This window comes from Alsobacter sp. (genome assembly GCF_059501845.1).
In genome coordinates, this window is sequence record NZ_JCACDK010000008.1 from 1 (window position 1) to 54,562 (window position 54,562).

Here is a 54,562-nt window from a genome sequence, read left to right on the forward strand (position 1 = left end):
GTCGAGGCCGGTGCCCGACGGCATGGCGGCGGTGACGGCGACGACGCGCTCGTCCCTGCGGGCGGCGCGGATGAGCTCCTGGGCGAAGACGCGGGTATAGGCCGGCGCGTTGGCCTTGGGCTTGGCCTGTGCACCCGTGACCACGTCGAACGAGGAGACGCCGTGGTACTTGTCGGCCGAGGCCTCGGCCGGGGCGTAGCCCTTGCCCTTTTGCGTGACGACGTGGACGAGGATGGGCCCGGCCTGCGCGTCCCGGACGTTCTTCAGGACCGGCAGGAGCTGGTCGAGATTGTGTCCGTCGATCGGGCCGACATAGTAGAAGCCCATTTCCTCGAACAGCGTGCCGCCCGTGATGAAGCCGCGCGCATGCTCCACCGCCCGGGTGATGGCATGGTCGATCCGCTTGGGGAGGTGCCCGGTGATGTTCTTGCCGAGATCGCGCAGCGACCGGTAGGTGCGCCCGGACAGGAGCCTGGAGAGATAGCCGGACATGGCGCCCACCGGCGGGGCGATCGACATATCGTTGTCGTTGAGGATGACGATCAGCCGGCTGTCCATGGCGCCGGCATTGTTCATCGCCTCATAGGCCATGCCAGCCGACATCGAGCCGTCGCCGATGACGGCAATGACGTTGTTCGTCCCGGCCTGCAGGTCGCGGGCCACTGCCATGCCGAGGCCGGCGGAGATCGAGGTCGAGGAGTGCGCCGCCCCGAACGGGTCGTACTCGCTCTCGCTCCGGCGCGTGAACCCCGACAGCCCGCCACCCTTGCGCAGGGTCCGGATGCGGTCGCGCCGGCCGGTCAGGATCTTGTGCGGGTAGGCCTGGTGGCCGACGTCCCAGATCAGCCGGTCGCGCGGCGTGTCGAAGACATAGTGCAGCGCCACGGTGAGCTCGACGACGCCGAGCCCGGCGCCGAGATGCCCGCCGGTCACCGAGACCGCGTCGATCGTCTCGGCGCGAAGCTCGTCGGCAAGCTGGCGGAGCTGCGCCTCATCGAGAGCGCGGATTTCGGCCGGCGTCGCGACGGTGTCGAGGAGCGGCGTCGCGGGCCTCGTCACGAGAGCACCGGAATGGCGCCATGCCGCGCCGCATGAAGCAGTGCCGCTGCGTCGCGGCCATCGCGAGAAAAGGTCATCGGGATGCCGTCAGGCTCCGGGCCGGTCAACGTCGAAGGGCTCGACGCCCCGGGGCTTTCCGTCCGTGCCGAGGGTGATCTTCTCGATCCTCGCCTCCGCCTGGCGCAGGAGAGCCTCGCAGTGCGCCTTCAGCGCCTCGCCACGCTCGTAGATCGCGATCGAATCCTCGAGGGGCACGTCGCCGCGCTCCAGGCGGGTCACGATGCTCTCGAGCTCCTTCATCGCGGCTTCGAACGGAAGCGCGGTGATCTCGGACGGCGCGGCGGAACTGTCGGTCACGGTCGTCTCCTGTGACGCCCGTATATCGGTCCCCGTCCAGAGGTTGCAAGGCCGCGGTTCATCTCACACCGGCAGAGCGGTCGTGCGCTTCACCGTGCGCAGCGCCAGGGTGGACTGCACGCGGACGACGCCGGGGAGGGTTGTGAGGGCGTTGCGGTGGATGCGTTCGAAGTCGGCCGTGTCGGCGAAAACGATGCGCAGCAGATAGTCCGCCGTTCCCGCGAGCAGGTAGCATTCCATGATCTCGGGATGGGCCAGCACGGCGGCCTCGAAGGCGTCGAGGCTCTGCCGGCCCTGCTGGTCGAGCGTCACGAACACGAAAGCCGTGCCGGGAACGCCCGCCGCCGCCTCGTCCAGCAGCGTCACCGTGCCTTTCACCAGTCCGCTCTCTTCCAGCAGCTTCACCCTGCGAAGGCATGCTGAGGGAGACAGGTTCACGCGTTCGGCGAGGTCGGCGTTGGTGATCCGCCCGTCCAGCTGCAGGATCCTGAGGATCGCACGATCACGCGCGTCGAGATCGATCATTCGCATGTTGTTGCGCCCTCGAGGATCAGCGCAGAACTATATGCGACGTTCGTACCCGTCCACAATTGAAAATCGGAGGAAGCACGAGGTGGGTCGCGATATGATCCGCGATCAGTCGTACGGGAGGGTTGAATGCTGGTCGGCGTGCCGAAGGAGATCAAGAACAACGAGTATCGGGTGGGTCTCGTCCCGTCCTCGGTCACCGAGCTCGTCCACCACGGGCACGAGGTCATCGTGGAGAACGGCGCCGGCCTGGGTTCCGGCATCGCCGATGCCGACTACGAGGCCGCCGGCGCCAGGATCGTCACCGACGCCGCGACCGTGTTCGCCAAGGCCGAGCTCGTCGTGAAGGTCAAGGAGCCGCTCGCCTCCGAGCGCGCGCGCCTGCAGCCGGGCCAGGTGCTCTTCACCTACCTCCACCTTGCTCCCGATCCCGAGCAGACCAACGACCTCATCGCGTCCGGTGCCACCTGCATCGCATACGAGACCGTCACGTCGGCGTCGGGAGGCCTGCCGCTGCTGACGCCGATGTCGGAGGTCGCGGGCCGGCTCGCGCCGCAGGTCGGCGCGCACTGCCTGGAGAAGGCTGCCGGCGGCAGGGGCATCCTGCTCGGCGGCGTTCCCGGCGTGCCGGCTGCGGAAGTGATCATCCTGGGCGGCGGCGTGTCCGGCACCCATGCCGCGACCATCGCGCTCGGCATGGGCGCCAACGTCACGGTGGTCGACCGCTCGGCGGACGTGCTGCGCCGCCTCGCCACGCAGTTCGGCACGGGCGTGCGAACGATCTTCTCTACGCGTGATGCTGTCCGCGAACTCGTCCGGCGCGCCGACCTGCTGATCGGTTGCGTGCTGATCCCGGGCGCCGCGGCGCCCAAGCTGATCACGCGTGAGATGCTGAAGACGATGAAGCCAGGCTCGGTGATCGTCGACGTCGCCATCGACCAGGGCGGCTGCTGCGAGACTTCGCACGCCACGACCCACGCAGATCCCACCTATGTGGTCGACAACGTGGTGCACTACTGCGTCGCCAACATGCCGGGCGCCGTGGCGCGGACCTCCACCTTCGCGCTCAACAACGTCACGCTGCCGTTCACCCTGGCTCTGGCCGACAAGGGCTGGCGCAAGGCCCTGTCCGATGACAAGCACCTGCGCGCGGGCCTGAACGTGCATGAAGGCAAGGTGACGTATCAGGCGGTCGCCGAGGCGCAGAACCTGCCCTACGCCTCCGCCGAGAGCATCCTCGGCCTATGACGTCCCCGCCGCCGGCGCGTCTTCCCCGGAGGGCGCTGCCGGCGGCCGGACCCTGAACAGCAGGCGCTGGTAGGCGAGGCCGATCCCGACGAGGACGATGCCGAGCCCGATGAAGGAGAGCGCCCTCAGCGGCCCCTCCAGCCCTGCCATGTCGACAAGGAAGGCCTTGGCGACCGCGAGCAGGATGAGCCCGGCCGATGCCAGGCGCGCCGGCGCGGAACGGCGGATCACGCCATAGGCGAGGGCGAGCAGACCTGTAACCAGCAGCACCGCGGTGTAGGTGTAGAGTTCCGCCTCGCTCGTCGGGCGGTCGAGGCCGATCTCCGGACCCTGGAACAGGCGCCGGACTTCCAGGACCAGCCACGCCAGGGCGAGCAGAAAAGACAGCGCCGCCGCGGCGAGCACGAAGACGGGCGGCCGTGTTTCGCGGGATCGCATGGCGAGCACGCCGGCGGCGACAGCGGGAAGCGCGTAGGCCGCGAGCAGCGAGTTGAACACCGCGCCCCCCAGCACCGTTTCGCCGCTCCAGTCCAGAAGCGGGTTGTTGAAAAGAAAGAGGCCGGCCAGCGCCCCGGCCGCGCCGAGCCCGCCATAGGCGTAGGCGGCAACCTTGAGGACGAGGCTGGTCCGCCCGGGCCCGAGGCCCGACAGGACGGCGCTGGCGAGCAGCGCGACGAAGACGTCCAGACCGACCTCGAGGTGGCCCGGCACGCCGCCGAACATATCGCCGCCCGAGAACCAGTGCCGCAGCTCGAAAGCCACGAGCAGGCCCGCCAGCGACACGGACACGGCTTCGCACAGGCCAGCGACGCGCGAGTCTCCCTGCCGGCCAAGCAGGCGTGACGCCGTCCAGAAGCACAGCGCGGGAACACCGTAGGTCCACAGCAGGGCGTTGAAGATCGGTGTCGCTCCGACCCCGTCTACCCCTGCGGATGGGTCGGTGGCGAAGCGGGCGGCGGTGAGGACGGCAAGGACGCCGACACCGATCCGCAGCAGGCCGAGCCCCGTGCGTGTCGTCACCCAGGCCCCTCCGAGCGCGGCCAGTGCCATGGCCATGGTGAGCACGTTGCGTTCGAAGGCGATGGCGAGGCCCAGCCCCAGCGCAGCCAGTGCCCCGGCCGCGAAGGCTTCCAGCCCGACGAGGTGCGCGGCACTTCCGGGCTCAGTGCGGGCGAAGAGCCGGGCAAGGCCGGCCATCGCCGCGCCTGCACCGAGTGCCACGAGGGCAAACGGGACCGAGGAGGACAGACCTTCCACGCGCAGCCAGGCCACGAAGAGAATCAGCAGCGGACCGGCGACACCGGCAGCCGCGTGCAGGGCTGAAGCGACAAACGGAAGTGTCTCGCCACGCATCAACCGGATGAACGCGGAGGCCGCCAGCGCGCTGCCGAAGATCACCGAGGACAGCAGGAACAGCCACACGGCATCCGGCATCGGTGGCAGCGCGAGTGGACCGGGCAGCATGGTCGTGCCCTCCAGGGACGCCTCGCTCGCGACCGGCCACGTCCAGAGGGCGGCGAGCGCCACGACGCCTCCGAAAGCAGAGGCGAGCGCCACCGGGGCGGCCCTCCATGCGGCCAACAGCATCATAGCCAGCATGAGGCCGGCGAAGACCGGCCGCACGCCGCCGAGATCGTCGAAGCTCGCCAGTGCGAGGACGGCGAGCGCGCCGAAGGCAGCCAGCGCTCCAAGGGCGAGGCGGTCGGGTGGGCCGGGGTCGTCACGCCGTCCGGCATAGGGCAAGACGGCGAGGAAGATCACCGCCAGCGCAGTCTGCAGGACGATGTGGACGAGGGTGGGATTCTGGAAGCCGCCAGGCCCGAGCAGCAGCAGGATGCCCCAGGCTATTCCGCCGCCAGCAGCGGAGGCCGCAAGCCAGGGCCATAGCCTGACGCGCGCCAGCGTGTATCCGGCCGCCGCGACGATCGCCACATAGACGACGGGAGCCCATGCATCGGGCGCCCCGGACGACACGAGCAGCGGCGCCGCAAAGGCCGCGACGAGGCCGATGGCCGCCAGCGCCGGGCCGTGGATCGCGGCAAGCGCCAGTGATCCCAGCCCCACGAGGCCGAGGAGCACGAAGGCCGTCGCCGAGCCGATCATGCCGTAGAGGGCGTGCGCGGCGTAGACCGTGGCGAAGGCGGACAGGGTTCCGGCCGCAGTGAGGACACTCGGCACATGAGCGGCCGCCTGGCCGGGAAGGGGAACGACGCCGGCCAAGCGCTCGCGCCGGCGGGTGAACTCGCCGGCGGCGAAAAGAGCCAGGGCGAAAAGCGCTCCCATCGCCACGCGGGCGGCGGGGCCGAACCAGCCCTGCTCGATCGAGTAGCGCACCAGGAAGATGCCGCCGAGGCCGAGCGCCACGCCGCCAACCCACACGGCCCAGCGCGTGCCCACCACCTCCTCGAAGCTTCGGCCCGGAGCGGGCCGAGCCGGCGCCGTGCCCCACGTGCCGGGACTTGCTGGCTCGCTCCCGGGCAGCGCGGGTTCGTCGCCGTCGTCCTGTGCAGGCGCGCCGGCGCCGGCTGCTTGCACTGGAGGCTGCTGCGCCGCCGCTTCTCCGTCAGTGGGCTGGGGCTCAGGCCCCAGTTCGGCCTCTTCGGCGGGGGCGGCCGTCGCGGCAGGAGGAACAAGGATCCCCCGCGCCAGCTGGCGCTCGACCGCCACGAGGCGCGTCTCGGCCTCCTGCAGGCGTCGGGACAGGGAAACGGTCCGGAAAAAGCCGACGATCCCCAGCACCGGGATGGCGAGCGCGAGCAGTGCGAGCAGCACGAATTCCATGGGTGGCGTCCCCGCGAAGAGCGGAGACTAACCCAGGGTTGCTTGCGAAAACGTGCGCAAACTCAAGTGGCACACCGCCATCGATCAGGCGACGTCAAGCCTGAACGGGGTCCCCTCATAGGCTTCCGCTCCCCGGCCGATACCGGCAATAGCAGCGATCATCCGTCCGCTTCGGTCGAGGTGAGCGTCGGCCAGCGAAACCAGCCTCGCGTTCGGGGTGGCCGACGGCGCCGCCGAACGGAGCCGCCGCGCGAGATCGACCTCGTCTGCTTCCGGCAGAAGTGCGCATAGCGAGATGTAGGCCGCGGCGGTCGAGCGACTGATCCCAGCCCAGCAATGGATGACAAGGGGCGAAGACCGGTCCCAGTCGCGCACGAAATCGACGAGCCGCTCCACATGCGACACGGCGGGGAGAATGTGGCCGTCCATCGGGTCTACGATGTCGCTGACGCCGATGAAGAGATGCCGTCCGTGCTCGATGCGCGGCGGTCGAACCACCCCGGTACCCTCCGTCACCAGCGTCACGAGATGGCTTGCATCGGCGGCATCGACGGTTTCGGCGAGACGCGACAGTGGCGTGACGTAGATGGCAGGCATGGGCACCTCAGAAAGGCTGCGAATCGGCGCGGCGCGCTTCGAGTTCGACGAAGCGCTCCAGGAAGCGGCTCTCAGCGTCACCCGCCGTCCATGGGGTTACCCAGGCTTCTATGCGGGGTGGTGTGGCAGCTGGGCGGCCGAAAAACTTCGTTGCCTCCGCCGCCGCGAAGCCGGCGAGATGTGTGGCCTCGAGGTAGGCAGCAGCCCTGTCCGCGGCCTTGGTGAGGGCGACCACGGGCTTGGCGGGATCTGCAGGCAGGCCGAAGCGCAGCAGGATTGCGCCGAGCAGCCGGTTCTCTACGCCCTTGTAGCCCTCGCCGAGCACGGCCTTGAACGGCGAGATGATGTCGCCGATCACGTATTCGGGCGCGTCGTGCAGCAACACGGCGAGGCGGACGGCGGGGACGCTCTCCGGCGCGATCTCGGCCGCAATCGCCTCGACCAGCAGGGAATGCTGGGCGACGGAGAAGACGTGGTCGCCACGTGTCTGACCGTTCCAGCGGGCGACCCTGGCGAGGCCGTGCGCGATGTCCTCGATCTCCACGTCGAGCGGCGAGGGGTCGAGCAGGTCCAGCCGTCGTCCGGAAAGCATTCGCTGCCAGGCGCGCGGTGCGGCCATTGTCAGGCCCGCGGCGGAAGGGCAGCGACCTCGGCGTACCGATAGCAGCCCACCAGATGGTCGTTGGTCATGCCAACCGCCTGCATGAAGGCGTAGACGATGGTCGGGCCGACGAAATTGAAGCCCCTGTTCTTCAGGTCCTTCGAGATCTTCTTCGAAATCTCAGTTTCGGCAGGCACTTCGCCGAGGTGGCGGAAGCTGCTCTGGAGCGGCCGCCCGTCGACGAAATTCCAGAGATAGGCCGAAAAGCCCTGCTTCTCCTGGATGTCGAGATAGGCGCGGGCGCTGCGGACGGCGCTTTCGATTTTCGACCTGTTCCGCACGATGCCGGGATCGGTCATCAGCGCCGTGCACTTCGCCTCGTCGTAGCGCGCCATGCGCTCCGCCTCGAAACCGTCGAAGGCCGCCCGGAAACTGTCGCGCTTGCGCAGGATGGTGATCCAGGACAGCCCGGCCTGGAAGCCGTCCAAAAGAAGCTTTTCGAACAACGCCCGGTCGTCATACTCCGGAACGCCCCACTCCTCGTCGTGATAGGCGACGTAGAGCGGGTCCGTCCCTGGCCACGGGCAGCGGGCCTTGCCGTCGGGGTGCAGGATCGGTTCGCGATTCATTCCTCCGCTTTAGCGTCAATGCCGGGAATCGGGAAGCGGGCAAAGGGCGGCCGGCGCAGCGTCAACCGGCGGCCATCGGCCTCGACCGGAGCACCCTCCGTGAGAGCGTCGTCGACGCGATCGAGCCGCAGGAGGGCGAGCGCGGCGCCCGACTGGCCGGCACTGCCGACGCGTCCGGCCGGTTTCCCGGCGGCCAGGATCTCGGTGCCAGCCGGAGGTGCCGTTCCGTCCGCGAAATCGACAGGCACGATCCTGGTGCGGACGCTGCCGCGGTGCTGCATGCGGGACACGACCTCCTGGCCGACATAACAGCCCTTGTCGAAGTCGACACCCTCCAGCTGGTCCATGTCCGCTTCGTGCGGGAAGGCGTCGTTGAAACCGAAGTCGACGCCGCCCTCGGGGATCCCGCGTGCCACCCGCCAGGCGGTCCACTCCGCCTCATCGGCGGTGGCGAGCGACTCCGCCCTGTCCCGCTCGGCCATCAACCGGTCGCCGAGTTCGGGGTCACGCGGGTCGCGGCAGACGATGCCGAGCCCTTCCGGCCAGCGGTCCTCGTTCCAGCGCACCACGACGGCGAGCGTAGCGAAGAGATCGTCGACCGCTACCTTTGCCCGCAGGCGGTACATGGTGAGCCGCTTGACGAGGTCGCCAGCCGCGATGCCGGGCACGTCGAGGTAGAAGGAGCCGCCCAGCTCGCCATCGGCCTGCACGACGATGAAGTCCGCGATGATCTTGCCCTGGGGCGTCAGCAGCGCCCCATAGCGCGGCCTGTCGGCGCCGACCTTGTCCATGTCGCAGGTGACGAGCCCGTCGAGGAACGAGCGGGCATCCTCTCCCGAGACGCGGACGACGGCGCGGTCCGCGAGCAGGGCGATAGGCATCGTGTGTCCTCCGGGAACGGTCCGGGCTTGCGCCGGGAGTGACGGTTACGTATGCCGCGCCCTGGCTCCATCAAGGCCGGAGGTGGACATGGCCGAAACCTACGACGTGATCCTGCGTGGCGGCGAGGTCGTCAACCAGGACGGAATAGGCGTCCGCGACATCGGCATCACCGGCGGACGCATCGCGGCCATCGGCGTGTCCCGGGACGCATCGGCTGGCAAGGTCATGGACTGCGCCGGTTTGACGGTGCTTCCCGGCGTCATCGACACTCAGGTGCATTTCCGCGAGCCGGGGCTTGAGCACAAGGAAGACCTGGAAAGCGGCTCTCGTGCCGCGGTGATGGGCGGCGTCACGACCGTGTTCGAGATGCCCAACACCGACCCGCAGACGACTACGCCGGAGGCGCTCGCCGACAAGATCCGGCGCGGGACCGGCCGCATGCATTGCGACTTCGCCTTCTGGGTGGGGGGTACCCACGAGAACGCGGCCGACGTGGCGGAACTCGAGCGCCTGCCCGGCGCGGCCGGGATCAAGGTGTTCATGGGATCGTCGACCGGCTCGCTGCTGGTGGAGGACGATGCCGGCGTGCGCGAGATCCTGCGGCGGACCCGCCGCCGCGCCGCCTTCCACTCCGAGGACGAGGAGATGCTGCGCGCCCGCCGCGAGTTGCGCGTGGAGGGCGATCCCTCGACGCATCCCGAGTGGCGCTCGCCATCGGTTGCGCTCAGCTGCACGAAGCGCCTCGTCGCGATCGCGGCCGGGGTGGGCGCGCGGATCCACGTGCTTCACATCTCGACGGCCGAGGAGATGCGCTACCTCGCCAGCTGGAAGCACGTCGCCTCCTGCGAGGTCACGCCCAATCATTTGACCCTGGACGGCGAGGAGGCGTACCCGCGGCTCGGGACGCTCGTCCAGATGAACCCGCCCATCCGCAACGCGTCCCACCGGCAGGTGCTCTGGTGGGGCGTGCGGCAGGGAATCGCCGACATCCTCGGCTCCGACCACGCTCCCCATACGCTGGAGGAGAAGGCCAAGCCCTACCCGGCCTCACCCTCCGGCATGACAGGCGTGCAGACGCTGGTGCCGCTGATGCTCGACCACGTCCATGCAGGCCGCATGACCCTGCAACGCTTCGCCGACATGACGAGCGCGGGACCGGCGCGGCTCTTCGGGCTGGCGCGCAAGGGCAGGATCGCCGTGGGATACGACGCAGACCTGACCATCGTGGACCTGAAGCGCCGCGAAACCATCAGCAATCGCTGGATCGCGTCCAAATCGCGCTGGACGCCCTACGACGGTGTCACCGTCACGGGCTGGCCGGTCGGCACGCTCGTCCGGGGCGAGACGGTGATGTGGGACGGGGACCTGCTTGCGCCCTCCACCGGCCGCCCTGCTATGTTCCACGAGACTCTCGAGCCGCAGGGCTGAGCGGGAGCACAAGGAGCGACCGCGAAAGGCGGCAGGGGAGGACGGGAATGGGCGAGCGTAAGGTGATGGTGCTGGAGATCGGCAAGGGCGTCGATCTGCGCGGCGAGGATGCGACGAAGGCCGCGTGCCGGGCCGTGCGGGATTCGGTGGGCAGCAACGGCCTGCCCGGGTTGCCCGCGATCATGGAGGCCATTCCCGGCAAGCTCACCGTCACCGTCCGCCTCGGCCTTCCCGAGGGGGCCGGACCGGTCGACCACGCCGCGATCAAGGAGCTGCTGCCCGTCGGCGAGATCACCGTCGTCGAGGGCAAGGGCGGCATGAGCACGCCTCTCTATCGCAACAGCGGCAATGTGCTGATCGTTCTGGCGGTCGTCGAACTCGCGATCGAGACCTGAGTCAGCCGCCGTACCGGCTGGCGAGTTCACGGGTCAGGGTTCCCGCCTCGGCGAGAAAGCGGTCGATGGCGAGTTCCGCCGCCGGGGTGCAGCGCCGGTAGACCAGCCCATACTCGCGGAAGCCTCTGTTGAAGGCCCCCGCCAGCCTTTCCTTGCGGGGCTGGGTCGAGGCTTCCGCCTCGATCAGCTCAGACATGCGAACGCGCCAGTCCTGCTCGTCCTTGCCTGCGCAGAGAGGGCGCAGGAAGGCCAGCGCGCCAATGATCTCCGAGAGTCGAAGGAGCTGGGGTTCATACGGAGGGGGAGGGGGCTCGGGTGCCTCCTCGGCCTGCTTTCCGTCGGCCTTGCCGTCGCCGGGCTTCGAAGCATCGGGCTTCGCCGCCTGCTTGGGCTTGGGAGCAGCCGGCTTCTTCGGGGCGGCGGGGGATGCCGGTGCAGGGGCAGGCACGACCTGCGGTGGCGGCTCTGGCCGCTTCTGCCAGGGCCAGAAGAACTGCGCCTCCGCCGGTTGCGCTCCTGCCGCGAGCATTGCTGCGACAGCCGCCGCTGCCAGGCTTCCCCGCAGCCTCACGCCGCGCCCTCCACGAGTTCACGGGCTCTCTCGACGATGGGGCCGAGCCCGGGCGTGGTCTTCAGCGTGCCGATCTCGGCGGGATCGATGAAGATGACCGCCTGCGCTTCGGGGCCGGTCTGCGGTTCGCCGGAGGCCCAGCGTGCCGCAAAGGCGCTGACCACGAAGTGTCTCTCGACGGCGCCCGTGGCATCGCGCTGGATGACCTCGACGTGCCCTGCAAAGCCGATGATCTCGGCCCTCACGGCGACTTCCTCGTCGAGCTCGCGCAGAGCCGCTTCCTGGAGCGTCTCGCCCACCTCGACGAGGCCGCCCGGAAGCGAGAAGAGGGCTGGCCCCGGCGGCTTCGTCCGCGCTGCCAGCAGCACCTTTCCGTTGCGGAACACCGCAATGCTGGCCGCCAGAATCGGCCGCGTGGGATAACTGCGCCCGTCGCTCACCGTCTGATTGCCCCGCTCGGCGGCGACTCAGACGTGCTGGCCGCCATTGATGTGAATCTCTGCCCCATGCACATAGCTCGACTGGTCGGTGCAGAGGAAGTAGATCGCCTTGGCGACCTCCTCAGGTGTGCCCAGCCGGCGCATCGGGATCTGCGCGACGATCTTGTCGGTTCCGGGCGACAGGATGGCGGTATCGATCTCTCCGGGCGAGATGGCGTTCACGCGAACGCCGAGCGGACCGAAGTCAGCCGCCATCTCGCGCGTCAGCCCCGCGAGGGCGGCCTTGGACGTGGCATAGGCGGCACCCGCGAAGGGGTGGACGCGCGAGCCGGCGATCGACGTGACGTTCACGACCGAGCCCTTGGCCGCCTTGAGCTCTTCCACCAGCCCACGTGCCAGCATCACCGGCGCGAAGAAGTTGACGTGGAACACCTTCAGCCAGTCGGAGAGCCGCGTTTCTATGGTGCCCAGCCGGGCGCCGTTCTCGCCCTTGGGCGAAATGCCGGCGTTGTTGACGAGGGCATCGAGCCTTCCGCCTTCCAGCCGGCTGCGGACCTCGGCAATCGCGTCCTCGGTGTTGTCGGGATCGGCGAGGTCCACCTGAATGTGGTCCTCCGGCCCCATCTCCCACGGGCAATTTTCCGGGAAGGGATGGCGCGAACAGGTGATGACCCGCCAGCCCGCGGCCGAGAAGCGCTTCACCGTGGCATGCCCGATACCCCGGCTCGCACCGGTGAGCAGCATGGTGCGGCGAACGCCATTGTCCGTCTGCGTCATCGGCATGTCGTGTCCAATACTGCTTCGGCGGCCGCGGCGCGGCTGCTGGGATCAGGGATACAGGCGCTCGCGCGACCAGTCGCCGGCGCCTTGATCGCGCCGGAAGACGACCCGGTCGTGAAGCCGGAACGGACGGTCCTGCCAAAACTCCATGTAGATGGGATCGATTCGGAAGCCGGTCCAGTGGGGCGGGCGGGGAACCTCGCCCACGGCGTATCTGGCGGCATACACCGCGACAGCCTTCTCCAGCGCGAACCGGCTCTCGAGCGGCCGTGACTGCTGGCTGGCCCAGGCGCCGATCCGGCTGTCGCGAGGGCGCGACTGGAAGTAGGCGTCCGCCTCCTCGTCCGAAACGCGGGTCACCGGACCCCGGACGCGGACCTGGCGGCGCAGGCTCTTCCAGTGAAACACGACGGCGGCCTTGGGAGTGCCCGCGAGTTCACGGCCCTTGGCGGACTGCGTGTTCGTGTAGAAGACGAAGCCCTGCCGGTCCACGCCCTTCAGCAGAACCATCCGGACATCGGGTAGACCATCCTCGTCCACGGTGGCGAGCGCCATGGCGTTGGGGTCGTTCGGCTCGGAAGCCTTGGCTTCGCCGAACCACTCGTCGAAGAGCGCAAAGGGGTCTTCAGCCCCGGAGAAGTCACCGGACATTAACACTTCCACCGACTTAATCGGAACGATCTGATTGTGCGGAAGACGGTCTGGCCGCCTCCGAACAGGTGGAGTTATGGGGCGAAACCTCGGTGAAGGAAACGGGCTCGTGCGTTCTTGCGGGCTGATCTTGGCACTTTCCGCCCTCGGCCTCGCTGCCGCTGGCTGCTCGATGAGCTTTCCCCTGCCTCCGCTCGTCTCCGATCCGGAGACGACAGGCTCGATCACGCCCGCCGTGGCGCCGCTCGGGCCGGGTTCGACCGATGCCGACTGGGAGGTTGCCCGGCCGGCGCTCGAGACGGCGCTGGATCCGGAGCATGCGGGCCAGACCGCTTCCTGGAGCAACCAGGGTTCTGGCATGTCCGGATCGTTCGTGGCTGCAGGGGAAGCCTTCGTGCACGACGACAGGCTGTGCCGGAGCTACAAGGCCCGGGTCGCGGTTCCCGGGGCCGAGCGGGCCATGACGGGGACGGCCTGCCGGGTAGGCGCCGGTCCCTGGGCCGTGCGCGAGACCAGACCCGATCCGCAGGGCTGACTTGCAGGCGTTGCCAAATCGCAACACTCACCCCACATGACGAAGTGAATTCGGTGGCGTGGGGATTCGTCCGGGCCGGCAAGGTCGCTGGCACGGGTCCCGCATGCCACACTTTCCATCCGGAGGTGTCCTGCGCATGCGCGATCCCTATGACGTCCTGGGCGTTCCGCGGTCGGCCGACGACGCGGAGATCAAGAAGGCGTTCCGCCGTCTTGCCAAGACGTACCATCCCGACAGGAACAAGGACGACCCGAACGCCCGGGACAAATTCTCGGAGCTCAACAACGCGTATGAGATCCTGGGCGACAGCGAGAAGCGGAAGCAGTTCGACGCCGGCGAGATCGGCCCGGACGGCAAGCCGCGCTATGCCGGCTTCGAGGGGTTCGGCGCGGGAGCCGGCCCAGGCGGGGCCAACCGGGCGGGATTCGAGGGCTTCTCCTTCGGTTTCGATCCGGCGAGCGGCGGCTTCAGGGCACGTGGCGGTGGACCCGGCGTGGACCCGGGCGACATCTTCTCCGAGCTTTTCGGACAGGCCGGCATGCGCGGCGGCGCTGGCGGCCAGCGCCGGGCGAGGGCTGGCGAGGACCTGCGGAGCGAGACCGAGATATCGCTGGCCGACGCTGCGAAGGGCACCGAGCTGCGCCTCGCCTACAGCAACGGTCGCGAGATCGAGGTGAAGATCCCGGCGGGCGTCACCGACGGCAAGGTCGTCCGCCTCAAGGGGCAGGGTCAGCCGAGTCCCAGCGGCGGCCCGCCCGGCGACCTGCTGGTTACGGTGAGGGTGAAGCCGGACAAGCGCTTTTCGCTCGAGGGCAAGGATCTGCGCCTGCGCCTTCCCGTCGGCCTCGACGAGGCCGTGCTCGGTGGCCATGTGCGCGTCCCCACGCTGGACGGTGCGGTGGAGGTGAACATCCCGAAGAACACCTCCTCGGGCCGGACGCTGCGGCTGCGCGGCAAGGGCTTCCCGGCCAAGGACGGCGCCGGCGACCTGCTTGTCACGCTAGAAATCGTGCTTCCGGCGGATGCCGGCCAGGAGCTGCGCGAGCTGATGGAGAAATGGCGCGAGAGCGGCGTCGAGAACCCACGCAAGGACTTCTGATGGTTGCGGGCGGCCGGGCGGCCGCTCGCCCTACATCCGGCCCGGCACGGGAACCGACGCGCCGGTGATGGCCGACGCGCCGTCCGACACGAGAAAGGCGATCACCTCCGCCAGCTTCTCGGGCGTGACCCACTTCGACGTGTCTGCCTTGGGCATGTCGGCGCGGTTCTGCGGCGTGTCGATGATGCTGGGGAGCACGGCGTTGATCCGGACGCCGTCGCTCTTCACCTCTTCCGCGTAGCTCTCGACAATTCTCAGAACCCCGGCCTTGGCCGCCGCATAGGCTGCCAGTCCGGAGGGAGCTTTCAGCGCGGCACCAGCGCCGATGGCGACTAGACTGCCCTGGCCGGCCTCGCGCATCGGAGCAAGCGCGGCGCGGAACAGATTGGCCGTGGTCAGCACGTTGAGGCGGAACATCCTGTCGAACAGCGCGGCATCGCTGTCGGCCGCCTTGGCGAAGGCGAAGCCGCCGACGGTGTGGATGCACGCGTCGACCCGGCCGTGGGACGCCATCACCGACGCGACCACCCGTGCGGCCTGCTTCTCGTCGGCGAGGTCGATCCCGCCGAGATACGTCACGGCCCCCGTGGACGGTCCGTCCCCGGCGTCGTCACGGTGATCGATGGCAGCCACGCGGTGCCCGCGGCTGGCGAGGGCCGCTACGACGGCACGGCCGAGATTTCCGGACGAGCCTGTGACAATGGCGACTGGGGATGGTGATGTCATGGCTGGCCTCCTGGGGGTGGCCATCATGCATGGAGCGGGTCCGGTGCTCCAGAGCGCGTCCTGCCGCGCCTGTATCTTGCAATCCGGAGACTAACCTAGCGTAGGCTAATTACCTGCACACGCTGTCCGGATATCCTGCATCCGCAAAGTCGTTCTGTGGAGAGATTCGATGCGAGTGTTGGGAATGACAGCAGGTGCCCTGCTGCTCGGCCTGTCCATGGCGCCGGCTCACGCCGCGCCGGGAGCCGCGCTGCCCGAAGGCGTCACCGCCGGCGGCGACATCGTGCTGGTCGAGGGAGGATGCGGCGGCGGCTTCTACCGCGGTCCTTATGGCAAGTGCCATCCCAAGCCGTACTACATCGGGCCGCCCTATGGCCCCCCGGTCTACTATTATGCGAGGCCGGGTGCGCCGCGCTGCGTCACGCGCACGACCCCCTACGGGTACAAGAAAGTCTGCCGCTACTGAGCGTCACCGGCGCGCCGGACCGTCCGGCGCGCCAACTCCCAGTCTTCTCTGATCAGAGGTCGGTCTCGAGGATGTAGAGGCCGCCATTGTAGTCGTTGGCGTAGACCAGCCCCTGCTTGTCCACGTAGACGTCGCACGACTGGATCACGAGCGGCCTGTTGGGCCGGTGGTCGACGAGCTTCGCCGGCCTCGGCGGCACAAACGCCGCGATCTCCTCGGGCCGGTACTCGTTGCGGATGTCGTAGACCCGGATTCCCGCATTCTGCAGCGTGGCAAAGATCCTCTCTGAGCTGACAAGGGCATCGGGACGGTTCTCGTGGATGTTGTGCGGCCCGTAGTGGCCGCCCTTGTGCCGGTAGTCCGCTTCCGCCGGCTGCGGAAAGGTCGAGATGCTCACCGGGTTCGAGGGCACGCGCAGGTCGAACATCCAGATCGGCTTGAAGCCGTCTTCGAAGTCGTCGAGCACTGCTTCGTCGACGACGACCAGCAGGTCCCGGTCGGGCAGGTGGACGGCGTTGTGGGTGCCGCCCTGGAAGGGTGGTGACCAGTTCCGGTGGACGACCAGCTTCGGAGCTGCGGGATCCTTCACGTCGATGATGACGAGGCCGGCGTCACGCCACGATGCGAAGGCAAGGTCGCCGCTCACGGTGGCGTGGTGCAGGCCGAAGCGCTTCGTCGGCGGCCAGCCGGGCTTTTCTCCCGCCGCCGTGTTCATGCCGTCCAGCCAGAGCTTGCCACCGGCCTTCGGGTTGGCGGGGTCGGCGAGGTCGACCGTCATGAAGATGTAGTCGCTAAAGCCGTCGAGCAGCACCGAGACGTAGGCCCAGCGCCCGCCCGTGTACCAGATGCGGTGCACGCCGCCACCCTCGACCGGCAGGAAACCGATCTGGCGCGGGTTGCGCGGGTCCTTGATGTCGTAGACCGCCATGCCCGCAGTCCAGTCGCGCGTCGCCGGGCCGGTCTGCTTGGCGGTGCCCACCTTTTCGCCGAGAGCGCCCTTGTAGTAGGCCTTTTCGTCCTGGAACTCGGCCGCCCGGAACATGTCCTTGGCGTTGATGACGAGGAGCAGGTCCCCGGATGTCTGCAGGTGAATGTTCCACGTGTTGGGCGGAGCCGGGATGTAGTTCACCGGCTTCGGGTTTCGCGGATCGGTGCAGTCGATCACGCTGAAGCCCTGGGAGAACATGTGCCCGACGAAGGCGTGGCCCTTGTTGACCATCAGTTGCACGCCGTCAGGGCGGCCGCCCTGGTCGGAGTGGCCGATCAGCTTCATGCGGTGGGCATAGTCTGGCTTGGGCAGGTCCTGGCTGGCCATTCCGGCCTCCTTTTCGGAAATGCGTGGTTCGGCCCGCGGTCACCCGCGGGCCGGTCCGTCATCGTGCGGGATGCCTCGGTGCGGCAGCCCGTTGAAGCTCACTTGCCCCAGATCTTGGCGTAGGCCTCACGATAGCCGTTGTCGGGATCGTAGGTGTTCTTCGGGCCGCCATCGGCCTTGATGTTGGTGGGGAGGAACAGGTGGGCCGGCGCTACGAAGCCGCTCTGCTTCTCCTTGGCGAGCGCGCGGTTGGCCTCGTCGACCACCTGCCAGCCCTGAAGATTCAGGGGCTCGGCGACCGTGCCGGCCTGGTACTCGCCCTGCCGGATGCGCTGGAACGCCACTTCGCTGCCGTCACCGGCCGAGACTGCGAGCGGATTGCCGTCGCCCTTGATGCCGGCCGCGGCGAGCGCAGGCGCCATGAAGTCGAAGGTCAGGTCGTTGATGGACAGCGCGTGCGTCCACTGCTTGCCGTACTTCTGCAGCAGCGAGGTGGTGAGCTGGGGCATCCGGTTGGCGGCATCCGCCAGCGGCGTGTCGACGATCTCCAGCACCTTGCTGTCGCCGCACTTCTTGATGACCTCGGCCATCGCGTTCGATTTCGCGACCGCGATCTCGTAGGTCGAGTCGGTGAAGATGATCGCGCCCACTTTTCCGCCCGTCGTCGCGCACGGGTAGGACGCGGCGGAGGCGGCAACCTCCAGCGGGTTGGTGGTGATGTTGTTGAAGATCGGCAGCTTGTCGTGCGGTCCGGACTTCGCGTAGCTGTGCCATCCGATAAGCACGATGCCCTGCTTGCCGGCCTCTTCGATGGCCGTGGCCTGCTCCGTGGCGTCAATGCCGCCGAGCACGATCACGTCGGGCTTGGAGGCAATCGCCTGGGCGAGCGCCGAAGCGCGTCCGGAAACGGAGCCCTGGCCGTCGATGGCCTTGTAGGTCCAGCCGATCTTTTTCGCCGCTTCGCGGACACCCTCGCCGGCGCCGAGCGCGCCGCCGTTCCGCTGGTCGGTCGAGACGTAGATGATCGTCTTGCCCGCTGCGGCCTTCGGGCCGGAGGTGGGTCCGCTCCAGGGCGCGTTGGGTGTGCTGGTGGCTTCGACGATCTTCTTGGCGTCGGCGACCGCGTCGGCGCGGGCCGCAACGGCCATCATCGGCAGAGCCGTCGTTGCGGCGAGAGCCGCGATGAGATGCGTAAGCTTCATGGGACGTCTTCCTCCTGTTGTCGAACCCCGCCTCGTCAGCGGGCGGGGCGTAGTGTCCCAGGCGCCGCGGCCTTCAGGGCTTCGGCGGTTCGGGAGCTGGTGAAGGCGCCGCCCGCGCATGGCGGACTGCGCCGCGCTTCCTCTGGGCGTAGCCGGCAAGGCCGATCGCGATCAGGAGCGTGATGCCGTTGAAGAGAGGCTCGACGTAGAACTCGCCGCCGAGCTGCTGGATACCCGAGATGCCGACGGCGAGGATGGCGACCCCGATGATGGTGCCCCACACGTTCACCCGCCCGGGCTTGATGGTGGTCGACCCGAGGAACGCCCCGACGAGGGCGGGCAGCAGGAACTCGAGCCCGACGCTGGCCTGTCCGATGCGTAGCCGAGCGGCGAGGACGATGCCGGCCAGGGCGCCGAGGAAGCCGGACGCGACGAAGGCGCCGATAACAAAGCGGCGGCTCGGGATGCCGTTCAGCGCGGCGGCCCGGGGATTAGCGCCGATGGCGTAGAGGTAGCGTCCGATCGGCAGGTATTCGGTCACGATCCACAGCACCAGCGCCAGCACGAGCACGTAGTAGGCGGCGATGGGGATGCCGAGCGGCATCGACGTATAGAGGCTGGTGAACCCCTGGGGCAGCAATCCGATGACCTGCCGGCCCTGCGTGTACCAGAGCGCGATGGCATAGAGCGTCGTGCCGGTGCCGAGCGTGGCGATGAAGCTGTCGATCTGCGCGAGTTCGACGAGGAAGCCGTTGATGAGCCCCAGCAGGCATCCCAGCATCAGGACGATGACGCATGCGACAGGCCAGCTGAGGCCCATTTTGGTCTGCAGCGCGATGGCCAGAATATGCCAGAGCACGATGCCGTAGCCGACCGTGAGGTCAATGCGTCCCGCCATCATCGGGATCATCGCCGCCAGCGAAAGCATGGCGATGATGGCCTTGTCCCCGAGGATGGACCTCAGGTTCAGCATCGTCGGGAAGGTTTCTGGCAGGACCACCGAGAAGATCACGATGAGCAGCAGCGTGCACAGCGGCAGCCCGTAGACCGGCGCCAGCCGCGTGATCTTCTGCCCGAGGCTCATCTGCTCCAGTTCGGCGGCGGTTGGCTCGAGGGCGGTGGACTTGATGGAGTTCATGCGTAGGCCCCGCCTGATCCGGCTCGCGCCACGGTCTCCGGTCCGCCCAGCGACGTGGCGCGTGTGATGCTCTCGACCCCGAGGTCGCTTTCCGCGATTTCCGCCACGATGAATCCACCGCGGAACACCAGGGCGCGGTGGCAGATCGCAGCCACCTCCTCGAAGTCTGTGGAGACCAGCAGGACGCCCTGGCCGCGGGCCAGCGCCCCGGCAAGCAGGCGGTAGATTTCGGCCTTGGCACCCACGTCGACACCCGCGGTCGGATCCTCGAGCACGAGGACACGCGGCCCGATGCGCATCCAGCGCGACATCACGACCTTCTGCTGGTTGCCGCCGGACAGCGTTTCGATCGCAGCCTCCGGGGCATTCGGCGACAGGCCGACATTCCGGCCGAGCGCGAAGCTCTCGGCCGCCTCGTCGGAGGGTTGACGGAAGGCGAGGGGGCGGCGCCCGCTCGCGCCGGGGTTGATGAACATGTTCTCGCGGACGTTCAGGCCTTGCGCGACGCTTTCGGCCACCCGGTCGGCGGCGACGAAGCCCACGCCGGACCGGATCGCCGTTTCCGGGGTCCGCAGGTCCGGTGCATTGCCGGCGAGATGCACCTCGCCAGCTGTCGCGGGGTCGTCGCCGATGAGCGCCCGGCCCACCGATTCCTGGCCAGCGCCCCGGAGCCCGACCAGGCCCAGGATCTCTCCGGGATAGAGATCGAAGGTGAGCGGTCCGACATCGGCCACCACGACGCCCCGGCAGGATAGCAGCGCCGCGTCACGCGCGGGTGCCGGCGGGCGCACGAAGACGCTTTCGGGACGCCGTCCGATGATGGAGGCAATCAGGGCTTCCGGCTCCGCATCCGCCGTCCTGCGGCGGTCGACGAGGCGGCCGTCGCGCAGCACGACGAGGCTGTCGGAGATCGCGAAAACTTCGTCGAGCCGGTGCGACACGTAGATCATGCTGACGCCCTGGCGCTTGAGGCCGCGCAGCACGCCGAACAGCAGGTCGACCTCGCCCTGCGGCAGGCTCGCCGTCGGCTCGTCCAGCACGAGAACCTGCGCCTGCACCCCGAGCGCACGCGCGATGGCGACCAGAGACTTCTCGGTGCGCGTCAGGTCCGAGATGCGCCGCCTGGGATCGATGTCGTAGGCGATCATCGACAGGGAGCGGCGCGCCATGGCGTTGACCTCGGCCCAGTCGACGAGGCCGAGACGGCGGGGATAGCCCTGCGCCATGGCGATGTTTTCGGCCACGGTCATCCACTCGATAAGCCCGAGATCCTGGTGGATGAACGCGACGCCGCCCGTAACCCCCGGTTGGTAGGGCCGGCCGTCGAGGGCGATCTCCCCTGCGTCGGCCGAGTACACGCCAGCGAGGATTTTAATGAGGGTCGACTTGCCGGCGCCGTTCTGCCCGAGCAGGGCGAGGATCTGACCGGCGCCGACGTCGAAAGACACGTCGTCCAGCGCGCGGGTGCCGCCGAAGCTTTTCGACATGTGCTTGAACGACAGGATCGCCGCCGCGTCCTGCGCCGTTCCGTCCCCGTCCACGGACATGGCCGCGCTCAAGGCGGTTTCCCCCTGCGTGCTGCGCCAGTCGCCTGCTTTGGACGATTGGTCTGCTTGCACCCCGGCGAGCGTGGACCACGGCATGATGAAAAGCAACGTTGCCTGCGCCGCAGGGGATGGCAGACATTCCCTTGCCCCCTCGCGGACGGCGTTGCGGCTGCCTGAGCGTGCTCCTACGGTCTTGGCCGTCGCTGGCGTGGAGACGAAACGATGGCAGATGCGAACCGCCCGGCCGTGGCCGTCATCGGCCTCGGCCAGATGGGGCTGCCCATGGCGCGCCGGCTGCTCGGCGCGGGCTTTCCCGTCCGCGGCAGCGATCTCTCGGAACGTGCGCGGGACGCGCTTGCAACTTCGGGTGATTCGGCCTTCGCCGCGGCGCGAGAGGCTGCCGAAGGAGCTGACGTCGTGATCACGATCCTGCCCGACGGGCGCATCGTTCGCGACGTCCTGCTGGGCACGGGCAGCGTGGCGCAGGCCATGAAGCCCGGTGGCCTCGTCATCGACATGAGTTCCTCGGCGCCGACCGACACCCTCGCGCTCGGAGCGGACCTCGCCGCCCGGGGTATCAGAATGATCGACTGCCCGGTCTCCGGCGGCGTACGCCGGGCCGTGGACGGCTCGCTCGCGATCATGGCGGGAGGTGCCGAGGGCGACGTCGCGGCGGCCCGGCCGCTGCTGGAGGCGATGGGCAGCCGAATATTCCCCACGGGAAAGCTCGGCACGGCCCACGCGATGAAGGCGCTGAACAATTTCATGTCCGCCATCGGCACTGCGGCCGCGTCGGAGGCGATCGTCGCCGGCCGCGCCTTCGGGCTCGATCCGGCCGTGATGACGGACATCCTCAACGCGTCGACGGGGCGCAACAACGCCACCGAGGTGAAGCTGAAGCAGCATATCCTGCCAGAGACCTGGGGCTCCGGATTCTCGATCGGGCTCATGGCAAAGGATGTCGGCATCGCCGCAGCTCTGGCCCGCAGCCTCGGCCTCGACCTGCCACTCCTGGCCATGACCGCGCAGCAATGGACGCAGGCGGCACAGAAACTCGGTCCCGGCGCCGACCACACCGAAATCATGCGCCAGATCATCGCCGACGCAGACGCGCAAACATCGGGCGAGTGAAACCCGGCGACTCTCCATCCGTTGTAGGGCACACGACGGAGGTCACCATGCCGGGAAAGCGCGTCCAGATCGACGAGGAGACGTGGTCCGTGCTCGACCTGATCGGCAAGCGCAGCGGCCGTGATTTCCAGGCCCTTGCGGACGAGGCCTTCGCCGACCTGATCGCCAAGCACGGCGAGGCGAAGGGGCTTGCGGCGCAACTGCGTGGCAGCCTCGCCGCGCCGGGCAAACCCGCCAGGACGGTGGCTCAGTCCCGGAAGCGGTAGCCGACGCCCGGTTCTGTGAAGATCCAGTGGGGCTCGGCGGGATCGGGCTCTATCTTCTGGCGCAACTGTCCGATGAAAACGCGCAGATACTGCGTGTCCGCGACGTGAGCCGGCCCCCATAACGCATTCAGGACGTGACGGTGGGTGAGGACCCGGCCGGGGTGACGCATCAGCGTCGCGAGGAGGTCGAACTCCTTCGGCGTCAGGTGGACCTGCTCTCCGGCCAGCATGACCTTGTGGGCCGCGATATCGAGCGTCAGCTCGTCCGAGGTCAGCACCGTCACGGGATCAGCGAGCGGCCCGCGCGGGCGGGTCACCACCCGCAGCCGTGCGAGCAGCTCGCCGATGCCGAAGGGCTTGTTGACGAAGTCGTTGGCGCCGAGGTCGAGCGTGGCGATCTTCTCGGCCTCGCGATCCCGGGCAGACAGCACCACGATCGGCACGTCGCTCTCGCGGCGGATCGCCTCGATCACCTCCTTGCCATCCCGGTCGGGCAGGCCGAGGTCGAGGATGACGGCGGCCGGACCGCCGGTCAGCGCCAGGCGGACGGCCTGCGCTGCGGTGGAGGCGGCGATGACGCGATACCCTGCCGCGGTCAGGGCAGGGCCGAGAAAGCGCTGGATCTGCGGCTCGTCGTCGACGACCAGCACGACAGGCTGCACCGGTGTGGTCATGGATTGTCCCGTTCCGGCATGGGCAGTGGGAGGCGGATGGTGAAGCGGCTCCCATGCCCGTCCGCAATGGGGCTTTCAAGGGTGAGTTCGCCACCGAGCGCGGTGATGATGCCGCGGGCGATGGCGAGGCCGAGACCGCTTCCGCCGGCCGCGGACCCGGGGTGGCCGCCGCGCCTGAATTTGTCGAAGACCTGCGACTGCAGGGTGTCCGGAATTCCCGGACCCTGGTCCGTCACGGCGAGCCGCACCGACGGGCCGTCGGCTTCTCCCGAGAGGATGACGGGGCCACCCGCGGTCGCATGCTTGGCGGCGTTGTCGAGCAGATTGTAAAGCGCCTGCCCGAGCAAGGCGGCGTCGGTGCGCAGCAAGGGCAGAGCGGCGGGAAGCTCGACGGCCAGATTCAGCCCCCGATGGTCCTTCCTGGCGCGGGAGGCGGCGAGCCGGACGACATCCGCCACGTCGACCCAATCCATGGAGGGAGCCAGCGCTCCGGCCTCGACCCGCGTCATGTCCAGGAGATTGCCGACGTAAAGGGAGAGGCGTCGCGCCTCATCCTCGATGGCGGCGACGAAGTCATTGCGCGCTTCGTCGGGCAGCGCCGGCCCGAGTTCCCGCAGGCTCGAGGCGGCACCGAGGATGGTCGCGAGCGGCGTACGAAGGTCGTGCGAAAGCGACGAGAGCACCGCATTGCGCAATTGCTCCTCTCGGGCAGCGGCGCGCGCAGCTGCCGCTGCCTCGGCGTGCTCGAGCCGGGCGAAGGCGATGGCTGCATGGCGCAGCAGCGCCTGCAGGGCAGGGTCGTCACTGCCCGACGGCGTAGGCGGGCGCAGGATGCCGAACACGGCCGCCAGCCCGGCATCGCCTGCGACCGGGTGGAACTCGAAGCGCTGTCCCGCCTGGGCCTCAGCGGGTCGATGGGCGACCCGCCCTGTGCGGGCAGCCAGCCGCGCCGCCTGCCAGTCCTCGGCGGAAAGTGCCTCGCCGGCCGGCCACGCGCCGGACTGGACGAGATCTTCTCCCTCGGGTGAAAGCGCGACGACGGGAGTGTCGAGCGTGCGCGCGATCTGCGCCCCGGCCACGGCGACGATCTCTGCCGGTTCTTCGCAGGCTGACAGGCGGCCCGCATAGTCGTTCAGCGATTCCACGGTGCGCGCGTGCCGCCGTGCCGCGTCGGCCTGCTGCCGCATGCGCCCGGCAACGCTGCCCGTCAGCACTCCCGCGAGCAGAAAGGCGCCGAGCGCGAAGACTTCCTCCCTGTCGGCCACGAACAGCGTGAAGACCGGCGGGATGAAGAAGAAATTGAACGACAGCGAAGCGAGGCAGGCCGCCGCCACCCCTGCCCAGACGCCGTTCATCGCCGCCGCGACCAGTACGCCCAGAAGCAGGATCAGCGGCACGCTGGCCCGCGGCAGGACGGGTGCGAGCGCAAGGCCGGCCACGACGGCAATTGCGATGACGCCGACGACTGTCAGCGCCGCCGGTATCCGCGGCTCCCGCACCGGTTCAACGAACGGTTTTCGCATCGTCTCGTCGCTCATGGCCGGATAGTCGGCGGGCCGTAGCGGTTCTCAAAGCGGATTAAGGCTCTGCGCGGCTTCCCTTACAGGATCCTTATATCCGTCCGCGGTTTCGCTATCGCGTCCTTACGCGGCATGGCCGACGTCTCGCTCGAAGCCCTTGCGGCACCCGAAGCGGATAGTGAAGCCATGACCACCTCTGAGACCAGCGCGCCCGTCTTGCAGACCGCCGCCGCCACTGACGGCCAGCGCAGCGTATCGACCGCCGGCCGGTTTGCCGGGTTGATGCTGGGCAGCATCGGCGTCGTGTATGGCGATATCGGCACGAGCCCGCTCTATGCCTTCAAGGAATCGATGGCGGCAGCGGCGAGGGGAGGGGCAGCGCCTTCGGAGACGGTCTATGGCATCGTCTCCCTGATCCTCTGGGCGCTCATCGTCATCGTCACGCTGAAATACGTGGTGCTGATGCTGCGCGCCGACAACAATGGCGAGGGCGGAACGCTGACCCTCATGGCGCTCGCCCAGAGGGCGATGGGCCACCGCTGGGCGTTTATTCCGCTGCTCGGCATTGCCGGTGCGTCGCTCTTCTACGGGGATGCGATGATCACGCCCGCGATCTCCGTGCTCTCGGCAGTGGAGGGTCTTCAGCTCGTCACGCCCGCGCTGGACAGCGTCGTCGTGCCCGTGAGCATCGTCATCCTCATCGGGTTGTTCGCCGTCCAGAGCCGAGGCACTGCGAGCGTCGCAGCGTGGTTTGGGCCCATCACGCTCGCCTGGTTCCTCGCGCTTGCCGCCGGCGGGGTGGTCCACATCGTCGAGCGGCCCGGGATCCTGGCGGCGATCAACCCGTGGTACGGTGTGGCTTTCATCGCCGATCACGGCATGGCCGGCATCCTGGCGCTCGGCGCGGTGTTCCTCGCCGTCACGGGGGCGGAGGCGCTGTACGCCGACCTCGGCCATTTCGGGCGGGGACCCATCCGCGCGGCCTGGACGTGTGTCGTCTTCCCGGCGCTTGCGCTGAACTATCTGGGGCAGGGCGCACTGGTCATCGGCAACCCGGCGGCGCTGGAGAGCCCATTCTTTCTGCTCTACCCCTCCTGGGCGCTGCTGCCCATGGTCATCCTCGCCACGCTCGCGACGATCATCGCCAGCCAGGCCGTCATCACCGGAGCCTTTTCGATCACCCAGCAGGCCATCCAGCTCGGCCTGCTGCCGCGCCTGGACATCCGCCAGACGTCGGAAACGGAGCGGGGGCAGATCTACATTCCGCGCGTCAACCTGATGCTGCTCATCGCCGTGCTGTTCCTCGTGCAGGCCTTCCGTTCCTCCACGGGGCTGGCGGCCGCCTATGGCATTGCCGTCACGGGCACGATGGTGGCGACGGCGCTGCTGGCCTTCTACGTGATCTGGAAGGTGTGGCACTGGCCGCGCTGGGCCGCAGCGGCGGTCATCGCGCCGTTCCTGCTCGTCGACCTGGTCTTCCTCGGCGCCAATCTCCTGAAGGTGCACGATGGCGGCTGGCTGCCTCTGCTCGTCGGTCTGGTGCTGGCCACCCTCATGCTCACCTGGCGGCGCGGGACGAGGCTGCTGTCCGAGCGCACCCGGCGCTCCGAGGTGAAACTCGCGGATTTCGTCAGCTCCATCGAGCGTGGTTCGGCCGTGCGGGTGAAGGGGACAGCCGTCTTCCTCACCAGCACGCCGGAGAACGCCCCGACGGCGCTCCTCCACAATCTCAAGCACAACCGCGTGCTGCATGCCCGCAACCTCGTCGTCAGCGTCGCGACCAGCGACACCCCCCGGGTGCCGGCATCGGAGCGCGCGGTCATCGAACCCATCTCCGACACCTTCACGCTCGTCCGGTTGACCTTCGGCTATATGGAGGAGCCCAACGTCGCGGCTGCGTTGGCCGCGTGCCGGGCCAAGGGCCTCGCCTTCGAGGTCACTGACACGTCGTTCTACCTGTCGCGGCGCAAGGTGAAGCCGTCCACCCACTCGCATATGCCGCGGTGGCAGGACCGGCTCTTCGTGCTGCTCACCCGTCGTGCCAGCGACGCTTCCGCCTATTTTGGGATTCCGACCAGCCGCGTTGTGGAGATCGGAACCCAGATCGTCGTGTAGGCGAGGCGACATTCGGCAAGGCCACGGTCGAGCTAATGAGCCGATCTGGCCGGTTGTCCTCATCGGCCAAGCCAAAGTCCCGGCCTGTCAAGCTCGCGGTCTGTCCGCGCGCCATGATCCGCGCGCATCGAGGCGGTGCGGGGCGTACGGCAAGGAGTGCAGACCAGGAGGGTTGATCGCCGCTGCATGTGCAGCGACGGCATCCAGCCCATCTCCGACGTCGTGAGCCGGCCGATACAGCTGGCTGGGCTCTCGGCTTCCGGCCGAAGTTTCCCCGTCCCACCCTAATCCCAACGGCGGCCGGAAATGGCCAGCCATCCAACAATGCAGGGAGATACTCATGAAGTCCGTCATGCTCGCAGGTGTCGCTACGCTCCTGATCGCCGGCGCTGCCCAGGCCCAGGTCGAGCTGAAGAGCTACGCCGACAAGGACGGCTACATCGACGTGCAGGCCCTCACCTGCGGGCAGCTTGCCGGGACCTTCCAGGAAGACGCGGACATGCTCTCCACATGGTACAGCGGCTGGTACAACGGCCTCGCCAAGAAGCACTTTATCAATGTTGGGCGCGGCAAAGAGGCCGAGCATGAGGTGATCGTCTACTGCAAGGCGAACCCCGGTGTAAAAGTGATCAAGGCCATCGACATCGTCTTTACGAAGATGCGCAAGGAGCAGGGCATCGTCCTCTCGAAGTGATGCACCGGTGGCCCTGACGCACGGAGTATACACATGATGCTTTTGAAACTCGCTGCTGCGGGAGCGTTGCTGGCGTTAGCCGGAACCGGCGCGCTGGCGCAGGACGCTGCCCAGCCGCGGCATCAGCAGGCCGTGAAGCAGATCGGCAAGCCGTCCGCGTCCGGCCAGGTCGTGCCGTCCCTGATCGTCCTGAACTCGAAGGGCGCGAAGATGACCCCAGAGAGCCTGGTGCTCGAAGGGGTGTCGTCCAACGCGATCATCTTCGCCGACCGCCCCGTGCGCTCAGCCGGACACGCGCTCACCGCTCACCTGCTGGAAGAGTGGGGAACGGGTTCCGACAGCTTCGGAAAAGACCCGCCCAACGCGACCATCTCTGTCTTCGACAAGGACGGGAAGACGGTGAAGGACGCGGTCGTGGTGCTGAAGACGCCCAGGATGGAAGGCGAAAACCTGACCTTCGCCATCGATCTGCTGGAGGGAGACCTCTCGGGGGTCGACGGGCCGGCCTCGGTGTTCATCGACATCATCGGACTGCCGCGCACTCCGTTGTCCTTCGCGGGCGCGGCGCGTCGAACAGCCTACCGCGGCGCATTCTACGCCACGGGCGCGGCGGGCGCCGCAGCGGCGGCGGGCGCTGCCTACGCCTACGGGCCTCCGGCCTACTATCCGCCGCCGCCGCCCTATTATCGTCCGCCGTACTACCATCCCTACTACCGGCCCTACTACTGAGCGCGAACCTCCTGCCGGCGGCCCTCGACCGCGTTGCCGGCAGCTTCGATTCAGGAGGGAATTCCATGCCAACACGCAAGCTTGCGGCGCTCGCCGCGACGGCCGCCGTCTTCCTCCTCGGCAGCGGCGTGGCCAATGCACGCGACCTGCGACCGCCGGCCACCAGCGACGACCAGTCCTACCTCTATGTCGACCCCGGCCCGTCCCGGCCGAATCTCCCCGGCTACATGCAGGAGTCGATGGATTCGTCCAACGAGCCCTATGCCGGGACGATGTTCGGGGAGGACGAGCAGGACGAGGCTCCGTCGTCCTTCGGGCTGGACGACAACGACTGAGGTCGTGAACTCACGGGCAGAGCAGCCCGCTTGAACGAGAAAGGGTCCCGCGCTCGCACGCGGGACCCTTTCTCGTTTCGGGGTCAGGCCTAGAAGTGGAAGCTGAGGGTGGCGAACGGCCCGTGCATCGTGGTGTCGTAGCGGAAGCTTCCGCCGCGATCGTTGTTCTTCTCGTAGTCTGTATAGAGTGCGCGATAACCGAGCGCGGTCGAGATATTGGCGGTCCAGTTATAGCCGACCGCCATGACGCCCTGAGCCGTCAGGTTCGAGCCGACGCCGAACCCACCGACATCGCCGATGGCATTCACGTACCACTTTTCGTTGATGCGGTAGTTGATCACGACGCCGACGATCGGGTCCACCCACTCGGCAGAGCGGGAGGTGTATCGGTCAAACCTCGAATCATCCCGAAACGTACTGACGCTGGCGGACAGCCGCTGGTAGCGCGCACCGACGGTGCCGTACATCTCCAGTTCGGGAGGGCCGATGGGGATCCGGTAGCCCGCTATCGCCGTGGCCACCGTCTGGGTCTGGGTGAGCTTGGCGACCGCGCCGTTGCGCAGGTCTGCCAGGGGTCCGTCGCCGATCTTGAAGCTGACATTGTCGCTGAGCTTGGACCAGATGAGGTCGCCGCCCAGAAGGAAGGTACCGTTCTGCGCGAAGGCGGCGCCCATGAAGGCACCGTCGAGCTTGTGCAGGATGTCGTCGAAGCCGACGTCGACATTGGCAGCGGGCAGCCGGCCGACCCCGACGCTCCCGTCGAGCGCCGTCGCCCAGCCATAAGCTGTCACCGTGAAACGCCAGGTCTGCAAAGGCGCGATCACCGGGGGCGGCGGCTCGACCGTCTTCGAGGGAAGATCGGCAGCCTGGGCGCCGGCCGCGGCAACGAGCACCCAGCCGCCTGCGAGCGCTGCTGCGATACGCCGTCCAAATACGCTTCCCATCGGCACCGGCCCCCAGCGCGAGTCACTCGTCCCTGAATAGGGCTTGCGCGAGGCGCGGATCTCTTGACCGTTCGGGCCAGTCACTTGGCAGTTCGGGACTGCTTCCGTGATCGGCGCTGGCTGTGTCCGGACAGCCACGCCCGAGCTAGCCGTGGAGTGGATCGGCGTTATCGGCTTCCGTCTCGGGGGCAGCAATTGCCGCGCTGCCGGCACGCTTCTCGGCCATGCGGCGCCACATGCTGGGGCTCATGCCGGACCAGCGCCTGAAAGCCCGCGTGAAGGCGCTGGCATCGGAATAGCCCAGCAGCACCGCGATCTCGGCGAGCGGCACATCCGTCGTCTGCATCATCTGGCGTGCGCGGTCGAAGCGGGCCCGGTCATGGACCTCGCGGTAGCTCGTCTCCTCCTCGGCGAGGCGCCGGGCGAGCGTACGTCGATGGACGCCGAGCATGGTGGCGGCACGCTCGACGGAGAATCGCTGGCCGAGCATGGGCTTCACCAGCCGCTCGACCTCGTCAGTCAGACCCGCATCGGCCTCCATGCAGCCGTCGAGGACGCGCTTGGCGAGAATGCGCCCGAGCACTGGATCGGCTCCGGGAACCGGCTTGGTCAGCAGGTCGACAGGGAAGGTGATGGCCGACTGCTCGGAATCGAATTCCGGTGTGACCCGGAAGAATGCCTGCCACGGCTTCGGGTTGGTGGGGCGCCGCCGTTGCAGCAGCACCTGAGCGGGATTCCATGCAGGGTTGCACAGCTGGCGCATCAGGAGGGTGGCGATGCCGATGGCGCAGTCGTGGATCTGGTCGGCGGCCTGCACCTCGGGATCGATGAGCACATAGCCGAGCTGGGCGAAGCCGTCCTTCAGCTGCAACGTCGTCACGGCGGCCCGGTGATCGGAGAGCAGCCCATCCGTCAGAAGCCGGAGCGCGCTTTGCACGTCAGCCTGGTGCCGGCAGGCGAGGCCGAGCAGGCCGAGGCCGGCGGAGCCGGACGCCTTTGCCGCGAGCAGGCCGAAGTGCTGGCAGCCGGTGGCGGCGATGCAATGCGACAGCAAGGCCCCGCCGGTCTGGATCGGGATCAGAGATTCCGGATCGGAGACGACGGCGGGGTCGAGGCCCACACCACGGACGATGCGTTCGGCATCGAGGCCGAATTCGTTCAGCAGGCCGGGCACGCCGAACAGCGGTCCGCTTCGAATCATTTGCGTGCTTGTCATGGGCCTGTGACCGGCACTGAATTTTCCAGTTACCTTATCTATAATGGCTAAGTCTGCTCAACTTTGCTTGCCTTTTCACGACAGGGGTCGATTCGCGTGCAGGATCCCGGCAACGCCTTGCAGAGGCTCGGTCCCATCGCCGAGCTCCCGGCCGTCCTCGGCAACTTCGGGGTCTCCGTCGAGGAGGTCATCAAGGGGACGGGAGTCGCCAGGGCGGACCTCGTTTCCGAGAGCCGCGTGCCCATGCGGGTCGCCGGTGCCATTCTCGACAGGGCGGCCGCTCTCACGGGACGGCCGGAGATCGGGCTGATCCTGGGGTCGCGCTGTGATCACCGCGCGCTGGGCTCAATCGGCGAGCTCATGGCGAGTGCGCCGACGCTGCGAGATGCCGTCGAAGACTATATCGGGCTGCAGATGGGGTATTCGCGAGCGGCGTCCGTCTCGCTGCAGCGCTTCGGTGGCGACTACGCCATTGCCTACGGCCTGTATCACGGGTTCTCGCAGGGCGTCCGGCAGGTCTACGATATCGCCATAGCAATGGCCTGCATGATCACGAGGAGCCTGACGGGCGGCCGGGCGAGGGTCGCAAAGGTCCTGCTGAGCACCCGGGAGCCGGCCGATCCTTCGCCCTATGTTCAGGTGATGGGCGTGCTGCCCTTGTTCGACCAGGAGCAGTCCTGCGTCGTCGTCCGTGAACACGACATGGCCCTGCCACTGCCCGGTGCCGATCCGGCGGCGCGGCGATTTCAGCTGGACCGGATCGTGTCGGCGCTGGGGACGGAACTGGCCGACCCCGTGGCCCGTGTGCGCCATGCTCTGCGGCCGCGTCTCCTGGTGGGGGAGGGCGGGCTCTCGGCGATTGCCCGACAACTCGGCCAGCATCCCCGCACGCTCGAACGCAACCTTGCCCGTGCCGGAACCACCTTCGGGTTGCTGAGAGACGAGGTGCGCTCCGCCATTGCCCGGGAGTTGCTGAGCCAGACGGACCTGCCGGTCGGGCGAGTGGGGGAGGCGCTGTCCTACGGGACGCACAGCGCCTTCGTGCATGCCTTCAACCGCTGGACCGGGATGTCGCCATCCCGCTGGCGCGAGGTGGCGCCGGAAGCCCGGGTGGCAATCAAAGGGTCTGGATAACTTAACCTCCTCCGTGGCAAGAAGTACGGCGCATGGCGCCGGCGGCAGGCAGGCAACGAGAGAGACGCGACATGACACACGGTGCACGGACATTCCTGGCCGCGGCCACGCTTGCGGCCGCCTGTTCGGCCGCCTGGGCCGACGACGCACCCACGATGCTGCTGGCCGACCAGATCCGCGGTCAGGGCTATGCGTGCAAGACCCCGAATTCGGCGACCCGCGACGCGGCGGCGTCGAAGCCCGACGAGGCGGTGTGGATCCTCAAATGCGACGGCGTCACCTATCGCGTGCGCCTCATCCCTGACATGGCGGCCAAGGTCGAGAAGCAGCCCTGATCGAAAAGGTCTTCTAGGCGGGGACGGGCGGATTGCGTGCCGTTGTGACAGCAACGATCGCCCCGGCCAGGGCTACGGCAGCATAGCCAAGCGCGATGTCGCGCAGCTCCATGTTGGCCGCGACGGCGAAGGCCACGATGCCGGGGAAGGCCGCCCCGGCGTAGGACACCACGTAGAGCGTCGAGAGCAGCCCGGCCCGTTCGTGCGGCGCCGCCATCGCGAGAAGAGCCCGCAAGGCGCCCGTCGAAGCGATGCCCTGGGCGAGGCCGATGACGAGGCTCGCGGCCACGAACGGCCAGATGGCCCCGGCCTCGAGCGACCACACCAGCCCTGCCAGCCCCGCAAGGAAGAGCGCCATGCCTGTCCGCACGCCGGTCGCCGGGCTCATCCTTGCTGCGATGGGCCCGCCAAACGGCGTCAGCACCAGCATCGCGGCAAAGACCGCGGCCGCGACCAGCGCGTTGCCCGTGCCGAGATAGGACTTCACCACAGCCGGCCCGTAAGCCTGGTAGAAGCCGCCCATCGACCATGTGGCGACCGCGGCGGCGCCGGCCGTCAGGACGAGGCGGCCCGAGCCCCTGGGCACCTGCAGCTGCGGCTTCGTCGACCGGAGTACCCCGGGGCTGCGCGCGACCGTTTCCGGGCTCATGAGCACGAGGAGGAAGGACACCGCGAGCGCCACCATGACGACCAGGAAGATCAGCACCTTTGGTGCGGGCGCGTACTGCACCAGTGCTCCACAGGTGAGAGCGCCTGTGGCCACGCCCATCATCGGGCCGGTGCCGGTAATGGCGGCGGCCAGCCAGCCGGGACGGTCCCTCGACGTGTCGACGACGAAAGCGCCGAGTGCCGTCGAGGCGAGCCCGGACGACAGACCCTGCAGCAGTCGCGCGGTGAACAGCGGCACTGGGCCCTGAGCCGCGATCAGGATCGCGCAGGCCACAAGCCCGAGCCCGAGCGCCGCCAGCGCCACGGGGCGACGGCCGAGGTGGTTCGAAAGGCGGCCGAGCATCAGCAAGGACACCGCGGCGGCCACGAGGTAGCCGACCGTCACGATGCCGAGGTGACCCTTGGTGACGCCGTCCTCGGCCCGGTACGTGTTGTACAGCGGTATCGGTGACCCCGCCGCCGCGAAGACCGCAACGAAGGCGACCGCCACCGCGATGAACGAGGCGCGGCGGGACAGGCGGGGAAGCAGCAAGCGGCAGGGGTCCTTTCGGGTCGCTCCGTGCCTGCTTGGCTAACGCAGAGTCGCAGCCGCGAGAAGGGCGGCAACGGCAGGGCGGATGCGCGCAGGGGTGAGCGGCGGCCTTCCAAGCCAAACTTCAGAGCGGTTTGCGGTACATCAAGGCAAGCCGCGACCGACACGCGTCCGCTCTCATTGCGGGAGCATCTTCCATGATGAAGTCGACAGAAACCGGGCCCGGCGGCGCGCCACATCGCTACCTCGCCTTCGCCATGGCCGTTTCGACCTGCTTTGCCAGCGCAGCTTGTGGCACGTCCGCAGACCGCGCGGCTGTGATCGCAAGGGCGGCAGCGCAGATGGATCTCGCCAATGTGCCGGACAGCCAACTCTGCAGCGAACGCGTCCCGGCCACACCGATCATCCAGGCCGAACGGCAGGTGCGCGGGCTGGCTGATTGCGTTCAGTACCGCAAGGACAGTGAGGAAGACGCCAAGAGCAACATGGAGATGATCCTGGTCACGCGCGGTTTTGGCGCCCCCCTGTTGCTGTTCGCAATCGCGAAAAGCCGTCAAATCTCCTCGCGCGAATGCCCCTACATGGCCGTTCGGCCGTTCGGAACGACGACGAAGGACTGCCCCCGCTATGCCGCGACACAGGAACCCACGGTTCCCGGTTCAACTCCGGCGCGTTGACGCCTGCGCCCGCCGGGAAGTAGACAGTCGCTGCAGCGCCATCCTCGCCAGGGGAGCACCGGCGTAGCCGGACGGCCAGAGGCCGCACGTGGAAGGGTGGCCGAGTGGTTTAAGGCAGCGGTCTTGAAAACCGCCGTGGGCGCAAGTTCACCGTGGGTTCGAATCCCACCCCTTCCGCCAGTGGTCTGATCAGCAATCGTCACCAGCGAAAGATCTGTACGTTCTGCTCGTCCTGAATGCGTCAGCTCGACCGTCACGCGCCTGTGATCGGCGGATGGAGTCGGCTTCACAACAAAGATCCAATTCAGTGACCAGATCGGGCAATGGGAACCGGATCTTCGCGGAAGCGTAGATTTGCTCCCCGAGCCATCGGCACTCGGTCAGGAAGCCGACCAGGCGAGCCGGACAGGAGATCGCGTCATGAGTTTCGTGAACGGCTTGAAGAACGCGGTGGTAGTCTCCCTGGCGATGTGGATCGTGATCGTTGCGGTCGCGGTCCACTTCGGCAGCCCAGCCCTCCATCTCGGCCACCAGGCCATGCACCATGTGAAGCAGCTGACCAGCCGGGTCCTCTAGCAACCTGCTGGCGGGATCCTCTGCGAGCCTGCGCAGGCCTGCGGCTGGAACGAGGGAGCAAATTTCCGCCGGGTGAGGAAAACCTCGGGTTCGCCTGCGTCGTTTCGCGCCGGTTGGCCGCGGGCGGAGGCGGTGTCGCCGTGTGCCTGCGGCCGTTGCGCGGTCTTTCGCGGTCGGCTTTCGCGTGTTATGCGCCACCGCATGTCGCGGGGCGGCAAGCCGCCCGCCACGAGATGCGGTATCAACCGCGATCCCAACCGGAGCATGGTCCATGTCCGCTAGCCAGCGTGGCGCGAGCCACATGTCGAACAGCTTCTTCGCCGCGAGCCTCGCAGACCGCGATCCCGAGATCGCCGACGCCATCGCCAAGGAGCTCGGCCGGCAGCGCGACGAGATCGAGCTGATCGCTTCCGAGAACATCGTCTCCCGCGCCGTGCTGGAGGCGCAGGGCTCGGTGATGACCAACAAGTACGCCGAGGGTTATCCCGGCCGCCGCTACTATGGCGGGTGCCAGTTCGTCGACATCGCCGAGACGGTCGCCATCGAGCGCGCCAAGCGGCTGTTCGGCTGCGGCTTCGCCAACGTCCAGCCGAACTCCGGCTCCCAGGCCAACCAGGCCGTCTTCCTCGGCCTGATGAAGCCCGGCGACACCTTCATGGGCCTCGACCTCGCCGCCGGCGGGCACCTCACCCACGGCGCGCCGCCGAACATGTCGGGCAAGTGGTTCAAGGTGGTCAGCTACGGCGTGAAGCCGGAGGACCAGACGGTCGACATGGCGCAGGTCGAGCGCCTCGCCCACGAGCACAAGCCCAAGATCATCATCGCCGGCGGCTCGGGCTACGCCCGGCACTGGGATTTTGCGAAGTTCCGCGAGATCGCTGACGCGGTAGGAGCCTATTTCCTCGTCGACATGGCGCATTTCGCAGGCCTCGTGGCCGGCGGCGCGCATCCCTCGCCGTTCCCGCACGCCCATGTCGTCACGTCGACGACGCACAAGACGCTGCGCGGCCCGCGCGGCGGCATCATCCTCACGGACGACGAGGACATCGCCAAGAAGGTCAACTCGGCCGTCTTCCCCGGCCTGCAGGGCGGCCCGCTGATGCACGTCATCGCTGCCAAGGCCGTCGCCTTCGGTGAGGCGCTGACGCCGGAGTTCAAGCTCTACGCGCAGGCCGTCGTCGACAACGCCAAGGTACTGGCCGAGACGATCAGGGCGGCTGGCTACGCCATCGTCACCGGGGGCACCGACAACCACCTGATGCTGGTGGACCTCCGCCCGAAGACGCTGACCGGCAAAGCCGCCGAGGCGGCGCTGGGCCGCGCCCACATCACCTGCAACAAGAACGGCGTTCCCTTCGATACGGAGAAGCCGACCATCACGTCCGGCATTCGGCTGGGATCCCCCGCCGCCACGTCGCGCGGCTTCGGCGTCGCCGAGTTCAGGCGCGTCGGTGAGCTCATCGTCGAGACGCTGGACGGGCTGGCCAAGAATGGCGAGGCGGACAACGCCGCGGTCGAGTCGGCGGTGAAGGGCAAGGTGCACGACCTCACCCGGCGCTTCCCGATCTACAACTGACCTCAAGCCCGGCGAGGCCCGGAGGCCGAAGTGCGCTGTCCCTATTGCTCGTCGCTCGAGACGCAGGTGAAGGACTCGCGGCCGAGCGACGATCATTCCGCCATCCGGCGGCGGCGCGTCTGCCCGGACTGCGGAGGGCGCTTCACCACCTTCGAGCGCGTGCAGCTGCGCGAGCTGATGGTGGCCAAGCGCTCGGGCCGGCGGGTGCCGTTCGACCGCGACAAGCTGGTGCGCTCGGTGGAAATCGCGCTGCGCAAGCGGCCAGTCGAGCCGGAGCGGGTCGAGCGCATGATCAACGGAATCGTCCGGCAGCTGGAGAGCATGGGCGATGGTGAGGTGACGACGGCCACTATCGGCCAGCTGATCATGGATGCGCTGAAGAACCTCGACGACGTCGCCTATGTGCGGTTTGCCTCCGTCTACCGGAATTTCCGCGAGGCTCGGGACTTCGAGGAGCTGATCGGCCAGCTCGTCTCCGAGGAGCCGGACGATGGCGCCCCCGTCGCCAAGCGGCCAGGCAAGGCTCCGGCGCGGGAGCCGGGCTGACATGGCCTCCACCGGGCCGGGCGCAACCGCCGCCCCGGCCGATCCTCGCCTCGCACGCCAGCGAGCCATTGACGAACGCATGATGCGCCATGCGCTGGCACTGGGCCGGCGTGGTCTCGGCAACACCTGGCCGAACCCTGCCGTGGGCGCCGTCGTCTGGCGCATGGACGGCGATGTGCCGGTGATCGTCGGGCGCGGCTTCACCCAGCCGGGCGGCCGGCCGCATGCGGAGACGGTCGCGCTCGCCCAGGCAGGGGAGGCGGCCCGCGGCGCCAGCATCGCGGTGACGCTGGAGCCTTGCTCTCATCATGGCCACACGGCGCCCTGCTGCGACGCCATCGTCGCGGCCGGGATCGCCCGGGTCGTCTCGGCCATCGAGGATCCCGATCCGCGCGTCAACGGGCGCGGCCACATCAGGCTTCGCGCGGCCGGGGTCGACGTCGAGGTCGGCGTCATGGCGCGCGAGGCGAGAGCGGCCAATCTGGGCTTCGTGCGCCGCATCGTCGACAAGCGCCCGATGGTGACGCTGAAGTTGGCCTCGACCGCGGATGGATTTGCGGCTCCGCTCGATGGTCCGCGCCTGCTGATCACCGGAGAAGCCGCGAACCGGCGCGTGCACATGATGCGGGCCCAGCACGATGCCGTGCTCGTGGGCATCGGAACGGCGCTGGCCGACGATCCGCAGCTCACCTGCCGGCTGCCCGGCCTCGCCAGCCGCTCGCCGGTCCGTGTCGTTGCCGACGCCGCCCTGCGGCTGCCGCTCGACGGCGCGCTGGTGCGGACCGCCAGCGGGGTGCCCGTCTGGGTGATCGCGGCGCTCGATGCCCCTGCCGGTCGCGACACGTCGCTGGCAGAACGTGGCGTCTTGGTGGAGCGCGTCGCCCGCGGGCCCGATGGGCACTTGTCTCTACCCGATGTGCTGGCCGTTCTGGCACGGCGGGGCGTCACCCGGGTGTTCTGCGAGGGCGGACCCGCGCTCGCGGCGGGGCTTGCACGGGCCCGCCTCGTCGACGTCGTCGTGGCAATCACGGGCGAATCTCCCCTTGGTCGGCCCGGCCTGCCCGCGATCCCGCCCGAGCTGGCAGCCCTGACGGCCGATTCCCATCTGTTCGAGAGCGGCCCTGCCGTCCGGCTGGGTCCGGACACCCTGCAAAGCTGGACGAGGAGGCACTGATGTTCACGGGCATCGTCACGGATGTGGGCGTCATCGCCTCGGTCGCCGATCACCAGGGTTCGCTCCGCCGGATCCGCATCGACAGCGCCTACGATCCCGCGACGTACGAGATGGGCTGCTCCATCGCCTGCTCCGGGCCCTGCCTGACCGTCGTGGGCTTCGGTCCGCGCGAAGGCGGCGGCTCGTGGTTCGAGGTCGACGCCGCGGCGGAGACGCTGGCGCGCACCACCGTGGGCTCGTGGAAGGCTGGCACGCGGCTCAACCTGGAGCGGTCGCTCAAGATCGGCGACGAGCTCGGCGGGCATCTCGTCTCCGGCCATGTCGACGGCGTCGCCGAGATCGCGGCGCGGGACGACGTGACGGCGGCCGGCAGCGAGAACGATGCCTGGGGACCGACGGCCCGCTTCACGATGCGCATGCCCGCCAACGTGGCGCGTTTCGTCGCAGAGAAAGGCTCCGTGTCGCTCGACGGCACCTCCCTCACCGTCAACACGGTCGAGCGGGACCTCTTCACGGTGTTCCTGATCCCGCACACGCTGGCGGTGACAACCTGGGGCTCGGCCAGAGCCGGTGACAGGATCAACATAGAGGTCGACCAGATGGCCCGCTACGCCGCGCGGCTTGCGGAGGCGCGCGCGCAGGGATACTGACAGGCGCAAATCCCCGCACGTTTCGCGAGACCTTCATGGCCGGCCCCCGCCTTTCATCCGCCACGTCGGATGGTGTCCCGACCCACGGGCGCATCCTCATCGTCGAGGCGCGCTACTACGACGACATCACCAACGAGCTCCTCACCGGCGCGAAGCAGGTGCTGGAGACGGAGGGGACCGAGTTCGACGTCGTCACCGTTCCCGGAGCGCTGGAGATCCCGATCGCGGCCGCCATCCTCGTCGATGCGGCCGCGGGCACGGCGCGTCCCTATGACGGCATCGTCGCGCTCGGTTGCGTGATCCGCGGCGAGACCAGCCATTTCGATATCGTCGCCGGCGAGAGCGCCCGCGCGCTGATGGACCTCGGTGTCTCCCGCCTGCTGCCGGTCGGCAACGGCATCCTCACCGTCGAGAACGAGGTGCAGGCCTGGGCCCGTGCGCGCGTGAGCGAAGGCAACAAGGGCGGCGGCGCTGCCGAGGCGGCTCTGGCGCTGGTGCGCCTCAAGCGTCGCGCCCTGGCCGCGGCGAAGGCCTGAGCCATGGCACGCGGGGACAAGCGCTCGGTCGCCCGGCTCGCGGCCGTGCAGGCGCTCTACGACATGGAGATCTCCGGCAAGCCCGTTCAGCAGGCGGTGTCGGAGTTCGAGAGCCACTGGATGAACGTCCCGATCGACGACGTCGAGCTGAAGCCGGCGGAAGAGCCGTTCTTCCGCGACCTTGTCGCGGGGGTGGTGCAGGACCAGAGGCTCGTCGACCAGAAGGTGGACGCCGCCCTGGCTCGCGGCTGGCCGCTGAAGCGCGTCGAAGCCGTGCTGCGTGCCATTCTCCGCGCCGGAGCCTATGAGCTGATCCGCCGCCCCGACGTGCCGGTGCGGGTCGTGATCAACGAGTACGTGGACGTCGCGCGCGCCTTCTACGACGGTGAGGAGGCGGGCATGGTCAACGCCGTGCTCGACGCTATCGGCCGCGAGGAGCGGCCGGCCGAGCTCTCCCGCCGCCCTGGCTGACCGGGTTTCCCGATGACGCAGCCCAGGCCGGGGGAGGACGACCTCATCGCGCGCTACTTCCGGCCGCTGGCCGGGGAGGGCGGGCTTGCCCTGCTCGACGATGCCGGGCGCTTCCGGGTCCGCCCGGGCGAGGAGGTGGTCGTCACGACGGATGCCCTTGTCGGGGGGATGCACTTCTTCCCGGATGATCCGCCCGCCTCGATCGCCCGCAAGGCGTTGGGCGTGAACCTGTCGGATTTGGCGGCCAAAGGCGCCGATCCCCTGGGATTCGTGCTCTCTCTCGCGCTGCCCCCGGACTGGACCGCCGAGTGGCTGGAAGCCTTTGCGGAAGGTCTCGGCGCGGCCGCTGCGCAGGGCTACTGCCCGCTCATCGGGGGCGACACGGTTCGAACTCCGGGACCGCTGACCCTGTCCATCACGGCCTTCGGCTCGGTGCCGGAGGGCCGCATGGTGCCACGCACCGGGGCGCGCCCCGGCGATGTCATCGTCGTCAGCGGCAGCATCGGGGATGCCGCACTCGGCCTCGCCGCCAGGCTGGCGCCGGATGATGGCTGGGCGAACGCCCTGGCGGAAGAAGAGCTCGCCCATCTTCTCGACCGCTATTTGCATCCCCGCCCGCGCCTGGCGCTCGTTGCGGCCCTGCGCATCTTCGCCAGCGGCGCGATGGACGTCTCCGACGGACTTGCCGGCGACCTCGCGAAGATGATGCGGGCCAGCGGAACAGGCGCCTCGGTCGATCTCGACGCCGTTCCGCTGTCGACGGCCGTCCGGAGCGCTGCCGGCCTCGCTCCCAGCCTCCTGGACCGTGCGGTGACAGGCGGAGACGACTACGAGATCCTCGCGACGGTGTCTCCCGCCCAGCTTCTTGCCTTCCGAGCGGCTGCGAAGGCGGCAGGGGTGGAATTGACGCCGATCGGGGAGGTGCTCGACGCATCCCAAGGCATTGTCTATCGCCGCAATGGCGCGCCCATAACGTTTGAAAAGGGCTCGTTCAGCCACTTCTAGCGCCGCACGGACCCCTGGAAGGGGTTGTCCACGTGCTTCAGCTGCCACGCTTCAGCTTTTCGCGTATACCCGTCCAAAGTCCGTTTGCGTCGGGCCTGTAATTTTGGCACGACTGTGCCGCCCCAGAACAAGGGGGCGCGGCTCCCCGCCGTGCCGATAAGACCGGCCCAGCCGGGTCATCACAGGGACGAGACATGATCATCTGGTTGATTATCCTGGGAGGGCTGCTGTCGATCGCGTATGGCGTATGGGCCATCGCGGACGTGAACAGCCGGGACGCAGGCACGCAGCGCATGCAGGAGATCGCCGCGGCGATCCGCGAGGGCGCGCAGGCCTACCTCAAGCGGCAGTACACGACGATCGGCATCGTGGGGGTCGTCCTCTTCGTCGTCATCGCCCTGTTGCTCAGCCTGCCTGTCGCGATCGGCTTCGCCATCGGAGCCATCCTGTCGGGCGCAGCCGGCTTCATCGGCATGAACGTGTCGGTGCGGGCCAATGTGCGCACCGCCCAGGCAGCCTCGCAGTCGCTGGCTGCCGGCCTCGACGTCGCCTTCAAGGCGGGCGCGGTCACCGGCCTTCTGGTCGCGGGCCTCGCCCTGCTCGGCGTCGCCGTCTACTACTGGGTCCTCACCGGGCCGCTCGGCCATCCGCCGGCGAGCCGCGAGGTCATCGACGCGCTGGTCGCCCTCGGCTTCGGCGCCTCGCTGATCTCCATCTTCGCCCGTCTGGGCGGCGGCATCTTCACCAAGGGTGCCGACGTCGGCGCCGACCTCGTCGGCAAGGTCGAGGCTGGCATCCCCGAGGACGACCCGCGCAATCCCGCGACGATCGCCGACAACGTCGGCGACAACGTCGGCGACTGCGCCGGCATGGCGGCCGACCTGTTCGAGACCTACGCGGTGACGGTGGTCGCCACCATGGTGCTCGCGGCGATCTTCTTCGCCGGCCAGCCGATCCTGGCATCCGCGATGCTCTACCCGCTCGCCATCTGCGCGGTCTGCATCGTCACCTCGATCGTCGGCACCTTCTTCGTCAAGCTCGGCGCCAACAACTCGATCATGGGCGCCCTCTACAAGGGCCTCTGGGCGACCTCGATCCTGTCGGTCATCGGCCTCGCGCTGGCGACGGCGGGCACCGTCGGGTTCGGTGACCTCGGCGTCGTGAAGGCCATCGGCGGCGACATCACGGTCAATGGCACGCGGCTGTTCATCTGCGGCATCATCGGCCTGATCGTGACGGGCCTGATCGTCTGGATCACCGAGTACTACACCGCCACCGGCAAGCGCCCGGTCGTCTCGATCGCCCAGGCCTCCGTGACCGGCCACGGCACCAACGTCATCCAGGGCCTCGCGGTCTCGCTGGAATCGACGGCGCTGCCGGCCATCGTCATCATCGGCGGCATCATCTCGACGTTCCAGCTGGCGGGCCTCTACGGCACGGCCATCGCGGTGACCACCATGCTCGGCCTCGCCGGCATGATCGTGGCGCTCGATGCCTTCGGCCCGGTGACGGACAATGCCGGCGGCATCGCCGAGATGGCCGGACTTCCCAAGGAGGTCCGCCACTCGACCGACGCGCTCGACGCTGTCGGCAACACGACCAAGGCGGTCACCAAGGGCTACGCCATCGGCTCGGCCGGCCTCGGCGCGCTCGTGCTCTTCGCAGCGTACAGCTACGACCTGCAGTTCTTCGCCGCCCAGGCCAACGCCGAGGGATCGACGCTCTATCCCTACTTCAAGGGCATGGGCACGGTCTCCTTCGACCTCTCCAACCCCTATGTCGTCGCCGGCCTGATCTTCGGCGGCCTCATCCCCTACCTGTTCGGCGGCATCGCTATGACGGCCGTGGGACGTGCGGCGGGCTCCGTGGTGGAGGAAGTGCGCCGGCAGTTCCGCGACAATCCCGGCATCATGCAGGGCACCGCCAAGCCCGACTATGCGCGGGCCGTCGACATGCTGACGCGGGCGGCGATCAAGGAGATGATCATCCCCTCGATGCTGCCGGTGCTGGCGCCGATCGTCGTCTATTTCGGCGTGTACTGGATTTCCGGATCCAAGGCCTCGGCCTTCGCGGCTCTGGGTGCCTCGCTGCTCGGCGTGATCGTCAACGGCCTCTTCGTCGCCATCTCGATGACATCGGGCGGTGGCGCGTGGGACAACGCCAAGAAGTCCTTCGAAGACGGCTTCGTCGACCGCGAGGGCGTCCGCCACTTGAAGGGGTCCGAGGCCCACAAGGCGTCGGTGACGGGCGACACCGTCGGCGACCCCTACAAGGACACGGCGGGCCCCGCCGTGAACCCGGCGATCAAGATCACAAACATCGTCGCCCTGCTGCTGTTGGCCGTGCTCGCGCATATCGGCTGACGGACGACGGTAAGGTGCTGAACCGAAAACCCCGCCGCGAGCGACCGCGGCGGGGTTTTTCTTAAGGTGGTCAGTCTGTCGAGATTCTTCGCTTCGCCTGCGGGAAGAAGTGGCCTGAGGAGCTGACAGACCGAATGCCGGTGAGGGAAAAAGCCGGAAGTGGCGCCCTGAGGTGCCACACCCTCATCCGACGCACGCGCACCACTGTCTCCCGTTGGACGGGAGAAGGGGCTTACGCATCTGCAATGCAGAGGTTTTCAGTGCAGACGGTGGGGCTTGCCTGCGCTTCGCCTCCACCGGAAGAACCAGATCCCTTTACTGCGGCGGGCTGGCCGCCCCGGCGACGGCTCCCGCAGCGCCCAGAAGCTGGCGGACGAGGGTGAGTTCGGCGCCGGAGGTCGGGGTCGTGCGGCTGATGAAGTCGAACACCACGCCGTCCTGCAGGCCGTAGCTCGCGACGCGCTCGACCTTCATGTTCTTGTTGAAGACCACCACGAGAACCCGCTGATCCACGATGGTCGGCTTCATGAAGCGCAGGCGCTGCGTCGTCGTCTGGCTGATGTAGTACCAGGTCTGGTTGCCAACGGTGGAGACGGTGGAGGGCGTGCCCATCGTCTGCAGAACGGCCTGGGCGTCCTCGCCGGGCTTCAGCTGGCCGAGTGCCTTCTCGTCGGGGATGTAGCCGCGCAGCTGCGGCTCGGTGTTGCAGGCCGACACGATCAGCGCCAGCGCGGTCGCAGCCGCGATCCCTCCGAGGCGAACCAGATGGCCGGTCCCGGCGGCAGGGTGGCGTATCGGCATGAAGGCGTCTCCCTCGGGCGGTGCGGTGTCGCGGCCGCCGATTCCGCTTGCCCCGCAGGGCAGCGATGCCGTAACCCGCAGGCCTTCGAATTGCAAGGCGCGGGCTCCGGAGCCCGCCTTGGCGAAGGGCTGAGAACCCATGATCTTCGGGCTTTTCCGTGGCCGTGACCGAAACCTCGCCATCGTCGACGGGCTCTATGCTGCCGTTGCGGAGGCTTCGCGCAATCCGGTTCTCTACCGCGACCTTGGCGTCCCCGACACGATCGATGGCCGTTTCGACTGCCTGACCCTGCACGCCGTCCTCGTGATGCGGCGCCTGCGCGAGCTGCCGCCGCCCGCCGACGACCTTGCGCAGGACCTCGTCAACACGATCTTCCGCCAGTTCGATGCGGCTCTACGGGAATTGGGCGTGGGGGACATCACGGTGCCCAAGCGCATGAAGGACATGGCCGCGGCGTTTGCCGGCCGTGCCAAGGCCTATGAGGATGCCTTCGGGGACGATGCCGCGCTGCTCGCGGTGCTCCGCCGCAACGTCTATGATGGCGCGGCGGAGACGCCGGGCCAGGCCGAGCGGCTCCTGCGCTATGTGCGGGAGAGCGCCGCGGGGTTGGCCATTCAGAGCTTCGACGACTTCGTGGCCGCCAGACCCGCCTTCGCCACGCTTTCCACGGAAGGCCAGCCATGACCGAGCGCCCGTCCCAGGATCATCCCGCCCTGTCCCGTCTCGTCCGCGTGGACGACCTGCCCGCCGACGGGCTCGAGGTGATGGTCACCACTAGCGAGGACGAACGCAAGGCGCTTGCTGCACAACTCGACATCCCGTCGGTCGATGCCCTGACGGCCAGCTTTCTCGTGCGTCCCCGCAGCCGCGGCGCCGCCGTCACTGGAACGGTCAAGGCCACGGTTCACCAGACCTGCGTCGTGACCCTCGAGCCCATCGAGGTGCAGATCGACGAGCCGGTCGACGTGCGATTCTCGCGGGACATTCCGCAGTACCAGCCGGGCGAGAGCCACGAAGGCACGGCAGACCAGCCGGATCCCCCGGATCCCATCGTGAACGGCAGGATCGACCTCGGCGCGGTCACGGCCGAGTTCCTTGCCCTGGGCCTCGATCCCTATCCCAAGGCGCCGGGGACCGGGTTCTTCGACCACATCGAGGATACGACCGAGGAGTCTCCTTTTGCTGCCCTTGCGCGCCTGAGTGCCGACAAGAAGGAGTGACAGGCGCCGCAAAGCAGTTGCCTCCCTGCCGCGCTTCGCTATTGTCCGCGCGCCGCGTATGCCGGACTTGATCGGCTCTCCGCCAACGAACGGACCCCGCAGCCTTCCATGTCGCGCAAGGTCAGGATCTCTCTCGACGCCATGGGCGGCGACCATGGGCCGGCGGTGGTGATTCCGGGCGCAGCCATCTCGCTCGACCGCTACCCGCGCTCGGAGTTCGTGATCCACGGCCACGAGGCGCAATGCCTGCCGCTTCTCGACAGGCATCCGAAGCTGAAGGCCGTCACCACCTTTCACCACACCGACGTCGCCGTCCGGATGGACGACAAGCCGAGCCAGGCCCTGAGGCACGGCCGCCGGGTCTCGTCCATGTGGAAAGCCATCGAATCGGTGAAGAAGGGCGAGGCCGACGTTGTCGTCTCTGCCGGCAATACCGGCGCGCTGATGGCGATGTCAAAGTTCTGCCTGCGCACCATGGCGCATGTCGACCGGCCCGCCATCGCCGCTATCTGGCCCACCATGCGGGGTGAGAGCATCGTCCTTGATGTCGGCGCCACGATCGGCGCCGATGCGCGCCATCTCGTCGACCTCGCCGTGATGGGCGCGGCGATGGCGCAGATCGTCTTCGACATCAAGAAGCCTACCGTCGGCCTGCTGAACGTCGGCGTCGAAGAGATCAAGGGCGTCGAGGAGGTGAAGACGGCCGGGCGGCTGCTGCGCGAGGCAGACCTTCCGCAGCTCCATTATGCCGGCTTCGTCGAGGGCGACGACATCGGCAAGGGAACCGTCGACGTCGTGGTCACTGAAGGTTTCGCCGGCAACATCGCGCTCAAGACCGCGGAAGGCACGGCCAAGCAGATCGGCGCCTATCTGCGCGCCGCCATGAGCCGCACGCTGGCTGCCAAGATCGGCTACCTCCTCGCCAGGGGGGCGTTCGAGGCCCTGCGCGAGAAGATGGACCCGCGCAAGGTGAATGGCGGGGTGTTCCTCGGGCTCGACGGCGTGGTGATCAAGAGCCACGGGGGCACGGACCCGACCGGCTTCGCCTCCGCGGTGGATCTCGGCCATGCCATGGTCGAGCACGATCTTCTCGCCCGGATCCGTGACAGCCTCGACGCGTACATGCCGCAGCTTGCAGCGGCCGAAGCCGGGCCGGAGGCCGCATCGTGACACATTTGCGCTCCGTCATCGCCGGGTGCGGCCACTACCTTCCAGAGCAGCGGCTGACCAATGCCGATCTCGCGGCGAGGGTCGAAACCTCCGACGAGTGGATCGTCGAGCGCACTGGCATCCACGAGCGCCACATCGCCGCTCCGGGCGAGACGACGTCCCATCTCGCCACGCGCGCAGCGCGGGCCGCGCTCGCCGATGCCGGCATCTCGGCCGATGGCGTCGACCTCGTCATCGTCGCGACGGCGACGCCCGACTACACTTTCCCCAGCGTCGCGACGCAGGTGCAGGCCGCCCTCGGCATCACGCAGGGCGCTGCCTTCGACGTCGCCGCCGTGTGCTCCGGCTTCGTGTTCGCCCTGGCAACGGCGGACAAGTTCCTCGTCTCCGGCTCGCACAAGCGCGCCCTCGTCATCGGAGCGGAGACGTTCTCGCGGATCCTGGACTGGACGGACCGCACCACCTGCGTGCTGTTCGGCGACGGGGCCGGTGCCGTGGTGCTGGAGGCGCGGCCCGGACACGGCACGATCGCCGACCGCGGCGTGCTGTCCTCGCATCTGCGCTCGGACGGGAGGCATCTCGACAAGCTCTACGTCGACGGTGGGCCGTCCTCCACCGGCACGACGGGACATCTTCGCATGGAGGGCCGCGAGGTCTTCCGCCACGCTGTCACCTTCCTCGCCGATGTCATCGAGGAGGCGTTCCGCACCACAGGCGTCACGGCCGACGAGGTCGACTGGTTCGTGCCCCACCAGGCCAACCGCCGCATCATCGACGCCACCGCGCGCAAGCTTGGCATCGACCCGGCCAAGGTTGTGCTGACGGTCGGCGAGCATGGAAACACCTCTGCCGCATCCATCCCTCTGGCACTCTCCGTGGCACGGCACGACGGGCGAATCCGGCCCGGTCATCTCGTGCTGCTGGAAGCCATGGGCGGGGGCTTCACCTGGGGCTCGGCACTCGTGCGCTGGTGATTGCGGGCCAGGATTGAAGAGTCCTTACAAGACATTGACTCCGAAAAGAATGCGGGCCTACGGTGCCGGGAACGCAGAATGTACGCCGTCTCAAGGCGGGCCGCGTCGAACATGGGCTCACGTTTCGATCGGGGGGCACGGTGGCTGAACGCACGATCACTCGCGCGGAACTGAGCGAGGCCGTCTATCAGCGGGTTGGCCTCTCGCGAACGGAATCCTCGGCCCTCGTCGAGCTCGTCCTGAAGGAGGTTTCGGACTGTCTCGCAAAGGGCGAGACGGTGAAGCTTTCCTCCTTCGGATCCTTCGTCGTGCGCTCCAAGGGCGAGCGCATCGGGCGCAATCCGAAAACGGGGATCGAGGTGCCGATCGAGCCGAGGCGCGTCATGGTGTTCAAGCCTTCGAACATCCTGAAGGCCCGCATCAACGGCCTCGATCCCGGTGACGAGACCGACTGAGAGGACATGGCTCCGGTGTCCGCGCCAGGGCGCGGTACGGCGGGACAATGATGGACAAGAGCCCCGACGCTTTCAGGACGATCAGCGAGGTCGCAGACGACCTCGACCTGCCGCAGCATGTCTTGCGGTTCTGGGAAACGCGCTTCGGCCAGATCAAGCCGCTGAAGCGTGGCGGGGGGCGTCGCTACTACCGGCGTGACGACGTCGATCTCCTGCGCGGCATCCGGCACCTGCTCTACGGTCAGGGCTTCACCATCCGCGGCGTGCAGAAGATCCTGAAGGAGCAGGGCGTCCGGCATGTCCAGGCACTCGGCCGCGGCGAAGCGATCGCGCCCGCACCTCGCCCCGTTGGCGGCGAAACGGCGGCAGAAGAGGCAGCTTTCCTCGTCGATGAAACACGGGACGAGGGTTCGCCGGTTGGCGAGGAGGGCGGCTGGGAGGAAGACCTGCCCGATCCTCCGGCGCGCTCGACGCTGGGCGAGGGCCTCGACGCTGGCACGGCCCAGGCGCTGCGCAACGCGCTCGACGAACTCCTCGAGTGCCGCCGCCTGCTCGCCTCGCTGAGGGAAGGGACGGGCGACCACGACCCGGGGAAGGCGTGAGCCTGGTGTCGCGGGATCCGCTGCTGCAGCCGTTCCGCCTGAAGCACCTGACGCTGCGCAACCGGTTCCTGTCGACCGCCCATGAGCCGTCCTACACCGAGGATGGCATGCCGAAGGAGCGGTATCGCCTCTATCATCGCGAGAAGGCGAAGGGCGGCATCGCGCTCACCATGATCGGCGGGTCGTCGGTGGTCGCGCCGGACTCGCCACAGGCCTTCGGCAACATCGTGCTGTACCAGGACGAGGTCGTGAGGTGGCTGCGGGAACTCGCCGACGACGTGCACACGCACGGTGCGGCGGTGATGATCCAGATCACGCATCTCGGCCGGCGCACAACCTGGAACAAGGCCCACTGGCTTCCGGTGGTCGCGCCGTCTCCCGTGCGCGAGCCGGCGCATCGCGCCTTTCCCAAGGAGGCGGAGGATTGGGACCTCGCGCGCATCGTCCGCGCCTATGCCGATGCCGCAGAGAAATGCCGCGAGGCAGGGCTCGATGGCATCGAGTTCGAGATGTACGGGCACCTTCTCGACCAGTTCTGGTCGCCGGCAACGAATCTTCGTGACGATCTCTATGGCGGCTCGCTCGACAACCGCCTGCGGTTCTCGCTCGAGGTCCTTGACGCGGTGCGGGAGAGGGTGGGGGCGGACTTCGTCGTCGGGTGCCGGTTAGTGTGCGACGAGGACTGGGACAGGGGTCTCAGCCGCGACGACGGAGTGGAGATCGCGAGGCGGCTGGCTTCGTCCGGCAAGGTCGACTTTCTCAACGTCATCCGTGGCCACATCGACACGGACGAGGCGCTCTCGCACGTCATCCCCGGCATGGGCTCGCCGTCGGCGCCGTCGCTCGACTTTGCCGGCGAGGTGAAGTCACAGGCGCGGATCCCCGTGTTCCACGCATCGCGCATCCAGGATGTCGCGACGGCGCGCCACGCGGTGGCCAGCGGCAAGCTCGACATGGTGGGGATGACGCGGGCCCACATCGCCGACCCGCATATCGCCTCGAAAGTGGCGGCGGGACGGGAGAACGATATCAGGCCCTGCGTCGGCATGGGCTACTGCATCGACCGGATCTACTTCGGGCATGACGCGCTGTGCATCCACAACCCGGCCACCGGCCGCGAGGCGGACCTGCCGCATGAGATCGCGGACAAGGCTCCCGTCCGGCGCAAGGTCGTCGTGGTCGGCGCGGGACCGGCCGGGCTGGAGGCGGCCCGGGTCGCGGCCGAGCGCGGCCACGCGGTCGTGCTGTTCGAGGCGGCTCCGGAGGCGGGCGGGCAGGTTCTGCTGACCGCGGGCCTGAAGCGCCGGCGCGAGATCATGGGGATCGTGGACTGGCGCCTGCAACGGTGCCGCGACCATGGCGTCGACATCCGCTTCAACGCCTGGGCCGAGGCGGACGACGTGCTGGCCGAGGAACCGGACGTCGTGGTCGTGGCGACGGGCGGCTTGCCCGACACGTCCTTCCTGGATGCAGGTGCGGATCTCGTCACGACCAGCTGGGACATCCTGTCGGGCAATGCCAAGCCGGCCGGCAGCGTCCTGCTCTACGACGACGAGGGCGGGCACGCCGGCATGACGGCCGCGGAGTTTCTGGCCCGGTCCGGGGCCGCGCTCGAGGTGGTGACGCCGGAGCGCGCGCTTGCGCCGGAGGTCGGCGGCACCAACTATCCCGTCTACTTCCGCGCGCTTTCCGCGGCGGACGCGAAGATCACCCTGAACCTTCGGCTAGAGAGTGTGGAGCGCGACGGAAATGGGCTCGTGGCCCGCTTCCACGACGAGTATGGCCGGCGCCACGTCGAACGGCGGGTCGAGCAGGTGGTCGTCGAGCATGGCACGCTGCCGAATGCGGACCTCTATTTCGCGCTGAAGGATTTGAGTGCAAATCGCGGCGAGGTGGACCACGCCGCCCTGATCGCCGGGCGTCCGCAGGATCTCCGGACCAATCCGGCTGGCACCTTCACCCTGTGGCGGATCGGCGATGCGGTGTCGTCCCGCAATATCCACGCCGCCGTCTACGAGGCGCTGAGGCTGGTGAAGGACGTGTGAGTTTCGGGCGTCATCGCCCGGCTCGGACCGAACCATCGCCGCATTCAGGCATTGTCATACCGGCAGTACGCCCGCGCGCGAATGCGCCATCCTTTTCCTCGACTACGGAGACCTGCGTCCATGAAGGAGACCCTCCCGATGGCGGAGCTCAAGCGGCGTGTCACGGCCGAGCTCGACAGAGCACTTGGCGGCAAGGGGACCGTCACCGACGTAGCCATCGAGGTTGACGGCGGAAACGGCTGGCGCGTGACGGAAGTGGACAGCGACGCCGAGCCGGAGTTCCTGACGCGCGCCGCCGAGAGCGTCCTTCCCAAGCTCCACGCCGCGCTGGCCCTGGAGCCCCCTGTCGCTCCCCAGGTGTGAATCACTCCGCCAGGTCGACGCCGTCGAAAACCTGCCGGCCCAGCGGGTCGATGCGGAAGCCGGTCACTTCCTTGCGCGTCGCCATGTAGACGATCGAGTGCGCGACAGGCACCCAGGGTGCCTGGTCGTGCACGATCAGCTGCGCGTCCTTGTATAGGCCCTCGCGCGCCTTCTGGTCCGGAAGCCGCTTGGCCTCGGTGACGAGGCCGTCATAGGTCCTGTCGCACCATTTGGAGACGTTGTTGCCGCCGATCCGGGCGGAGGTGCAGCCAAGCAGCACGTCGAGGAAGTTGTCCGGGTCGCCATTGTCTCCCGTCCAGCCGTAGAGCGCCATGGTGTAGCGACCCTGCTGGAGGTCGGTCCGGTACTCGCCCCACTCCTTCGTCACGAGCTTCAGGCGGATGCCGAGCCGTGACAGGTCGGCCTGCATCATCTCGGCCATGCGCTTGCCGTTCGGGTTGTAGGGGCGGCTCACCGGCATGTACCAGAGCTCCGTCTCGAACCCGTTCGGGTATCCGGCTTCGGCCAGAAGGGCCTGCGCGGCGGCAAGGTCGAACGGGTACTCCTTCACCGCCTCGTTGTAGGACCAGAGCGTCGGCGGGATCGGGTTGCGGGCCGGCGTTCCGGACCCGCCGTAGACGGCCTGCACCAGTGCGGACTTGTCGATGGCCATGTTGATGGCCCGGCGTACCCGCAGATCGTCGAACGGCTTCACCGAGACGTTCATGGCGAGGTAGCCGATGTTCAGCCCCTCCTGCTTCAGCACCTTCAGGGCCGGATCCGAGGCGATCTTCTCGACATCCTGCGGGTTGGGGAAGGCCATCACGTGGCATTCGCCCGATTTCAGCTTTGTCAGTCGCACCGCGGGGTTGGGCGTGATCGAGAACACGAGCGTTCGGATCGGCTGCTCGCCGGCCCAGTAGTCGGCAAACGAGCGGTAACGGACGGCGACGTCCTTCTGGTAGCTCACGAACATGAACGGCCCGGTGCCGATGGGCTCCCGGTCGATGATCTCTGGTGTCCCGGCCTTCAGCAGCGTATCGGCGTACTCCGCCGACAGGATGACGTTGAAGGGCATTGCGAGGTCGGCGAGGAACGGCGCCTCCGGCCGGGTCAGGCGGATCCGCACCGTGCGGTCGTCGACCTTGTCGATCGACTTGAGCAGCTCAGCCATCCCCATGTCGCCGAAATAGTCGAAACTTGAGCCGGAGACCTTGTGGTAGGGATGGTCCTCCTTCCACTGACGCTCCAGCGAGAACACGACGTCGTCGGCGTTCATCGTGCGCGTAGGCGTGAAGCGCGCGGAGGAATGGAACTTCACGCCCTCGCGCAGGCGGAAAAGGTACTCGGTGCCATCGTCGGAGACGGTCCAGCTTTCGGCCAGCCCGGGTCGCAACGTCGTCGTGCCGGGCACGAACTCGACGAGGTTGTTGAACATCGGCCGGCCCGCGTTCATCCCGGTCGTCGTGGTGACCAGCTGCGGGTTCAAAGCCTCGGGGTTGCCTTCCGAGCAGAACACTAGCGTCTTCGCATCGGCTGCGGTCATCCCGGCGAGAAGAAGCGCCGCTGCGGCGAAGGCGCTGCGAAAGCGGATCATGGAATCGCCTCCCTGGTCCTGGCGGGTTCGCCGATCTCCGGCGGGTTCTGGGAATGCGGCGGCTCGGCCGCCTTGCGCGGCAGGTCGATGCGCCAAACCGTGCCGCGCCCCAGCGCGCTCTCGACGGTGATGCGGCCCTGCAGCATCGTCGTGACGATGTTGTAGACGATGTGGAGTCCGAGCCCGGTCGACCCCTTGTGCCGGGCGGTGGTGAAGAACGGGTCGAAGATCCGCGGCAGGTCCTTCGGCGCGATACCGCAGCCATCGTCGGCCAACTCGATCACGACGCGCGAGGGGGAGGGGTCATCCACCCGGATGCGGATGCTGCCGTGCTCGCCATCGGGATAGGCGTGGATAACGGCGTTCATGACGAGGTTGGTGACCACCTGCGCGAGCGCGCCGGGATAGGAATCCACCTCCAGCCCGGGCCTGCTGTCGACGGTCACCTCGTGGCCGCTCTTGCGCAGGGCGGGACCCAGGCTCGTCAGCAGCTCCTGCAGCCATTCCCCCATCAGGAAGGTCCGGCGCCCGCCGCTCACTTGGTCGACCGCGACCTGCTTGAAGCTCTGCACCAGCTCGACGGCACGGTTCAGGTTGATCATCAGGAGCCGCGTACCCTCGGCTACGCGCTCGGCGAAATGGTCCAGCCGGGAGCGCAGGAGTGGGCCGCGCTTCATGTCGGCCTGAAACGAGCGCGTCTCGTCGCCGACGAGGCTGGCGGTCGTCAGGGCCACGCCCAGTGGCGTGTTGATCTCGTGGGCGACGCCGGCGACGAGCTGTCCGAGGGAAGCCATCTTTTCCGCCTGGATCAGGTCCGCCTGGGTGCGGCGCAGCTCTGCGAGCGCGTCGTCGGCCTGCTGCTTTGCGCGGCGCAGATCGCGCTCGCGCGTGCCGATCTCGCGGGCGAAGAAGTTGGCCGCGCGGGCCATGTCGCCGAGCTCGTCGCGGCGGTCGGAATCCGTCACGGTCGCGGCAAGCGGGTCGGCTGCGAGAGCCAGCATGCTCGCCTGCACCCGCTTCAGCGGCGCCACGATCGAGCGGGCGACGCGGAACGCGGCGAATGAGCCGAGAAGCAAGCCGATGGTGGCTCCGATCAGCAGCATGCGGCGGACGCTGTCGCCGAAGCGCTCGGCGTCGCCGGTGAAGAGGTCATTCAGGTTGCGCGCCTGGTCGACCATGCGGAAGGCCGTCGCGTCCATGGCCGAGATCGCGGCGTTCTGCTTGCGTACGCCATCGATGGTGGTGGACAGGCGTTCGCGCCACTGGTCGATGGCATCGATCATCTCCGTCTGGATGAGCGGGGAGATTGGCAGGGCAGCGATCGTCGTGGATAGCTTCCGGCTCTCCTCCAGCATGGTCGACGCGATAATGGGGTCGCGACCGGACAGTGCGTCCGTCGTGCGCCGCCCGAGCTTCAGGGTCGCAATGGCGACGTTCTGCGTGGCCTGCTCGGTCTCATTGGCCTCGACGGAATAGGTGAGGAGCTGCGCCACCTCTTCGTGCAGGGCCCTCTGCTCGGTGATGTCCACCTTGAGGAGGCGGTCCAGCCAGTCGAGAAGCGCCTTCCCGACCTCGGCGTGGCTGTCCCCGGCACCGAGCGCCGGCGCCGCCTCGGACGGATCGGCCGACGTCGTCAGCGCCTCGTCGACGAGGCTGGTCAGCCATCGCAATTCGGCCGCCGCATCCGAGCGCCCCGCAGCGGTCAGCGACAGGGCGAGGTCCTGCCCGGCATTGCGCAGCCCCGCAGCATTGAACCCGCGGGCGCGATCTCCCGCGTCGGATGCGGGGGAGGGCTCCAGGATCTGCATCTGCACGGAGGTGAGAACGCTGCGCAGCTGGTACGCCCGGTCGACGATGTCCCGCGCGAGCCGCAGGCGCTTGTCCTTTTCGGACAGGGACCCGACGATCTCGACGTTGGACGCGTGCTGCCGGGTGCGGGCCTGGTCGGTCAGCGCGATGAGCGCGTCTGCGCGCACGCTCATCTCGGTGATCATCGTATCGTTGGCGATCGTGATCCCGATGAACTTCCGCATCAGGTCGTCGTAGCGGGCGAACTCGTCGGAGGCGAGCTTGATGGCCTCGCGCTGCTTGTTGTTCTGGGAGAGCTTCTGCAGCGTGACGAGACTGCCGCGAGCCTCCTCGGCGCTTTCGTTGAAGCGCATCGCGAACTGCGGCCGCTCGGATGGCCGCGCGGTCACGTAGCGGTCGCGTGCAGACATGGCGACCAGCAGGTCGCGGTAAATGGTGCCGGCCAGCACGGCGCCGCTCCGGGCCCGCTCCGCCTCGTTGAGAAGAAACCAGGACAGCACCGCGATCACGGCCGCGATCGAGATGGGGATGGCCCCGACGAGAAAGACTCTCCACCTGATCCGCACGGCGGCGCGATCCCTTGCCCGGAGGCGCCAGCAGCGCCAGCGGCATGATAACGTTTCAACCCAGGGTTGCCATACCCAGGATACGTTCCGACGCAATTGGCTTTTCACGCGTTTTT

Annotated in this window: 56 protein-coding genes, 1 tRNA gene and 1 pseudogene; 33 read left to right on the top strand and 25 right to left on the bottom strand. The window is 68.1% G+C overall.

The features are described 5' to 3' along the window. The 3 genes from AC5JCN_RS06340 to AC5JCN_RS06350 all read right to left on the bottom strand — a co-directional run. Positions 1–1,059 (bottom strand): 1-deoxy-D-xylulose-5-phosphate synthase N-terminal domain-containing protein (locus AC5JCN_RS06340; RefSeq protein WP_495754189.1); only part of this gene is annotated, 1,059 nt, incomplete at its 3' end. Positions 1,060–1,146: 87 nt separating this feature from the next. Beyond that, positions 1,147–1,416 (bottom strand): exodeoxyribonuclease VII small subunit, encoded by a 270-nt coding sequence (locus AC5JCN_RS06345; protein WP_495754190.1) that lies wholly within the window; start codon positions 1,414–1,416, stop codon positions 1,147–1,149. A gap of 63 nt (positions 1,417–1,479) precedes the next feature. Next, positions 1,480–1,941, bottom strand: coding sequence for an Lrp/AsnC family transcriptional regulator (locus tag AC5JCN_RS06350; protein ID WP_495754191.1), 462 nt, complete (start codon positions 1,939–1,941; stop codon positions 1,480–1,482). 132 nt (positions 1,942–2,073) lie between these two features. Between AC5JCN_RS06350 and ald the strand changes: the two genes are divergently transcribed. Beyond that, on the top strand, positions 2,074–3,192 hold the full coding sequence (gene ald, locus AC5JCN_RS06355; RefSeq protein ID WP_495754192.1) for an alanine dehydrogenase: 1,119 nt from the start codon (positions 2,074–2,076) through the stop codon (positions 3,190–3,192). Here the strand turns inward: ald and AC5JCN_RS06360 are convergent. The 5 genes from AC5JCN_RS06360 to ygfZ form a co-directional block, all read right to left on the bottom strand. Further along, complete coding sequence (locus AC5JCN_RS06360) at positions 3,187–5,973, bottom strand: DUF2339 domain-containing protein (RefSeq protein WP_495754193.1); 2,787 nt, start codon at positions 5,971–5,973, stop codon at positions 3,187–3,189. The genes ald and AC5JCN_RS06360 overlap by 6 nt on opposite strands. 84 nt (positions 5,974–6,057) lie before the next feature. After that, positions 6,058–6,570, bottom strand: a complete 513-nt coding sequence (locus AC5JCN_RS06365; protein ID WP_495754194.1) for a tyrosine phosphatase family protein — start codon at positions 6,568–6,570, stop codon at positions 6,058–6,060. 7 nt (positions 6,571–6,577) lie between these two features. Then, positions 6,578–7,189 (bottom strand): HD domain-containing protein, encoded by a 612-nt coding sequence (locus AC5JCN_RS06370; protein ID WP_495754195.1) that lies wholly within the window; start codon positions 7,187–7,189, stop codon positions 6,578–6,580. A 2-nt stretch (positions 7,190–7,191) separates the two neighbouring features. After that, a complete protein-coding gene (locus AC5JCN_RS06375) occupies positions 7,192–7,800 on the bottom strand; it encodes a DNA-3-methyladenine glycosylase I (protein WP_495754196.1) in 609 nt (202 codons plus the stop codon). Next, a complete protein-coding gene (gene ygfZ / locus AC5JCN_RS06380; protein ID WP_495754197.1) occupies positions 7,797–8,681 on the bottom strand; it encodes a CAF17-like 4Fe-4S cluster assembly/insertion protein YgfZ in 885 nt (294 codons plus the stop codon). The genes AC5JCN_RS06375 and ygfZ overlap by 4 nt, the downstream gene beginning before the upstream one ends. Before the next feature lie 88 nt (positions 8,682–8,769). On the opposite strand from ygfZ, the gene AC5JCN_RS06385 reads away from it, so the two are divergent. Both AC5JCN_RS06385 and AC5JCN_RS06390 read left to right on the top strand, forming a co-directional pair. Beyond that, a complete protein-coding gene (locus tag AC5JCN_RS06385) occupies positions 8,770–10,110 on the top strand; it encodes a dihydroorotase (RefSeq protein WP_495754198.1) in 1,341 nt (446 codons plus the stop codon). A 47-nt stretch (positions 10,111–10,157) separates the two neighbouring features. After that, the gene (locus AC5JCN_RS06390) at positions 10,158–10,505 is read left to right on the top strand and encodes a Lin0512 family protein (protein ID WP_495754199.1); all 348 of its coding nucleotides are present in this window, start codon (positions 10,158–10,160) and stop codon (positions 10,503–10,505) included. A gap of 1 nt (position 10,506) precedes the next feature. Here AC5JCN_RS06390 and AC5JCN_RS06395 read toward each other — a convergent pair whose 3' ends face one another. The 4 genes from AC5JCN_RS06395 to pdxH are packed head-to-tail and all read right to left on the bottom strand — an operon-like array spanning position 10,507 to position 12,947. Beyond that, on the bottom strand, positions 10,507–11,076 hold the full coding sequence (locus AC5JCN_RS06395) for a TIGR02301 family protein (RefSeq protein ID WP_495754200.1): 570 nt from the start codon (positions 11,074–11,076) through the stop codon (positions 10,507–10,509). Beyond that, a complete protein-coding gene (locus AC5JCN_RS06400; RefSeq protein WP_495754201.1) occupies positions 11,073–11,516 on the bottom strand; it encodes an NUDIX hydrolase in 444 nt (147 codons plus the stop codon). The genes AC5JCN_RS06395 and AC5JCN_RS06400 overlap by 4 nt, the downstream gene beginning before the upstream one ends. Before the next feature lie 27 nt (positions 11,517–11,543). Beyond that, a complete protein-coding gene (locus AC5JCN_RS06405) occupies positions 11,544–12,293 on the bottom strand; it encodes an SDR family NAD(P)-dependent oxidoreductase (RefSeq protein WP_495754311.1) in 750 nt (249 codons plus the stop codon). 51 nt (positions 12,294–12,344) lie between these two features. After that, positions 12,345–12,947 (bottom strand): pyridoxamine 5'-phosphate oxidase, encoded by a 603-nt coding sequence (gene pdxH, locus AC5JCN_RS06410; protein ID WP_495754202.1) that lies wholly within the window; start codon positions 12,945–12,947, stop codon positions 12,345–12,347. Positions 12,948–13,077: 130 nt separating this feature from the next. Here pdxH and AC5JCN_RS06415 point away from each other — a divergent pair, with 130 nt between their 5' ends. Continuing rightward, the gene (locus AC5JCN_RS06415; RefSeq protein WP_495754203.1) at positions 13,078–13,482 is read left to right on the top strand and encodes an RT0821/Lpp0805 family surface protein; all 405 of its coding nucleotides are present in this window, start codon (positions 13,078–13,080) and stop codon (positions 13,480–13,482) included. A gap of 136 nt (positions 13,483–13,618) precedes the next feature. After that, a complete protein-coding gene (locus AC5JCN_RS06420; protein WP_495754204.1) occupies positions 13,619–14,581 on the top strand; it encodes a DnaJ C-terminal domain-containing protein in 963 nt (320 codons plus the stop codon). A gap of 30 nt (positions 14,582–14,611) precedes the next feature. Here the strand turns inward: AC5JCN_RS06420 and AC5JCN_RS06425 are convergent, their stop codons facing one another. After that, positions 14,612–15,307 (bottom strand): SDR family oxidoreductase, encoded by a 696-nt coding sequence (locus tag AC5JCN_RS06425; protein ID WP_495754205.1) that lies wholly within the window; start codon positions 15,305–15,307, stop codon positions 14,612–14,614. A 184-nt stretch (positions 15,308–15,491) separates the two neighbouring features. On the opposite strand from AC5JCN_RS06425, the gene AC5JCN_RS06430 reads away from it, so the two are divergent. Continuing rightward, entirely contained in the window at positions 15,492–15,773 is a 282-nt protein-coding gene (locus AC5JCN_RS06430) for a GCG_CRPN prefix-to-repeats domain-containing protein (RefSeq protein WP_495754206.1), read from the top strand. Positions 15,774–15,825: 52 nt separating this feature from the next. Here AC5JCN_RS06430 and AC5JCN_RS06435 read toward each other — a convergent pair whose 3' ends face one another. From AC5JCN_RS06435 to AC5JCN_RS06450, 4 genes are all read right to left on the bottom strand, one after another. Next, positions 15,826–17,088, bottom strand: a complete 1,263-nt coding sequence (locus AC5JCN_RS06435; protein WP_495754207.1) for an LVIVD repeat-containing protein — start codon at positions 17,086–17,088, stop codon at positions 15,826–15,828. 98 nt (positions 17,089–17,186) lie between these two features. Beyond that, positions 17,187–18,290, bottom strand: a complete 1,104-nt coding sequence (locus AC5JCN_RS06440) for a substrate-binding domain-containing protein (RefSeq protein ID WP_495754208.1) — start codon at positions 18,288–18,290, stop codon at positions 17,187–17,189. A gap of 73 nt (positions 18,291–18,363) precedes the next feature. Next, a complete protein-coding gene (locus AC5JCN_RS06445; protein WP_495754209.1) occupies positions 18,364–19,428 on the bottom strand; it encodes an ABC transporter permease in 1,065 nt (354 codons plus the stop codon). Next, positions 19,425–20,975 carry a sugar ABC transporter ATP-binding protein gene (locus AC5JCN_RS06450; RefSeq protein ID WP_495754312.1) on the bottom strand — a complete coding sequence of 517 codons (1,551 nt, stop codon included), beginning with the start codon at positions 20,973–20,975 and terminating at the stop codon, positions 19,425–19,427. Before AC5JCN_RS06450 ends, AC5JCN_RS06445 begins: the two co-directional genes overlap by 4 nt. 213 nt (positions 20,976–21,188) lie before the next feature. Here AC5JCN_RS06450 and AC5JCN_RS06455 point away from each other — a divergent pair. Then, positions 21,189–22,106: pseudogene (locus tag AC5JCN_RS06455) on the top strand (NAD(P)-dependent oxidoreductase); the annotation flags it as partial. A 47-nt stretch (positions 22,107–22,153) separates the two neighbouring features. Next, on the top strand, positions 22,154–22,372 hold the full coding sequence (locus tag AC5JCN_RS06460) for a hypothetical protein (RefSeq protein ID WP_495754210.1): 219 nt from the start codon (positions 22,154–22,156) through the stop codon (positions 22,370–22,372). Here AC5JCN_RS06460 and AC5JCN_RS06465 read toward each other — a convergent pair. Beyond that, positions 22,354–23,046 (bottom strand): response regulator, encoded by a 693-nt coding sequence (locus tag AC5JCN_RS06465; protein ID WP_495754211.1) that lies wholly within the window; start codon positions 23,044–23,046, stop codon positions 22,354–22,356. The genes AC5JCN_RS06460 and AC5JCN_RS06465 overlap by 19 nt on opposite strands. Further along, positions 23,043–24,584, bottom strand: coding sequence for a DUF4118 domain-containing protein (locus tag AC5JCN_RS06470; RefSeq protein ID WP_495754212.1), 1,542 nt, complete (start codon positions 24,582–24,584; stop codon positions 23,043–23,045). Before AC5JCN_RS06470 ends, AC5JCN_RS06465 begins: the two co-directional genes overlap by 4 nt. 168 nt (positions 24,585–24,752) lie before the next feature. Here AC5JCN_RS06470 and AC5JCN_RS06475 point away from each other — a divergent pair, with 168 nt between their 5' ends. The 4 genes from AC5JCN_RS06475 to AC5JCN_RS06490 all read left to right on the top strand — a co-directional run bounded on the left by AC5JCN_RS06475 (position 24,753) and on the right by AC5JCN_RS06490 (position 28,439). Continuing rightward, on the top strand, positions 24,753–26,681 hold the full coding sequence (locus tag AC5JCN_RS06475) for a potassium transporter Kup (protein ID WP_495754213.1): 1,929 nt from the start codon (positions 24,753–24,755) through the stop codon (positions 26,679–26,681). A 340-nt stretch (positions 26,682–27,021) separates the two neighbouring features. Beyond that, positions 27,022–27,375 carry an HdeA/HdeB family chaperone gene (locus AC5JCN_RS06480; RefSeq protein ID WP_495754214.1) on the top strand — a complete coding sequence of 118 codons (354 nt, stop codon included), beginning with the start codon at positions 27,022–27,024 and terminating at the stop codon, positions 27,373–27,375. Between the two features lie 33 nt (positions 27,376–27,408). After that, a complete protein-coding gene (locus AC5JCN_RS06485; RefSeq protein WP_495754215.1) occupies positions 27,409–28,104 on the top strand; it encodes a hypothetical protein in 696 nt (231 codons plus the stop codon). A 65-nt stretch (positions 28,105–28,169) separates the two neighbouring features. After that, a complete protein-coding gene (locus AC5JCN_RS06490; RefSeq protein WP_495754216.1) occupies positions 28,170–28,439 on the top strand; it encodes a hypothetical protein in 270 nt (89 codons plus the stop codon). Between the two features lie 89 nt (positions 28,440–28,528). Here AC5JCN_RS06490 and AC5JCN_RS06495 read toward each other — a convergent pair whose 3' ends face one another. Together AC5JCN_RS06495 and AC5JCN_RS06500 are read right to left on the bottom strand one after the other, a co-directional pair. Continuing rightward, the gene (locus AC5JCN_RS06495; RefSeq protein ID WP_495754217.1) at positions 28,529–29,383 is read right to left on the bottom strand and encodes a hypothetical protein; all 855 of its coding nucleotides are present in this window, start codon (positions 29,381–29,383) and stop codon (positions 28,529–28,531) included. Positions 29,384–29,528: 145 nt separating this feature from the next. Continuing rightward, positions 29,529–30,584 (bottom strand): AraC family transcriptional regulator, encoded by a 1,056-nt coding sequence (locus AC5JCN_RS06500; RefSeq protein WP_495754218.1) that lies wholly within the window; start codon positions 30,582–30,584, stop codon positions 29,529–29,531. Between the two features lie 111 nt (positions 30,585–30,695). Here AC5JCN_RS06500 and AC5JCN_RS06505 point away from each other — a divergent pair, with 111 nt between their 5' ends. Both AC5JCN_RS06505 and AC5JCN_RS06510 read left to right on the top strand, forming a co-directional pair. Further along, positions 30,696–31,733: an AraC family transcriptional regulator gene (locus AC5JCN_RS06505; RefSeq protein WP_495754219.1), complete on the top strand. Its 1,038-nt coding sequence runs from the start codon at positions 30,696–30,698 to the stop codon at positions 31,731–31,733. A gap of 71 nt (positions 31,734–31,804) precedes the next feature. Next, on the top strand, positions 31,805–32,068 hold the full coding sequence (locus AC5JCN_RS06510) for a hypothetical protein (RefSeq protein WP_495754220.1): 264 nt from the start codon (positions 31,805–31,807) through the stop codon (positions 32,066–32,068). 13 nt (positions 32,069–32,081) lie between these two features. Here AC5JCN_RS06510 and AC5JCN_RS06515 read toward each other — a convergent pair whose 3' ends face one another. Next, a complete protein-coding gene (locus AC5JCN_RS06515; protein ID WP_495754221.1) occupies positions 32,082–33,269 on the bottom strand; it encodes an MFS transporter in 1,188 nt (395 codons plus the stop codon). 341 nt (positions 33,270–33,610) lie between these two features. On the opposite strand from AC5JCN_RS06515, the gene AC5JCN_RS06520 reads away from it, so the two are divergent. From AC5JCN_RS06520 to AC5JCN_RS06570, 11 genes are all read left to right on the top strand, one after another. After that, positions 33,611–33,946 carry a hypothetical protein gene (locus AC5JCN_RS06520; RefSeq protein ID WP_495754222.1) on the top strand — a complete coding sequence of 112 codons (336 nt, stop codon included), beginning with the start codon at positions 33,611–33,613 and terminating at the stop codon, positions 33,944–33,946. A 90-nt stretch (positions 33,947–34,036) separates the two neighbouring features. After that, a tRNA-Ser gene (locus AC5JCN_RS06525) sits at positions 34,037–34,126 on the top strand. A 240-nt stretch (positions 34,127–34,366) separates the two neighbouring features. Further along, a complete protein-coding gene (locus tag AC5JCN_RS06530; RefSeq protein WP_495754223.1) occupies positions 34,367–34,522 on the top strand; it encodes a hypothetical protein in 156 nt (51 codons plus the stop codon). Between the two features lie 271 nt (positions 34,523–34,793). Continuing rightward, on the top strand, positions 34,794–36,098 hold the full coding sequence (gene glyA, locus AC5JCN_RS06535; RefSeq protein WP_495754224.1) for a serine hydroxymethyltransferase: 1,305 nt from the start codon (positions 34,794–34,796) through the stop codon (positions 36,096–36,098). Between the two features lie 30 nt (positions 36,099–36,128). After that, positions 36,129–36,644, top strand: a complete 516-nt coding sequence (gene nrdR, locus AC5JCN_RS06540; protein WP_495754225.1) for a transcriptional regulator NrdR — start codon at positions 36,129–36,131, stop codon at positions 36,642–36,644. A gap of 1 nt (position 36,645) precedes the next feature. Beyond that, on the top strand, positions 36,646–37,818 hold the full coding sequence (gene ribD, locus AC5JCN_RS06545; RefSeq protein ID WP_495754226.1) for a bifunctional diaminohydroxyphosphoribosylaminopyrimidine deaminase/5-amino-6-(5-phosphoribosylamino)uracil reductase RibD: 1,173 nt from the start codon (positions 36,646–36,648) through the stop codon (positions 37,816–37,818). Then, entirely contained in the window at positions 37,818–38,468 is a 651-nt protein-coding gene (locus AC5JCN_RS06550) for a riboflavin synthase (protein ID WP_495754227.1), read from the top strand. Before ribD ends, AC5JCN_RS06550 begins: the two co-directional genes overlap by 1 nt. A 35-nt stretch (positions 38,469–38,503) precedes the next feature. After that, on the top strand, positions 38,504–39,004 hold the full coding sequence (gene ribH, locus AC5JCN_RS06555; protein WP_495754228.1) for a 6,7-dimethyl-8-ribityllumazine synthase: 501 nt from the start codon (positions 38,504–38,506) through the stop codon (positions 39,002–39,004). Between the two features lie 3 nt (positions 39,005–39,007). After that, positions 39,008–39,475: a transcription antitermination factor NusB gene (gene nusB / locus AC5JCN_RS06560; RefSeq protein WP_495754229.1), complete on the top strand. Its 468-nt coding sequence runs from the start codon at positions 39,008–39,010 to the stop codon at positions 39,473–39,475. A gap of 12 nt (positions 39,476–39,487) precedes the next feature. Continuing rightward, positions 39,488–40,480, top strand: a complete 993-nt coding sequence (gene thiL / locus AC5JCN_RS06565; RefSeq protein ID WP_495754230.1) for a thiamine-phosphate kinase — start codon at positions 39,488–39,490, stop codon at positions 40,478–40,480. 194 nt (positions 40,481–40,674) lie between these two features. Then, positions 40,675–42,843: a sodium-translocating pyrophosphatase gene (locus AC5JCN_RS06570; protein WP_495754231.1), complete on the top strand. Its 2,169-nt coding sequence runs from the start codon at positions 40,675–40,677 to the stop codon at positions 42,841–42,843. 315 nt (positions 42,844–43,158) lie between these two features. Here the strand turns inward: AC5JCN_RS06570 and AC5JCN_RS06575 are convergent, their stop codons facing one another. Continuing rightward, positions 43,159–43,785 (bottom strand): outer membrane protein assembly factor BamE, encoded by a 627-nt coding sequence (locus AC5JCN_RS06575; protein WP_495754232.1) that lies wholly within the window; start codon positions 43,783–43,785, stop codon positions 43,159–43,161. Here AC5JCN_RS06575 and AC5JCN_RS06580 point away from each other — a divergent pair. The 8 genes from AC5JCN_RS06580 (at position 43,784) to AC5JCN_RS06615 (ending at position 50,474) form a co-directional block, all read left to right on the top strand. Next, positions 43,784–44,329: a ubiquinol-cytochrome C chaperone family protein gene (locus AC5JCN_RS06580; protein WP_495754233.1), complete on the top strand. Its 546-nt coding sequence runs from the start codon at positions 43,784–43,786 to the stop codon at positions 44,327–44,329. The two genes, AC5JCN_RS06575 and AC5JCN_RS06580, sit on opposite strands and share 2 nt — an antisense overlap. Further along, on the top strand, positions 44,326–44,865 hold the full coding sequence (locus AC5JCN_RS06585; protein ID WP_495754234.1) for a YceD family protein: 540 nt from the start codon (positions 44,326–44,328) through the stop codon (positions 44,863–44,865). The genes AC5JCN_RS06580 and AC5JCN_RS06585 overlap by 4 nt, the downstream gene beginning before the upstream one ends. A 108-nt stretch (positions 44,866–44,973) precedes the next feature. Next, a complete protein-coding gene (gene plsX / locus AC5JCN_RS06590) occupies positions 44,974–46,035 on the top strand; it encodes a phosphate acyltransferase PlsX (protein WP_495754235.1) in 1,062 nt (353 codons plus the stop codon). Next, positions 46,032–47,009, top strand: a complete 978-nt coding sequence (locus tag AC5JCN_RS06595; protein ID WP_495754236.1) for a beta-ketoacyl-ACP synthase III — start codon at positions 46,032–46,034, stop codon at positions 47,007–47,009. Before plsX ends, AC5JCN_RS06595 begins: the two co-directional genes overlap by 4 nt. Positions 47,010–47,149: 140 nt before the next feature. Continuing rightward, entirely contained in the window at positions 47,150–47,464 is a 315-nt protein-coding gene (locus AC5JCN_RS06600) for an integration host factor subunit alpha (protein ID WP_495754237.1), read from the top strand. Between the two features lie 50 nt (positions 47,465–47,514). Continuing rightward, positions 47,515–48,066 (top strand): MerR family transcriptional regulator, encoded by a 552-nt coding sequence (locus AC5JCN_RS06605; RefSeq protein ID WP_495754313.1) that lies wholly within the window; start codon positions 47,515–47,517, stop codon positions 48,064–48,066. A 2-nt stretch (positions 48,067–48,068) separates the two neighbouring features. Next, positions 48,069–50,111, top strand: a complete 2,043-nt coding sequence (locus tag AC5JCN_RS06610) for an oxidoreductase (RefSeq protein ID WP_495754314.1) — start codon at positions 48,069–48,071, stop codon at positions 50,109–50,111. Between the two features lie 120 nt (positions 50,112–50,231). Then, positions 50,232–50,474: a hypothetical protein gene (locus AC5JCN_RS06615; protein ID WP_495754238.1), complete on the top strand. Its 243-nt coding sequence runs from the start codon at positions 50,232–50,234 to the stop codon at positions 50,472–50,474. Position 50,475: 1 nt separating this feature from the next. Here AC5JCN_RS06615 and AC5JCN_RS06620 read toward each other — a convergent pair whose 3' ends face one another. Beyond that, positions 50,476–52,071, bottom strand: coding sequence for an ABC transporter substrate-binding protein (locus AC5JCN_RS06620; protein WP_495754239.1), 1,596 nt, complete (start codon positions 52,069–52,071; stop codon positions 50,476–50,478). Next, entirely contained in the window at positions 52,068–54,446 is a 2,379-nt protein-coding gene (locus AC5JCN_RS06625) for a sensor histidine kinase (protein WP_495754240.1), read from the bottom strand. Before AC5JCN_RS06625 ends, AC5JCN_RS06620 begins: the two co-directional genes overlap by 4 nt. Positions 54,447–54,562: the final 116 nt, after the last annotated feature.

What these genes read in the sequence shown, in the direction of transcription:
- AC5JCN_RS06475 (WP_495754213.1), top strand. Translation starts at nt 24,753, where the DNA reads ATGACCACCTCTGAGACCAGCGCGCCCGTCTTGCAGACCGCCGCCGCC.
- AC5JCN_RS06385 (WP_495754198.1), top strand. Translation starts at nt 8,770, where the DNA reads ATGGCCGAAACCTACGACGTGATCCTGCGTGGCGGCGAGGTCGTCAAC.
- thiL (WP_495754230.1), top strand. Translation starts at nt 39,488, where the DNA reads ATGACGCAGCCCAGGCCGGGGGAGGACGACCTCATCGCGCGCTACTTC.
- AC5JCN_RS06470 (WP_495754212.1), bottom strand. Translation starts at nt 24,584, where the DNA reads ATGAGCGACGAGACGATGCGAAAACCGTTCGTTGAACCGGTGCGGGAG.
- AC5JCN_RS06580 (WP_495754233.1), top strand. Translation starts at nt 43,784, where the DNA reads ATGATCTTCGGGCTTTTCCGTGGCCGTGACCGAAACCTCGCCATCGTC.
- AC5JCN_RS06365 (WP_495754194.1), bottom strand. Translation starts at nt 6,570, where the DNA reads ATGCCTGCCATCTACGTCACGCCACTGTCGCGTCTCGCCGAAACCGTC.
- AC5JCN_RS06360 (WP_495754193.1), bottom strand. Translation starts at nt 5,973, where the DNA reads ATGGAATTCGTGCTGCTCGCACTGCTCGCGCTCGCCATCCCGGTGCTG.
- AC5JCN_RS06445 (WP_495754209.1), bottom strand. Translation starts at nt 19,428, where the DNA reads ATGAACTCCATCAAGTCCACCGCCCTCGAGCCAACCGCCGCCGAACTG.
- AC5JCN_RS06465 (WP_495754211.1), bottom strand. Translation starts at nt 23,046, where the DNA reads ATGACCACACCGGTGCAGCCTGTCGTGCTGGTCGTCGACGACGAGCCG.
- AC5JCN_RS06530 (WP_495754223.1), top strand. Translation starts at nt 34,367, where the DNA reads ATGAGTTTCGTGAACGGCTTGAAGAACGCGGTGGTAGTCTCCCTGGCG.
- ygfZ (WP_495754197.1), bottom strand. Translation starts at nt 8,681, where the DNA reads ATGCCTATCGCCCTGCTCGCGGACCGCGCCGTCGTCCGCGTCTCGGGA.
- AC5JCN_RS06615 (WP_495754238.1), top strand. Translation starts at nt 50,232, where the DNA reads ATGAAGGAGACCCTCCCGATGGCGGAGCTCAAGCGGCGTGTCACGGCC.
- ribD (WP_495754226.1), top strand. Translation starts at nt 36,646, where the DNA reads ATGGCCTCCACCGGGCCGGGCGCAACCGCCGCCCCGGCCGATCCTCGC.
- AC5JCN_RS06570 (WP_495754231.1), top strand. Translation starts at nt 40,675, where the DNA reads ATGATCATCTGGTTGATTATCCTGGGAGGGCTGCTGTCGATCGCGTAT.
- AC5JCN_RS06390 (WP_495754199.1), top strand. Translation starts at nt 10,158, where the DNA reads ATGGGCGAGCGTAAGGTGATGGTGCTGGAGATCGGCAAGGGCGTCGAT.
- AC5JCN_RS06485 (WP_495754215.1), top strand. Translation starts at nt 27,409, where the DNA reads ATGATGCTTTTGAAACTCGCTGCTGCGGGAGCGTTGCTGGCGTTAGCC.
- AC5JCN_RS06405 (WP_495754311.1), bottom strand. Translation starts at nt 12,293, where the DNA reads ATGACGCAGACGGACAATGGCGTTCGCCGCACCATGCTGCTCACCGGT.
- AC5JCN_RS06350 (WP_495754191.1), bottom strand. Translation starts at nt 1,941, where the DNA reads ATGATCGATCTCGACGCGCGTGATCGTGCGATCCTCAGGATCCTGCAG.
- AC5JCN_RS06480 (WP_495754214.1), top strand. Translation starts at nt 27,022, where the DNA reads ATGAAGTCCGTCATGCTCGCAGGTGTCGCTACGCTCCTGATCGCCGGC.
- AC5JCN_RS06450 (WP_495754312.1), bottom strand. Translation starts at nt 20,975, where the DNA reads ATGTCCGTGGACGGGGACGGAACGGCGCAGGACGCGGCGGCGATCCTG.
- AC5JCN_RS06425 (WP_495754205.1), bottom strand. Translation starts at nt 15,307, where the DNA reads ATGACATCACCATCCCCAGTCGCCATTGTCACAGGCTCGTCCGGAAAT.
- AC5JCN_RS06370 (WP_495754195.1), bottom strand. Translation starts at nt 7,189, where the DNA reads ATGGCCGCACCGCGCGCCTGGCAGCGAATGCTTTCCGGACGACGGCTG.
- AC5JCN_RS06490 (WP_495754216.1), top strand. Translation starts at nt 28,170, where the DNA reads ATGCCAACACGCAAGCTTGCGGCGCTCGCCGCGACGGCCGCCGTCTTC.
- ribH (WP_495754228.1), top strand. Translation starts at nt 38,504, where the DNA reads ATGGCCGGCCCCCGCCTTTCATCCGCCACGTCGGATGGTGTCCCGACC.
- AC5JCN_RS06510 (WP_495754220.1), top strand. Translation starts at nt 31,805, where the DNA reads ATGACACACGGTGCACGGACATTCCTGGCCGCGGCCACGCTTGCGGCC.
- AC5JCN_RS06430 (WP_495754206.1), top strand. Translation starts at nt 15,492, where the DNA reads ATGACAGCAGGTGCCCTGCTGCTCGGCCTGTCCATGGCGCCGGCTCAC.
- AC5JCN_RS06550 (WP_495754227.1), top strand. Translation starts at nt 37,818, where the DNA reads ATGTTCACGGGCATCGTCACGGATGTGGGCGTCATCGCCTCGGTCGCC.
- AC5JCN_RS06420 (WP_495754204.1), top strand. Translation starts at nt 13,619, where the DNA reads ATGCGCGATCCCTATGACGTCCTGGGCGTTCCGCGGTCGGCCGACGAC.
- pdxH (WP_495754202.1), bottom strand. Translation starts at nt 12,947, where the DNA reads ATGTCCGGTGACTTCTCCGGGGCTGAAGACCCCTTTGCGCTCTTCGAC.
- AC5JCN_RS06440 (WP_495754208.1), bottom strand. Translation starts at nt 18,290, where the DNA reads ATGAAGCTTACGCATCTCATCGCGGCTCTCGCCGCAACGACGGCTCTG.
- AC5JCN_RS06605 (WP_495754313.1), top strand. Translation starts at nt 47,515, where the DNA reads ATGGACAAGAGCCCCGACGCTTTCAGGACGATCAGCGAGGTCGCAGAC.
- AC5JCN_RS06460 (WP_495754210.1), top strand. Translation starts at nt 22,154, where the DNA reads ATGCCGGGAAAGCGCGTCCAGATCGACGAGGAGACGTGGTCCGTGCTC.
- glyA (WP_495754224.1), top strand. Translation starts at nt 34,794, where the DNA reads ATGTCCGCTAGCCAGCGTGGCGCGAGCCACATGTCGAACAGCTTCTTC.
- AC5JCN_RS06495 (WP_495754217.1), bottom strand. Translation starts at nt 29,383, where the DNA reads ATGGGAAGCGTATTTGGACGGCGTATCGCAGCAGCGCTCGCAGGCGGC.
- ald (WP_495754192.1), top strand. Translation starts at nt 2,074, where the DNA reads ATGCTGGTCGGCGTGCCGAAGGAGATCAAGAACAACGAGTATCGGGTG.
- AC5JCN_RS06585 (WP_495754234.1), top strand. Translation starts at nt 44,326, where the DNA reads ATGACCGAGCGCCCGTCCCAGGATCATCCCGCCCTGTCCCGTCTCGTC.
- AC5JCN_RS06620 (WP_495754239.1), bottom strand. Translation starts at nt 52,071, where the DNA reads ATGATCCGCTTTCGCAGCGCCTTCGCCGCAGCGGCGCTTCTTCTCGCC.
- plsX (WP_495754235.1), top strand. Translation starts at nt 44,974, where the DNA reads ATGTCGCGCAAGGTCAGGATCTCTCTCGACGCCATGGGCGGCGACCAT.
- AC5JCN_RS06520 (WP_495754222.1), top strand. Translation starts at nt 33,611, where the DNA reads ATGGATCTCGCCAATGTGCCGGACAGCCAACTCTGCAGCGAACGCGTC.
- AC5JCN_RS06435 (WP_495754207.1), bottom strand. Translation starts at nt 17,088, where the DNA reads ATGGCCAGCCAGGACCTGCCCAAGCCAGACTATGCCCACCGCATGAAG.
- AC5JCN_RS06500 (WP_495754218.1), bottom strand. Translation starts at nt 30,584, where the DNA reads ATGATTCGAAGCGGACCGCTGTTCGGCGTGCCCGGCCTGCTGAACGAA.
- AC5JCN_RS06375 (WP_495754196.1), bottom strand. Translation starts at nt 7,800, where the DNA reads ATGAATCGCGAACCGATCCTGCACCCCGACGGCAAGGCCCGCTGCCCG.
- AC5JCN_RS06575 (WP_495754232.1), bottom strand. Translation starts at nt 43,785, where the DNA reads ATGGGTTCTCAGCCCTTCGCCAAGGCGGGCTCCGGAGCCCGCGCCTTG.
- nusB (WP_495754229.1), top strand. Translation starts at nt 39,008, where the DNA reads ATGGCACGCGGGGACAAGCGCTCGGTCGCCCGGCTCGCGGCCGTGCAG.